General features: G+C 40.1%; 37 protein-coding genes, 1 other RNA gene and 1 pseudogene. 12 read left to right on the forward strand and 27 right to left on the reverse strand.

Features of this window, described 5'->3' with window-relative positions; all coding sequences use genetic code 11:
- Positions 1-268 (forward strand): annotated as a pseudogene (locus B0183_RS13155) (IS256 family transposase, variant Zn-binding type); the annotation flags it as partial.
- A gap of 393 nt (positions 269-661) precedes the next feature.
- Here B0183_RS13155 and leuB read toward each other — a convergent pair.
- On the reverse strand, positions 662-1,744 hold the full coding sequence (leuB, locus tag B0183_RS02475) for a 3-isopropylmalate dehydrogenase (RefSeq protein ID WP_005712681.1): 1,083 nt from the start codon (positions 1,742-1,744) through the stop codon (positions 662-664).
- Between the two features lie 231 nt (positions 1,745-1,975).
- On the opposite strand from leuB, the gene B0183_RS02480 reads away from it, so the two are divergent.
- Both B0183_RS02480 and ilvN read left to right on the forward strand, forming a co-directional pair.
- Positions 1,976-3,697, forward strand: coding sequence for an acetolactate synthase 3 large subunit (locus tag B0183_RS02480; RefSeq protein WP_021114603.1), 1,722 nt, complete (start codon positions 1,976-1,978; stop codon positions 3,695-3,697).
- Positions 3,690-4,190, forward strand: a complete 501-nt coding sequence (gene ilvN, locus B0183_RS02485) for an acetolactate synthase small subunit (RefSeq protein ID WP_078208280.1) — start codon at positions 3,690-3,692, stop codon at positions 4,188-4,190. Before B0183_RS02480 ends, ilvN begins: the two co-directional genes overlap by 8 nt.
- A 96-nt stretch (positions 4,191-4,286) precedes the next feature.
- Here ilvN and B0183_RS02490 read toward each other — a convergent pair whose 3' ends face one another.
- The 16 genes from B0183_RS02490 to B0183_RS02565 all read right to left on the reverse strand — a co-directional run bounded on the left by B0183_RS02490 (position 4,287) and on the right by B0183_RS02565 (position 19,060).
- Complete coding sequence (locus B0183_RS02490) at positions 4,287-5,108, reverse strand: PHP domain-containing protein (protein ID WP_005712684.1); 822 nt, start codon at positions 5,106-5,108, stop codon at positions 4,287-4,289.
- Between the two features lie 148 nt (positions 5,109-5,256).
- Positions 5,257-6,216: an SAM hydrolase/SAM-dependent halogenase family protein gene (locus tag B0183_RS02495; protein ID WP_078208281.1), complete on the reverse strand. Its 960-nt coding sequence runs from the start codon at positions 6,214-6,216 to the stop codon at positions 5,257-5,259.
- A gap of 82 nt (positions 6,217-6,298) precedes the next feature.
- Positions 6,299-7,849, reverse strand: coding sequence for an exodeoxyribonuclease I (gene sbcB, locus B0183_RS02500; RefSeq protein ID WP_021116606.1), 1,551 nt, complete (start codon positions 7,847-7,849; stop codon positions 6,299-6,301).
- A gap of 209 nt (positions 7,850-8,058) precedes the next feature.
- Positions 8,059-8,343 (reverse strand): type II toxin-antitoxin system RelE family toxin, encoded by a 285-nt coding sequence (locus B0183_RS02505; protein ID WP_010785923.1) that lies wholly within the window; start codon positions 8,341-8,343, stop codon positions 8,059-8,061.
- Entirely contained in the window at positions 8,340-8,594 is a 255-nt protein-coding gene (locus B0183_RS02510; RefSeq protein ID WP_021118772.1) for a type II toxin-antitoxin system Phd/YefM family antitoxin, read from the reverse strand. Before B0183_RS02510 ends, B0183_RS02505 begins: the two co-directional genes overlap by 4 nt.
- 116 nt (positions 8,595-8,710) lie before the next feature.
- Positions 8,711-9,466 carry an ABC transporter permease gene (locus tag B0183_RS02515; RefSeq protein WP_021112098.1) on the reverse strand — a complete coding sequence of 252 codons (756 nt, stop codon included), beginning with the start codon at positions 9,464-9,466 and terminating at the stop codon, positions 8,711-8,713.
- Between the two features lie 21 nt (positions 9,467-9,487).
- Positions 9,488-10,384, reverse strand: coding sequence for an ABC transporter ATP-binding protein (locus B0183_RS02520; protein ID WP_005712691.1), 897 nt, complete (start codon positions 10,382-10,384; stop codon positions 9,488-9,490).
- Between the two features lie 5 nt (positions 10,385-10,389).
- Positions 10,390-12,408, reverse strand: a complete 2,019-nt coding sequence (gene dnaX, locus B0183_RS02525) for a DNA polymerase III subunit gamma/tau (RefSeq protein WP_078208282.1) — start codon at positions 12,406-12,408, stop codon at positions 10,390-10,392.
- A 90-nt stretch (positions 12,409-12,498) separates the two neighbouring features.
- Entirely contained in the window at positions 12,499-13,041 is a 543-nt protein-coding gene (apt, locus tag B0183_RS02530) for an adenine phosphoribosyltransferase (RefSeq protein WP_010785927.1), read from the reverse strand.
- A gap of 193 nt (positions 13,042-13,234) precedes the next feature.
- Positions 13,235-15,670, reverse strand: coding sequence for a glycerol-3-phosphate 1-O-acyltransferase PlsB (gene plsB / locus B0183_RS02535; RefSeq protein WP_043896643.1), 2,436 nt, complete (start codon positions 15,668-15,670; stop codon positions 13,235-13,237).
- A 182-nt stretch (positions 15,671-15,852) separates the two neighbouring features.
- Positions 15,853-16,068: an anti-sigma factor family protein gene (locus tag B0183_RS02540; protein ID WP_005712699.1), complete on the reverse strand. Its 216-nt coding sequence runs from the start codon at positions 16,066-16,068 to the stop codon at positions 15,853-15,855.
- 1 nt (position 16,069) lies between these two features.
- Complete coding sequence (locus B0183_RS02545) at positions 16,070-16,645, reverse strand: sigma-70 family RNA polymerase sigma factor (protein ID WP_005712702.1); 576 nt, start codon at positions 16,643-16,645, stop codon at positions 16,070-16,072.
- A gap of 3 nt (positions 16,646-16,648) precedes the next feature.
- A complete protein-coding gene (locus B0183_RS02550) occupies positions 16,649-17,383 on the reverse strand; it encodes an HvfC family RiPP maturation protein (protein WP_078208283.1) in 735 nt (244 codons plus the stop codon).
- 8 nt (positions 17,384-17,391) lie between these two features.
- Complete coding sequence (locus B0183_RS02555; protein ID WP_174221461.1) at positions 17,392-18,288, reverse strand: HvfB family MNIO-type RiPP peptide maturase; 897 nt, start codon at positions 18,286-18,288, stop codon at positions 17,392-17,394.
- Between the two features lie 68 nt (positions 18,289-18,356).
- The gene (locus B0183_RS02560; protein WP_005712708.1) at positions 18,357-18,593 is read right to left on the reverse strand and encodes an HvfA family oxazolone/thioamide-modified RiPP metallophore; all 237 of its coding nucleotides are present in this window, start codon (positions 18,591-18,593) and stop codon (positions 18,357-18,359) included.
- 20 nt (positions 18,594-18,613) lie between these two features.
- The gene (locus B0183_RS02565; RefSeq protein ID WP_005712710.1) at positions 18,614-19,060 is read right to left on the reverse strand and encodes an HvfX family Cu-binding RiPP maturation protein; all 447 of its coding nucleotides are present in this window, start codon (positions 19,058-19,060) and stop codon (positions 18,614-18,616) included.
- 240 nt (positions 19,061-19,300) lie between these two features.
- On the opposite strand from B0183_RS02565, the gene lexA reads away from it, so the two are divergent.
- The 3 genes from lexA to recQ all read left to right on the forward strand — a co-directional run bounded on the left by lexA (position 19,301) and on the right by recQ (position 22,150).
- Positions 19,301-19,930, forward strand: a complete 630-nt coding sequence (gene lexA, locus B0183_RS02570) for a transcriptional repressor LexA (protein WP_005712712.1) — start codon at positions 19,301-19,303, stop codon at positions 19,928-19,930.
- 82 nt (positions 19,931-20,012) lie between these two features.
- Positions 20,013-20,321: an iron donor protein CyaY gene (gene cyaY, locus B0183_RS02575; protein ID WP_010785933.1), complete on the forward strand. Its 309-nt coding sequence runs from the start codon at positions 20,013-20,015 to the stop codon at positions 20,319-20,321.
- Positions 20,321-22,150, forward strand: a complete 1,830-nt coding sequence (recQ, locus tag B0183_RS02580; protein WP_078208284.1) for an ATP-dependent DNA helicase RecQ — start codon at positions 20,321-20,323, stop codon at positions 22,148-22,150. Before cyaY ends, recQ begins: the two co-directional genes overlap by 1 nt.
- Before the next feature lie 57 nt (positions 22,151-22,207).
- On the opposite strand, the gene ligA is transcribed toward recQ, so the two are convergent.
- A complete protein-coding gene (ligA, locus tag B0183_RS02585; protein WP_010785935.1) occupies positions 22,208-24,235 on the reverse strand; it encodes an NAD-dependent DNA ligase LigA in 2,028 nt (675 codons plus the stop codon).
- Between the two features lie 63 nt (positions 24,236-24,298).
- Positions 24,299-25,117, reverse strand: a complete 819-nt coding sequence (gene zipA / locus B0183_RS02590) for a cell division protein ZipA (RefSeq protein ID WP_016528235.1) — start codon at positions 25,115-25,117, stop codon at positions 24,299-24,301.
- Positions 25,118-25,226: 109 nt separating this feature from the next.
- On the opposite strand from zipA, the gene cysZ reads away from it, so the two are divergent.
- A complete protein-coding gene (gene cysZ, locus B0183_RS02595) occupies positions 25,227-25,982 on the forward strand; it encodes a sulfate transporter CysZ (protein WP_078208285.1) in 756 nt (251 codons plus the stop codon).
- Positions 25,983-26,066: 84 nt separating this feature from the next.
- Here the strand turns inward: cysZ and ffs are convergent.
- The 5 genes from ffs to frdA all read right to left on the reverse strand — a co-directional run bounded on the left by ffs (position 26,067) and on the right by frdA (position 29,628).
- Positions 26,067-26,165: signal recognition particle sRNA small type (ffs, locus tag B0183_RS02600), an RNA gene on the reverse strand.
- A gap of 135 nt (positions 26,166-26,300) precedes the next feature.
- Positions 26,301-26,645, reverse strand: coding sequence for a fumarate reductase subunit FrdD (frdD, locus tag B0183_RS02605; protein ID WP_021112084.1), 345 nt, complete (start codon positions 26,643-26,645; stop codon positions 26,301-26,303).
- 13 nt (positions 26,646-26,658) lie between these two features.
- Positions 26,659-27,054, reverse strand: a complete 396-nt coding sequence (gene frdC, locus B0183_RS02610; protein ID WP_016528237.1) for a fumarate reductase subunit FrdC — start codon at positions 27,052-27,054, stop codon at positions 26,659-26,661.
- A gap of 12 nt (positions 27,055-27,066) precedes the next feature.
- The gene (locus B0183_RS02615) at positions 27,067-27,837 is read right to left on the reverse strand and encodes a succinate dehydrogenase/fumarate reductase iron-sulfur subunit (RefSeq protein WP_021112083.1); all 771 of its coding nucleotides are present in this window, start codon (positions 27,835-27,837) and stop codon (positions 27,067-27,069) included.
- A gap of 6 nt (positions 27,838-27,843) precedes the next feature.
- Positions 27,844-29,628, reverse strand: a complete 1,785-nt coding sequence (frdA, locus tag B0183_RS02620; protein WP_005712726.1) for a fumarate reductase (quinol) flavoprotein subunit — start codon at positions 29,626-29,628, stop codon at positions 27,844-27,846.
- A gap of 815 nt (positions 29,629-30,443) precedes the next feature.
- Between frdA and B0183_RS12990 the strand changes: the two genes are divergently transcribed.
- Positions 30,444-34,847 carry an ESPR-type extended signal peptide-containing protein gene (locus B0183_RS12990; RefSeq protein WP_078208286.1) on the forward strand — a complete coding sequence of 1,468 codons (4,404 nt, stop codon included), beginning with the start codon at positions 30,444-30,446 and terminating at the stop codon, positions 34,845-34,847.
- Between the two features lie 404 nt (positions 34,848-35,251).
- Here B0183_RS12990 and gyrA read toward each other — a convergent pair whose 3' ends face one another.
- Entirely contained in the window at positions 35,252-37,918 is a 2,667-nt protein-coding gene (gene gyrA, locus B0183_RS02640; protein WP_005714123.1) for a DNA topoisomerase (ATP-hydrolyzing) subunit A, read from the reverse strand.
- Positions 37,919-38,231: 313 nt separating this feature from the next.
- Between gyrA and B0183_RS02645 the strand changes: the two genes are divergently transcribed.
- Positions 38,232-39,119 carry a tyrosine-type recombinase/integrase gene (locus tag B0183_RS02645; RefSeq protein WP_021112079.1) on the forward strand — a complete coding sequence of 296 codons (888 nt, stop codon included), beginning with the start codon at positions 38,232-38,234 and terminating at the stop codon, positions 39,117-39,119.
- Between the two features lie 92 nt (positions 39,120-39,211).
- Here the strand turns inward: B0183_RS02645 and gap are convergent, their stop codons facing one another.
- Positions 39,212-40,231 (reverse strand): type I glyceraldehyde-3-phosphate dehydrogenase, encoded by a 1,020-nt coding sequence (gene gap, locus B0183_RS02650; protein ID WP_078208287.1) that lies wholly within the window; start codon positions 40,229-40,231, stop codon positions 39,212-39,214.
- Between the two features lie 229 nt (positions 40,232-40,460).
- Between gap and msrB the strand changes: the two genes are divergently transcribed.
- Positions 40,461-40,856, forward strand: coding sequence for a peptide-methionine (R)-S-oxide reductase MsrB (msrB, locus tag B0183_RS02655; protein ID WP_005714128.1), 396 nt, complete (start codon positions 40,461-40,463; stop codon positions 40,854-40,856).
- Between the two features lie 81 nt (positions 40,857-40,937).
- Here msrB and ompA read toward each other — a convergent pair whose 3' ends face one another.
- Positions 40,938-42,035 (reverse strand): porin OmpA, encoded by a 1,098-nt coding sequence (gene ompA, locus B0183_RS02660; RefSeq protein ID WP_021114630.1) that lies wholly within the window; start codon positions 42,033-42,035, stop codon positions 40,938-40,940.
- A 403-nt stretch (positions 42,036-42,438) separates the two neighbouring features.
- Between ompA and ydiJ the strand changes: the two genes are divergently transcribed.
- Together ydiJ and B0183_RS02670 are read left to right on the forward strand one after the other, a co-directional pair.
- Positions 42,439-45,531: a D-2-hydroxyglutarate dehydrogenase YdiJ gene (ydiJ, locus tag B0183_RS02665; RefSeq protein ID WP_078208288.1), complete on the forward strand. Its 3,093-nt coding sequence runs from the start codon at positions 42,439-42,441 to the stop codon at positions 45,529-45,531.
- Positions 45,532-45,863: 332 nt separating this feature from the next.
- Positions 45,864-46,283, forward strand: coding sequence for a hotdog fold thioesterase (locus tag B0183_RS02670; protein ID WP_021119500.1), 420 nt, complete (start codon positions 45,864-45,866; stop codon positions 46,281-46,283).
- The last annotated feature ends 132 nt before the right edge of the window (positions 46,284-46,415 follow it).

Genomic DNA, 46,415 nt, shown 5'->3' on the forward strand with positions numbered 1-46,415 from the left:
AGATATTTACTACAAACTTGCCCTGAATAGGTTAAGGGAAAAAGGCTATATAATTCAATCGATTACCTGTGATGGTAGACGTGGTTTGATGAAAGATTTATTTAATACACCAGTACAAATGTGTCAATTTCATATGGTAGCGATTGTGATTCGAAAATTAAGAAAAAAGCACCAATCACAAGCGGGTAAAGAATTAAAAATAATTGCAAAAACACTCACAAGAAGCTCAAAAATGAATTTTATCGGCGATTACATTCTTGGTTTATAAAACATCAAGATTTTTTTAAAAGAAAGGAGTGATAAAGCGAATGAAAAAGACTATTTTCCTTATAAACATAGCAATGTAAGAAGTGCTTATGCCAGTTTAAAGCATTATATTTTTACCTATGAAAAACATTCTGAATTAAATATAGAAAAGACGACAAATCGTTTAGAGGGGTTATTTAGTGAACTTAAGCGAAAATTAAATAATCACAATGGATTAACTAAAAAACGTAAGATGTTGTTTATACAGGATTTTTTAAATAAAAAGAGTTGCTAATATTTCAAGAAAATAGATATTAGCAACTATTTTGTCTACTATGCCAATTTATCGTGACTTTGGATACTGTTTTTAGAAGAACTAATGTACCTTCTTAACCATAAATAAAATGGTATAACCTTAGCCAATATATTGTTCGATCAAATTTCCCATCTCCGAGGTAGTTACGGGCATCGTAGTATGATCAGCAAGATCTGCCGTGCGGTAACCCTCGGCTAATACTTTTTGAACCGCATTTTCAATCGCTTTCGCAGATTCTTCCAAACCAAAACTATGACGTAACATCATCGCTGCAGAAAGAATTTGTGCGATTGGGTTAGCAATATTTTTACCTGCAATATCTGGCGCTGAACCACCCGCTGGTTCGTATAAACCAAATCCTTTTTCATTTAAACTCGCAGAAGGTAGCATTCCCATAGAGCCAGTAATCATCGCACACTCGTCAGAAATAATATCGCCAAAGATATTAGAGCAAAGCAACACATCAAAGAAATCAGGTTGCTTGATTAACTGCATTGCTGCATTGTCAATATAGATATGATCCAGCTTCACTTCAGGATATTGTTTTGCTACTTCATTTACGGTTTCACGCCAAAGGATTGAACTCATTAACACATTGGCTTTATCGACGGAAGTAACATGTTTGGTGCGTTTCATTGCCGTTTCAAATGCCACTTTTGCAATGCGTTCAATTTCATAACGGTGATAAACTTCCGTATCAAAAGCTTTCTCATTTTCTCCCTCGCCTTCACGACCTTTAGGCTGCCCAAAATAGATACCACCCGTTAATTCACGGACTGTTACCATATCAAAGCCTTTTGCTGCAATGTCCGCACGCAATGGGCAAAATTGTTCTAAGCCTTTATAAAGTGTAGCAGGGCGAAGATTGCAGAATAATGCAAAGTGTTTACGAAGTGGTAACAAAGCACCACGCTCTGGTTGCTCATTTGGTGGAAGATGTTCCCATTTTGGACCGCCTACAGAGCCAAACAAAATAGCGTCGGCTTCTTCACACCCTTTTAATGTGCTTTCTGGTAATGCTTTTCCGTGATTATCAATGGCAACGCCGCCAATATCATAATAGTTATAACTTAATTTAAACCCGTACTTTTGTTGAACAGTATCAAGCACTTTAATCGCTTGAGCCATAATCTCAGGGCCAATCCCGTCACCACTTAACACGGCAATGTTGTAGTTTTGCATATAAATACCTCAATATTTGAAAATTTATAAAATATAAGTTATATTAATAAAAATAAATAAAAGAACAACATTTTTTTATAAAAAAATAAATTTTTATTATTTTTTAGAATTTAAATCTAAAAATTAAAGAAAACATTGTTTTTAATGCTAGACAAGCGGTCAGATTTTTTGCAAAATGCCCAACATTGTTTTTATGGTGTAAACCTTATGTTAATTTTGTTGGAGGATTCAATGAAAAAACTCTCAGGAGCGGAAATGATTGTGCAATCCTTGCGTGACGAAGGCGTGAAATACGTTTTTGGTTACCCAGGTGGCTCAGTCCTTGATATTTATGATGCAATTCACACCTTAGGGGGAATCAAACACGTTCTTGTCCGTCACGAACAAGCGGCTGTACATATGGCTGATGGCTATGCACGTTCTACAGGTAAAGTCGGTTGTGTATTAGTCACATCTGGCCCAGGGGCAACAAATGCGATCACAGGGATTGCAACCGCCTACACAGATTCCATTCCACTGGTCGTTTTTTCAGGACAAGTGCCTTCAAGCCTTATCGGAACCGATGCTTTCCAAGAATGTGATATGGTTGGTATTTCTCGCCCTGTGGTTAAACATAGTTTCCTCGTCACCAATCCAGAAGAAATTCCTGAGATCATAAAAAAAGCATTTTATATCGCTTCAACAGGTCGCCCTGGCCCTGTCGTTATTGATGTGCCAAAGGATATGGTAAATCCAGCAAATAAATTCAGTTACCACTACCCTGATTCTGTATCATTACGTTCTTACAACCCCACGGTACAAGGACACAAAGGGCAAATTAAGAAGGCATTAAAAGCGATCTTAGTGGCTAAAAAACCTGTACTTTTTGTGGGTGGTGGTGCAGTGATTTCGGAGTCAAATAAAGAGTTGATCGAATTTGCTCAGAAATTAAATCTACCTGTCACAAGTTCTCTAATGGGATTAGGAGCATATCCAAGTACAGATAAGCAATTCCTAGGTATGTTAGGTATGCACGGTACCTATGAAGCTAACAATGCAATGCACGAAAGTGATTTAATTTTGGGTATCGGTGTGCGTTTTGATGATCGTACTACCAATAATCTCGCAAAATACTGCCCAAATGCTAAAGTGATCCACATTGATATTGATCCTACCTCTATTTCTAAAACCGTCCCTGCATATATTCCCATTGTCGGCGATGCAAAATTTGTATTAGAAGAATTTTTAGCATTGTTAGGTGAAGAAAATCTGGCAAAAGGTCAATCAGATCTGACCGCTTGGTGGCAACAAATTAATGAGTGGAAAGCTCGTCAATGTTTACGTTTTGAGCAAAGTGATGTGATAAAACCTCAACAGGTTATTCAAACCATTTATAAATTAACAAATGGCGATGCCTATATTGCTTCTGACGTAGGACAACATCAAATGTTTGCTGCGTTACATTATCCTTTCGATAAACCGCGTCGTTGGATTAACTCTGGTGGTTTAGGCACAATGGGCTTTGGCTTACCTGCGGCTATGGGAGTGAAATTTGCACACCCTGAAGCAACGGTTGTTTGTGTCACAGGTGACGGCAGTATTCAAATGAATATTCAAGAACTTTCTACAGCAAAACAATATGATACCCCTGTGGTGATTGTGAGTTTAAACAACCGATTCTTAGGTATGGTGAAACAGTGGCAGGATATTATTTATGCAGGTCGCCATTCCCAATCTTATATGAACTCACTACCTGACTTTGTCAAACTGGCAGAGGCTTATGGACACGTCGGTATTCAAATTAACACCCCTGATGAATTAGAGGAAAAATTAGCACAAGCCTTTGCAATTAAAGATAAACTTGTTTTTGTTGATGTGTTAGTAGATGAAACAGAACACGTTTACCCAATGCAAATTCGTGGTGAATCAATGAAAGATATGATGTTAAGTAAAACGGAGAGAACAGATGCGTAGAATATTATCCGTCCTATTAGAAAATGAATCGGGAGCTTTATCCCGTGTCGTTGGGCTATTCTCTCAACGTGGTTTTAATATTGAAAGTCTTACGGTTGCCCCAACGGATGATCCGAGTTTATCTCGAATGACCATTGTGGCACAAGGTGATGAACAAGTCTTGGAGCAGATAGAAAAACAACTGCATAAGCTAATTGATATATTCAAAGTGACAAATCTTAGCCATTGCGAACATATTGAGCGAGAAGTACTTCTACTAAAAGTTCGAGCTGTAGGTAGTACACGAGATGAAATTAAGCGAATGGTTGACATTTTCCGTGGACAAATCGTGGACATTACGCCAAAACAATATACCATTCAGCTCTCTGGTGCTAGTGATAAACTCAATGCTTTTATTGAAACAGTGAAAGCAGAAACAACAATTATTGAAATCGTTCGTTCTGGGGTGATTAGTTTGGCTCGAGGGAAAAAAACAGTTTATAAAATTGATTAAATAAATAGCATAGTAGATACAACATCAATCAATGTGAGTACACACACTTTGAGTTAAAATCATTTCCTACTATGCACTTCACCTAATATAAATCAATTAACTAAACAATGCCCAAATCGGCTTACAGCTTGAAGGTAATATCAAATCCTTCCCTAACTCAACCCAGCCTGTCGGGTAGTGGAAATCTGAGCCGACAGAGGCATAGAGATCAAACTCTTTTGCCCAACGAGCAAGAAGCTGACGCTGGTCTGGCGTTTGGGCGGCTCCCGTTACCTCTATGCCATCTCCGCCAGCCTGTTTAAACTCTTCAATAAAACGGCGGATCCATTTCGCTGTTAATTTATAGCGTAATGGGTGTGCAAAACAGATAACGCCACCAGCTTGGTGTGTCGCTGCGATGGCTTCTTCGGTGCTGCACCATACGGGCTTTACATAAGCTGTTTTGCCGATCCCTAGATAGCGTTTGAAGGCGTGTTCATCATTGCGTGCATAGCCTTCTGCCACAAGAAAACGGGCGTAGTGAGCGCGAGTAACTTCACCGCTTGCAATGGCTTTTGCCCCTTGATATGCGTTAGGGATACCTGCTTTGGAGAGCTTTTCGCCAATCAATTCGGCACGTTCTTGGCGTAATTGTTTTTGGCTAGCAAGTAAATTGACGATAGCAGGGTGGGTTTCGTCAATATTTAAGGCAGTGAGGTGAAGGCTTTTCCCTTCCCATAACACAGAAATTTCTACACCACTGATAAAGGTAAGCGGTTGGTTTTGGGCAAACATTTTCGCTTCGGTGATACCTGCGACGGTATCGTGATCGGTTAAGGCTAGCATTGTTACATTTTGTTCTACCGCTCGTTTAACGAGTTCCGTGGGGGTAAGCACGCCGTCGGACGCAGTGCTATGGCTATGTAAATCATATTTCATTTAATTATCCTTAATCCTTCCAACCATAACAATATACCATTTTGTAGGGACACACTGCGTGTGTCCATTCGTTCCAACAAAAACCGCAATTCGTATCAACAGACATACGTTGACGGACACACGCAGTGTGTCCCTACGATTATTTTATTTATTGTTGTTTTTCACAAGATTTCACAGAAACAGACCATTCTGCCCCTGATTTAATTTTGTATTTTCCCGCAAAATTATCCATATTTAAGGCAAAAGAAACATTCAATAAACTATTGAGGTACATCAATGGTCTGCCTTCTTCGACATCACCGAAGCTACTCTTATATGGCATTGAGCCACTATAACGCACTTTGACCTCATCTGCCGTCGTTTCTTTGATTTCAACACAGACTTTGCCATCTTTTTGAATACCTGACTGTTCAAGTAATTCGTGGCTGATATTTGTCCAAACATTGCCATATTGAATATCTAGTACAGGAATGTTGCCCTTTAATGTACCTTCTTCAATAGCAGGTTTTTGGTAGCTAATTTCGATGACTTTGGCAGGTAACTCTGCACCGACTTCTTCAAAACTGATCTGCCCAGACGCTAATTTTGCTCCTGTATAAGCATAGACATCGCGTCCGTGGAAAGTATAAGATTTTTCAGAACCTTCCAAGCGGTGTTTTGTTTCATCAATTTCACGAATGCTCTCAATCCCTAAAAATTCAGCCACTAACGTTAATGTGCCATTATCAGGGGTTACAAAATAGTGTCCTGTTTTAGTTTTTAATACGACCGATTTACGATCTGTGCCAACGCCTGGATCGACAACGCTAACAAAAACGGTGCCAGCAGGCCAATAGGTTGCGGTTTGATATAAACGATAAGAGGCTTCCCAAATATTATATGCAGGAATTTCGTGAGTTAAATCAAACATTTTTAACTCACGATCAACCCCAAAAGCCACCCCTTGCATTGCAGATACTGCACCATCTTTTAAACCGAAGTCTGTTTGTAATACGAGGGCATTTGCAGCTTTTGTTTCCTCAGAAGCGACCGCTTGTTTTCCGTTTGTTGTTGCAAAAGAAGTTGCAGAAAAAGCCACAAGGGCAAGAGCAAGTAATGTTTTATTCATATCGTTTTCCTTATCGTCGTGTTTGTAAAAATTGGAGTGATAGTAATCGTTTGCCTAGCCATTGTCTATAGCGAGAACAAGTTTATTTTTTATTAAGCAAAGCCCCAATCGCTTTTAATTTATCCGCTTTACTCAGCCCTTGATCAGCAAGTTGATTTAATTCCGATACTAATAGCTCTGAAGCTGGTGAATTGACGGACTTGGTGGCTTTAGGCTGCATTAATTGTGCTGCGTAAGCGGTGAGATCTGTCAATAATTTTATCTTTTCAGGATTATCGTGATATTGAGCCGATAACAGATCAACCGCTTGTTCAAAGGCCTCTGCTTTTGTTTCAAGTTGTTGATAGCAATACTTTTGCCAGCGTACTTGTTCTGCGCGTGTTAAGGTTTCTGAGTAATGTCTTGCTCGATAATGGAAAAGTAGAGGTTCAATTCTTGGATCGCTAAATTTCAAGCCGTGATGTGCAAGCTCTTCAGGTTTTAGATTTCGCAAAATCGCCATATTGTTTTTATCTGCAGGTTCAAAAAAGCCATCGTATAACGTGGTTTCTATATTATTTGACGCTGGATAATTCCTTTCCTCAGAAAAAATATCAATAACCTTTTCTCGCACAAGGCTTTTTTGGGATTTTAGCAGTTTTAAATTTTCTAAACAGGATTGACGATCGATGCCTAAACGTGTTGCATTTTCAGACAGTAACGTTTTGGCTGGAGCTAAAATTGGGCATTTATTAATATGCACGAGTTTTAGTGGAACAGCATAAAGCCCTTGAGCTTCTAATTCTACTTTTTTGGTATAAAGACGTTCACGCAATATTTCGCTTGGCTCATTCAATAGGTCGTTTATATTCCCCGATAGATCACATACAATCACTGCGTTTCGATTAGTCGGATGCCAAGCCAATGGCACAACCCAAGCGGTGTTACCTCGATAGTTGCCTAACATTCCAGAAACGTGAACAAGCGGTGTCATTTCACCGACATCAATCATCTCTTCTAGGGCTTTTTTACCTCGATTTTGCAGGAAAAAGTCGAATAATTTAGGTTGTTTTTGTTTGATTAACTTTGCCATTGCAATAGTAGCATACACATCAGCCATTGCATCGTGAGCGTTGTCGTGAGCAATACCATTTGCTTTGGTCAAATTTTCTAATTTAAAGCTCGGCATACCTTCATCATCATACGCCCATTCTATCCCTTCTGGACGTAAAGCATAACAGGCACGCACAACATCAAGAAGATCCCAACGAGAATTGCCGTTTTTCCAGCTATATTCATAAGGATCGAAAAAATTGCGGAAAAAGGTATAACGGGTCATTTCATCATCATAGCGAATGTTGTTATATCCCATTACGCAGGTGTTAGGTTGGCTAAATTCGGCGTGAATACGAGCGGCAAATTCAGGTTCAGGTAGCCCTTGTTGATTACAAAGCTGTGGTGTAATCCCTGTTACCATCACAGCTTCTGGTGAAGGCAAATAATCTTCTGTTTGTTGGCAGTAGAACATTACGGGTTCACCGATAATGTTGAAATCGCTATCGGTGCGGATCCCTGCAAATTGTGCAGGACGATCTGTAGCAGGATCGACACCAAAACTTTCGTAATCGTAAATAAAAAAGGTGGTTTGAACCATTTATTCGCCTCGTTATCTCATTAATTTATTAAGTATTTCAATAAGATATAATTTTTTAAAATTTTTTAGAATTTTATTGAACTAAGTTTCATTGGGGTAGTCTTAGAATACGCATAATGTGCTAGTTTTATTTTTCATTTCCTTAGGTAAGACCTCCCCCGATACTGTTTTTTGGTATCGGTTTTTTTTTATGGTTTCAAATTATATTTTTATAAACGTAATTGTGCTTTTTGGTAAACGTCGTTGCGCTCCCTTTTTCCCAGTGCAACCACTTTGATTACAATACGTTCATCAATCACTTGATACACCAAACGATAGCCTGCATTACGCAATTTGATTTTATAACAATCTTTCATTCCACGAAGTTTAGCACTTTCTACACGCGGATTTTCAGCTCTTTCTTTAAGTTTTTCGATAAATTGTTTTCTTAAATCTAAGCTTAGTTTACGAAACTCTTTTTCTGCTGATGGGATAAATTCAATGGTATAGCTCATTTTAATAAATCCGCTAAATCCACTTTGTAGCTTTTTTCGTGTTGGCGTTCTTCCACTAATTTTGCTAATTCTGCATCATCAGCAAGCTCAATGAGATATTCATAAATATGCGGTGGTACACAATAAAAAGCGGGTTCATTTCGGTTTAAAATTGCAATTGCCTCACCGCCTGCCGCATTGAATGTCGCCATTGGATTTGTCTTTAGCTCTGTAATACTCGCAACAGTATTGGTTAAAATAATACTTGGCATAATAATCCTTCCTTTTTTGGTATCATTTATCGCTCTTTTTATAGGTCTTGTCAAGGCGGTTCATAAGTAGAGAACATAAACAACAGATTACTTTGAGTTTCTGTACTTGTTGGTTCTTAAGACCTCAACCCAACCCCTCTCTCAATTAAGCCATAAACCCAAGCGTAAAGTGCTAGGATAAATAAGATTAACACAGCAAAAGTATAGTAGATCGACACATCGCTAATACCTAAAAAGCCATAGCGAAAACCGCTGATCATATAAACAATCGGGTTAAATTGGGACACTTGTTGCCAAAATTCAGGCAATAAGCTAATGGAATAAAACACACCGCCAAGATAGGTTAAGGGTGTTAGTACAAAGGTAGGGATAATGCCAATGTCATCAAAGGTTTTCGCAAATACCGCATTAATCAATCCCCCTAGAGCAAAGGCAATAGTCGTCATCAACATCGTAAGGATAATGATGCCCCAAGAGTATATTTGATAAGAAACAAAGCACAATGTCACCGCTGTCACAAGGATACCGACCATTACGCCTCGCATTATACTGCCTGCCACATATCCCCAAATAATCGTATGGGTAGATAGCGGTGACACAAGCAACTCTTCAATGTTGCGAACAAATTTGCTTAGGAAAAATGATGAAGCTGTGTTGGTGTAAGAAGCGGTAATTGCTGACATCATTATTAACCCAGGAGCAATAAATTGCATATAGCTTACACCGCTCATCTCACCGATACGGTGTCCGATAAGTTTACCGAAGATTAAAAAATAGAGTGTCGTTGTAATAATTGGCGGTACTAATGTTTGTCGCCAAATGCGTAAGACACGTTTTGTTTCTTTTATTGCGAGTGTTGAAAATCCGATCATATATTTATCTAATTTTATTGGCTATTTTAATTGCATAAACAACTCTTCCAAGCGGTTGGACTTATTTCGCATACTTAACACTTCAATATGTTGTGAACTAAGCTGTTGGAATAAGTTGTTTAACCCTTGTTTTCGGTTTACTTCTACTTCGATAGTGGTTTCATCTACCCATTTAAACGGATAACCGTCAATAACAAGCGGTCGGTTTTCACTTAAATCTAGCAAAAAGATCTCCGTTTCGAGTTTTGCCAATAACGCTTTCATTGAGGTATTCTCGATGATTTGCCCTTGCTGAATAATTCCGATATTACGACACAGAGTTTCCGCTTCTTCTAAATAGTGCGTAGTCAGAATAATAGTTGTCCCTTGCTGATTAAGCTCTCGCAAAAAATCCCACAAACTACGGCGAAGTTCAATATCTACCCCTGCTGTTGGTTCATCTAAAATCAGCAGTTTAGGGTTATGCATTAATGCACGGGCAATCATCACTCGGCGTTTCATACCGCCTGATAATTCACGGGTAAAATGATCACGTTTTTCCCATAAGTCTAATTTTTTCAACCAAATTTCCGCTTGGATTAAGGCTTGACTACGCTTAATGCCATAAAATCCTGCTTGGTTAATTAAAACGTCGATCACTTTTTCAAACTGATTGAAATTAAACTCTTGGGGAACTAATCCAATCTGTTGTTTTAATTGAATTTTTTGTTTATCAAGATCGTAGCCAAACACTTTTATTGTCCCACTTGTTTTATTCACTAGTGAGCTAATAATTCCAATCGTCGTGGACTTGCCAGCACCATTATGCCCAAGCAATGCATAAAAGTCTCCCTGTTCAACACAGAGATCTATGCCTTTAAGGGCTTGAACACCTGTTGGATATTGTTTGATTAGGTTTTTTATTTCGAGTGCGTACATATTTTCTACTCCGCTACTGCCCGAATAGTTGCTTCGTCCATTTGAGCATCAAAGGCTTGTTGTAAAAGTTTTAACTTTTCGTCCGCTTGTAGTGCTTGTTTAGCCTCTTGCGTGAGCTGTTCAAAAATAACTCGACGAATTTCTAATGGGGTTTGGAACTCATCACTTTCGCCTATTCGCATTTCACTACTAAAGCCTTGTTGTGAGAGGGCATTGTATAAACTTTGGGTCGCTTCATTGCTGTTTAAATGTGCCATTGTGGGGTTTAAAACCAACAAAAGATGATTGTTGTTATGGCTTTCTAAATAGCTGTTTAAAGCGAGCTGACGAGAAACTCCGCCCAGTTTTAAACTGTTTACAATTCGGCTCCATTTATCTCGTTCACAACCAAGCTCAATCGTTTTTTTAACTAGCTTAGGTGTTCGCTCTTGCAAAATGGCTTGCTTAATTTCTGAAGGCTTCGGGGCTTCCTCTTGATTTTCTAACTCAGGATTAAGCCAAGTCCAACGGTAGTCTTCATCATTTTGTGAAGCGATAGTTTTTTGAGGTGTTTTTTCGACTTGTTGCCGTTGATCTTGAGCGGTCACTAGGTTCATTAAACCTTGTTGAACGCTCTTTTTATTCACCGTTTGGGGTGGTTGAATGGAGGTTAAATCAGACTTTTTTTTTTCGTCTTGTTGCTCTTGTTTCGCTTTTAATTGCTGACGAGCCTGCATTGCTTTTAAGGCTGGCGATATACTTTCTGCACTCACTTCAGTTGGGGTAGCGGGTTGTTGGGCGAGATTTTTTGCAAACTGTTGTTCAGTTTCGACCGCTTGTGTTGTCACTGTTTGAGCTGAATTTTGCTGTTGAGCTAAACGTTCTCTTAACTGGCTAATACTATTTGGCGATTGCATAGGTGCAACGGGCGTTGTTGGTGTAGGTGTAGCAACTGTTGTCGTGGTTGCCATATTTTTAGGGTGGAAAGCCAAGGCTCTTAAAATAGTCATTTCCACGCCTGAACGTTGCTCAGGGGCAAAAGGCAACTCTTTTTTGCCTGTAAGCATTACTTGATAGAAAAACTGCACATCTTCTGGAGAGATCTGTTTCGCTAAAAAATGCAGTGGGGTTTCTTCTTGATGAGGATGTTTCAACAACTGCAACATCGCAATTTGGTGCAAGGTTTCTGCCGTATCGCTTAACAGTTGTTGCCAATCGACACCTTTTTCCGCCACAGACTGAATTACTGCCATTGCTTTTTCGCCGTCCGCATTTGCAAGGGCTTGCACCAATTCTAACGGTTGATGATCGTCAATTAAGCGGAGCATTTGGCTTACAATCGGCAAGGTGATATTCACATTACTGACAGCAATTGCCTGATCGGTTAAGCTCAACGCATCACGAATACTGCCTTGTGCCGCTTTTGCTAGTTTAGCAAGTGCTGACAATTCATAGGGAATTTGCTCTTGGGTTAATATAAATTCAAGGTGTTGCTGAATTTGCGATTGTTCCAACGCACGCAAATGGAACTGCATACAACGAGAAAGAATGGTAATCGGCAGTTTTTGCGGATCCGTGGTCGCAAGTAAGAATTTGACATATTCAGGCGGTTCTTCAAGGGTTTTTAATAACGCATTGAAGCTGTGACGAGAGAGCATATGCACTTCGTCAATCAAATAGACCTTAAAACGTCCGACGGTTGGTTTGTATTGCACATTGTCGAGCAATTCACGGGTATCTTCGACTTTTGTGCGTGAAGCAGCGTCGATTTCGATCAGATCGATAAATCGCCCTTCTTCAATGGCTTTACAGTTCGCACATTGACCACAGGGATCAGCACTGATCCCCGTTTCACAGTTCAAGCCTTTCGCAAACAGGCGAGCAATTGACGTTTTCCCTACGCCACGCGTTCCTGAAAAAAGATAAGCGTGATGTAACCGCCCTTCTCGCAAACCATTTTCGAGAGCGGATAAAACGTGTTGTTGCCCGACCACTTCGCTAAACCGCTGTGGTCGCCATTTGCGTGCTAGAACTTGATAGGACATTTGACCTCTTTAGATGTTGCGTAGCTCTTGAAATCCCCCCCCTCCCCCCCCCTTTTACAAAGGGGGGATTGCAAAGGGAGAAATATAAGATTAGTGACCTTCAAAGCTCACTAAGGTATAAGAATTGACACCGATTTTCTCTAAGCGTTCTTTACCGTCAAGATCAGGCAACCAAATCACAAAGGCTGCATTCTCAACTGTACCACCTAAACGGCGAATAAGTTGTACTGTTGCTTCCACCGTACCGCCTGTTGCAAGTAAATCATCAATGACAAGCACATTATCCCCAGCTTGAACAGAGTCTGTATGGATCTCTAAGGTATCTTCGCCGTACTCAAGGGCATAAGATTGCGAAATTACCGAACGAGGTAATTTTTTCGGTTTGCGCACAAGTACAAAAGGCACACCTAAAGCTAATGCCACTGGCGCACCAAAGATAAATCCACGAGATTCGGTCCCCACAATTTTGGTGATCCCTTTATCTCTAAACTCAGCCACAATTGCACCAACAGAGGCTTGGAATGCGGCAGGCACTTCTAATAAAGAAGTAATATCACGGAAGATAATGCCTGCTTTTGGATAATCAGGAATAGATTTAATGGAAGATTTGATTAACTCAAGTTGTTGGTTCATTTTTTGACCTTTTAAACAAGAAAAACAACCTGTGGAATGTAGCAAAATTTGCAGGAATTACAAGGAAAAAATGATAGAAGCGGTCGGTTATTGCAAAAAATTTTATATTTTGTAGCTGTTCCACAAGAAAAGAAATGTAGGAACACAACTCACCAAGTATTCCTACAATATTTAATTAGAAAGCGCCCTATATTTATATATTATTTACCTCTTCCAACTTGACCATCGCTCCTTGAACAGTATGTTGAATTTCAACGGAGATCAATCCTCTGATCAACTCTTCAATAGATTGAACTTTTGATACAATCGTATTGCCTTCTTCATCAAAATACCCCTGCTCTTTCAATGTAGCGCTAAAAGTCGAGAACAATGCTTTATCAAAGAACTCTGGAGCATTAATACCGTGTAGCACAGACAGACGTTGTGCAATTGAACGGCTTTCTTGCTCAAGATGATTTCGACTAATTTCAGGTTGTTCAATCAAAATACTCAAGCTGATGTAATAACGTTGTAATAACTCTCGCACACCAGAAGAGTGTAACTGCAACGAACGGATACGCTGGCGGTTAATCACAAACATTTCACTTTCGTTCTTAATCAGATTTTGAGCAACAAATTCCGCTAAAATTGCCTCAACATGCCCACGAACTTCCTCTGTTTTAAAGTGCATAAAGAGTTCTGCTTGTAAGAACGGATAAATGCGATTAACACTCTGGATAATCAAATCTTTGGATACCGTCTCGTGATGTAACACAATACTTGCGACCAATGATGGAAAAACAAATAAATGCTGAATGTTATTGCGATAATAGGTCATTAATACTGCAGATTGACGATCTAAACGGATAATTTCACCAAAGTTGTCTTTTTCTGAGATAACACCTGAACGAGGTAAATTAATAACATGATCTAACATCGCTTCAGCTGTATCCGTTGGCAAAGTGACCTCCGCTGTATAAGGTACATTTTTGAACAGTTGCATATAGCTTTCAACCTGCTCAATAAGCTGTTCACGCGTTAAAGAACGTTGGCGTGAAGCAAGCAACACAGAGCCAATGAGATTTTTCGCATTGACTGCGACGACATTATTAATATGCACCATCACTTGTTTAGATACCGCTTCAACGGCACTATTTAACCATTTTGGACGACCGTTTTCATCTGTAAGCGGTTCTTTCCATTCAGGAAAATACTGATTGAGATAGTGATTAAGTGGAATAGGTTCGCCAAAATTCACATAGCCTTGCCCTAGTTTTTTCAGTTTCTTAATCACACGTAACACCAAGCCAGCATTCTCTTTCTCTTTCTCTGCACCTCGTAATTCTTTAGCGTAAGTATCTACTTCTAAAACGTGTTCATAACCAATATAAACAGGCACAATACTGATCGGGCGAGTTAAGCCACGTTGCAATGCTTGTAACGTCATCGACATCATTCCTGTTTTTGGATCAAGCAAACGCCCTGTGCGTGAGCGACCGCCCTCAATAAAGTATTCTACGGAATAACCACGGTAGAACAGCTCTGCAAGGTATTCACGGAAAATCGTAGAATACAGACGATTGCCCTTGAAAGTACGACGAATAAAGAATGCCCCCCAACTTCTAAAAATAGGACCTGCAGGCCAGAAGTTTAGGTTGATCCCAGCAGCAATATGTGGCGGCACTAAGCCTTGATGATACAGAATATAAGAGAGAAGCAGATAGTCCATATGGCTACGGTGGCACGGCACATATACTAACTCGTGTCCTTCTAATGCCAATTTACGCACACGCTCTGCATATTGCACGTTGATCCCTTGATAGAGTTTATTCCACAACCAACTTAACACACGATCTGCGCTTCTTAAGCTGTCGTGACGAACATTTGCAGCGATTTCATCCAGAATTTTCTCAGCTTCTTTGCGAGCTTTTTCAAGCGAACTTTTTGGTTTTTTCGCTTCATCTTCAATCGCAGCCAAAATTGCAGGGGATTGCAGTAATTTATTGAACATCGCTTGACGATCAGGCAGTTGAGGACCTGTTGCCGAATAACGCTGTTTAGCAAAATGCATTTTTGCCACACGGGCCAATTTTTGAGCCAGATTTTCATCGGTTCCGTGATTGGTAATCATATAGCGTAAAGAAACCGCTTGTGAAAAACGGATAAAATTATCACGTCCAAACCAAAGCATTGTCACTAAGCGTTGGAAAGTTCCCAGCAGACGTAATACTGGCAAACCTTTCTCTTTACCCGGTGCGCGTCCCCAAAGCACAGAGACAGGAACAACTTGAATGTCTAACTGCTCATCATTACGGTTTAAATCTAAATAACGATAGAAAACCAACTCTGTTTCACTTTTCGCCCCTTTGGATTTAAAGAAACGACGCCCTTCATCTAAAAAGACAAAACGAGACAAAGATACCCCTTGAATATCATTATTTACCAGCGGATCAGGCAAGTTCAGAGCTTGGCAGTTTTTTTGCAAAATTAACAGATCCGTTTGTGAGGTGTAGGGCAACACATACACAATAGGTTGATCTAACTTCAGCCCTAATTCATTCACAGGATCTGTAGGAATTGAACGTGTTTTCACTAACAGCGAAAGCGGTAGGTTCAACGCTTTACGATACAGGTTTAATAGCATAGACATTTTTATATCCTTTTATAGTTATGATCGGATTAAAACGATGCGCAGTTTAGCATAAATTTCTTAAGGAAATCTGAGTTTATTCATAAAAGTTGAGGAATAAAAAAACATCGTACTTCTTCAAATACGATGTTTTATAACATGAAATGACAAGGCCTCATTCCCATTTCTCTCATACTAACAGATTACTCTCTCGTTGATTTTTCTACTTTTAATCCATCACCTTCGTAACCTTGACAAAAGCCTTTTAAAAATAGGTTTAACTTATCCGTATTACGTTTAAAGGCTCGGCAATAAGGACAAAGCATCAAATGGATTTTTAGTTGAATATACTGGCTTTTACGAAGAGATTGCTCTTGTTGTAAAGAGATTAATTCACTAATTTGTTGACAATTAAGCATTTTATTCTCCAAACCATTTTTGTGATAAACAGACTTGTAGTTGTAGCCTAGCTCTATATAACAAGGTATGTAAATTGCTGGTAGAAATATCACACTCTTGGCAAATCATCTGGCTATCTAACTCTAAATGATGTCGCATCATAAATACACGAGCTTGTATCGCAGGCAACTGATTAATGCAATACTCAAAAATTATCCAAAACTCTTTGCGATAAAGACTTTGTTCTACTCCCTGCCATTCACTTGGTTGAAAGGCATTATCGTCCCATTTCCCTTGCTTAAAAATCTGCTCTGCAAGATGAATATTATCGTACTCTAAGTCGCTTTCAGTCACCCATTTCTGTCGCTGTCTTAGATTATCTATGATTTTGTTTTTCAAAATAGCAAAAATCCAAGTTTTGAGAGAGGCTTCTCCTAGAAATTTATCGGCATATTGGTAGGCACTGCTTAATGCCTCTTGAACCATGTCTTCAGCGAGAGATTGATCATTAAGTTGCAAGCGGGCAAATTGCAACATTTGCTTGCGAATTTTTCCTAGTTGCTCAGAGGGAATGCATGTTAAATAGTCAGTTTGCATTTTTTACTCGGCTTGTTGCTTAATTTGAGAAGGAAAAATCACCTGTGCGTTAATCCACTTTTGCCAAATATTCTGAATTAAAGGTATGGAGATTTGTTCTACGGATAACAATTGAGTTAGCTCTTCCATTAATTGATTTAAACTTAAGGGTTGCTCTTGTAAACAGGATAATAAATAAAAATCCAACTCACTTATTTCTTGGTAGTAAACATCAAATTTACGATTTCGCCAAATGATAAGATAACTTGGTTGGGAAATTATTTGCTCAAACTGATTTTTCAAAAAACTTACATCATAATGTTTGAGGTAAGTAACAGGTGAAAGTTGCATTAGTGTGTCGGCATCCCAAGAAAAATGTGTAGGGATCTCCGCAAACGCCACTTCGGCAAGTAGCTGAGAATATTCAAAATCCATTAATGCTAAAATATCAGCACTTACTCTCTGTTGTTGCTGACAAAAATGCAAAAATTCAAGTGCAATTTCTTGGAAATATGGTGAATGAGCTTGTCCCGTTTGGATAAAATCTTCTTGAAGCTGTTGCCATTGCTCAGGATCACAGTGCTTTGGTGTTTCAGTAAAACAACGCTGAATAAATCCTAAAGTACTGTTACGAACTAACTGCGCATAAATATGTAAACGATGAGGCTCTACACCCTGAAGCAAAGCGCAATCTTTTGTTCTTATTGCATTGGCAAAAGCTCGTTGTGTTTGTGCAAGAGCAGTCTGTTTATCGGCCATTTTTTCCTCTACTTAGCGTATTGTCGTTGTAACCGAGCGATATGTTCCACCTCAGCATAAAGTTCCATAAACGGTGGAAAATTAAAATCACGTTCTAATAATGTTGGCGGAATATGGGGTAAACGTTGATAAGTGTAAGCAAGCAAATCCCATACAGAACCTTTAACCTTCTCTCCGTGAGTGTCAATTAACAATTGCGGTAAATGACGAAATTCACCTTGAACTTTATTAAAGACTTCCTCACCTGTATTTACTTCGGGTAACACCTCTTGTTCTTCATTGTGTCCTGCAATATGGATATAACTTACCCTTTTATGATCCACTTGATCGATAAATTGATAAGGGTCTAACAAACCATGATTGACCCCATTTACATGAATATTGTTTACATCAAGATGAATGTCACAATCTGCTTCTTGAGCAATCGCATTTAGAAACTCGACTTCATTCATGGTGCTAGTGGGTGAATGTAAATAATATGAGGTATTTTCAAGTGCAATTTTTAAACCTAAATAATCTTGGACTTCACGAATACGTTGTGCCGTATGCAATACAGCTTCATCAGTAAAAGGCATAGGTAATAAATCATATAAATGCCCTTCACATTCGCAATAGCTCAAATGTTCTGAAAAAAATGTTGATCCATATTGCTTCATCAATATTTTAATTGACTTTAATAACTCCTTATCAAGAGGTGCTTGCCCCCCTAAAGAAAGAGATAAACCATGTACCGCAACAGGAAAACGTTCCGCAACCTGGTCAAATTGATAGCGAGCTGAACCACCCATCTTGACCCAATTTTCAGGAGCAATTTCAATGAATTGAACCGCACTTTGTGTAGGTAATTGTAAAAAACCATTGGCAAGATCACGGCGATAGCCCAAGCCTGAACCCACTAACATCATCATTCCTTATAATTCAATTTTATTCAAAAATAGTGAAATGGTAGGTTAACCCCACCATTATTTTCCCATCATTTACTTCCGCATTTACCTTCGCCACATTTGCCTTCTGCTGTTTTTGTAGCTGGCATTTTAGTCGCTTCAGCACCGCACTTACCTTCCCCACATTTCCCTTCAGTCGCTTTAGTTTTGACACACTTTTCACCTTGCATTTCCACACAAGTTTCTGCTGTCTTATCAGTTTGAGCTTGAGCTGAAACTGCCATTGATAATGCACCTGCAAGTGCCATTAATGTTGTTTTTTTCATTGAGATCACCTTTATAATGATTAACAAAATTTCAACCAAGTTAGTTTAGCTGAAAACCTTTTCTGTAGCCAAAAATCCACAGAAACCATACCTGCACCTTGAAACATCAAAGGCGCTAAAATTACTAGGTAAACCAGTGCCATCTTGTAACCATTTTGGCAGACGTTATACCCCATACCAGAATGTACTGCATACCAAGCTACGATAGTGAGTACAGATAAACCTAAAGCACTAAAGCGAGTAAATAGCCCTACTACTAATAACAGTGGGAATAACAATTCTGCTCCCATAGCAAATGCCCAGTTTATTTCAGAAGGTAGTAAATAAAATGGAAACGGAAACTGCTCTTGAATATCAGCAAACCAATTTTGCCCATACCATTTTTCTAACCCTGCTTCAAAAAATTCATAAGCAACAAATAAACGTAAGCCTAGTAAACCAAATCCTACCAATACATTTTTAATCATAATGTCCCTTTTGTTTTGTGGTTTTATTGATTAGACGAAGATAACAGAGATTTCTGACAAAATATTTTTAGATATTTAGGGAATATAGTCTTTATATGTGAAAAGTCAGTTTGGAGTATGGGTAAAACTTAGTTTACTGTGTTTGAATTTCTTACATAAATCTAAAATTATTTCGTTGCAAATGAAATTTTACTGTATATAATATCATAAATTTCTGTATATAAAGACAGTGAGGAACTTATGAAACGTCAGCACCTAACGGCTCGTCAGCAAGAAATCTTTGAATTTGTAAAAAATCATATTGAAAGTACGGGGATGCCGCCAACTCGTGTAGAAATTGCACGCGAAATAGGGTTTAAATCGCCAAATGCCGCAGAAGAACATCTTAAAGCTCTTGCTCGTAAAGGCTATATTGAAATGCTTTCAGGAACTTCGCGTGGGATCCGTATTTTAGTGGAAGATGAAGCCGCAAATGATGAAGAGGGTTTGCCTTTAATTGGTAAAGTTGCAGCAGGTACGCCGATTGAGGCGATTGAACATATTGAAAAACATTATCCTGTGAATGGAGCAATGTTTTCACCAGCCGCTGATTACCTTCTTAAGGTGAATGGGAACTCAATGGAGAAAATTGGCATCTTAGATGGTGATTTACTCGCAGTGCATAAAACCAAATCTGTTCGTAATGGGCAAGTGGTTGTCGCTCGTGTTGATGATGAAGTGACCGTCAAACGCTTAGAGAAAAAAGGTGACTTAATCTATTTACACCCAGAAAATGATGAATTAGAGCCGATTATCATCGATCCTCGTCAATCTTATATTGAAATCGAAGGCATTGCTGTCGGCGTTATTCGTAGCAACGCTTGGATGTAATCCTTCAGATTTCGATTGAAAAAATGTTCAGAAAAATCCAAAATAACGCCTTTCAAATTTTGGCTTTACGAAGAGATTATTTATGAATTTAGCAGAATTTCATCAAGCGATTGAACAAGTGTGGGAACATATTGAAGAACAACTTGAAGAACAAGGTTGCGATGTCGATTGTGAAACACAAGGGGCTGTTTTTACTATTACTTTTGATGATGATTCACAAATTGTCATTAACAAGCAAGAAGCTATGCTTGAACTTTGGCTGGCAAGTAAATTAGGAGGTTATCACTTTGCCTATCGTGATGGCGATTGGGTCAGTGCGGAAGGGCGTTCATTTTGGACACATTTAGAAGAGGCAGTCGCTCGTCACGGCGAAAAGATCTCTTTTAGCTAATGTCAGTTATACCGCTTGCCAAAGCTGAAACGGTTTTACATAACGTTTTCGGCTACCAATCTTTCCGACAAGGTCAATCAGAAGTGATTGAAGCGATCTTGTCGGGCAAAGATTGCTTGGTGATTATGACGACAGGGGGCGGAAAATCCCTTTGTTATCAAGTGCCAGCCCTCTGTTTTGAAGGCATAACTCTCGTGATCTCACCTTTAATTTCGCTAATGAAGGATCAGGTAGATCAACTGCTCACCAATGGTGTTGAAGCAGGCTATATCAATTCCACCCAAACCATTGAAGAGCAACAAGCGGTTGAACAAAAAGCGATTTCGGGACAACTCAAGCTACTTTACCTTTCACCCGAAAAGGTAATGACATCAAATTTTTTTCAATTTATCTCATTGTGCAAAATTAGTCTGATTGCAGTTGATGAAGCACATTGCGTATCTCAATGGGGACACGATTTTCGCCCTGAATACACTTTGTTAGGCGGTTTGCGAAAAACTTTCCCAAATATACCGTTTGTTGCACTGACTGCGACTGCCGATCCAACAACTCGCTTTGATATTATTCATCATCTTAAGTTAGAAGATCCCCATACTTATTTAGGAAGTTTTGATCGTCCTAACATTCGCTATACGGTGCAAGAAAAATTTAAACCCGTGGATCAATTAATCAAATTTATCAGCAGTCAGCAAGGGAAAAGTGGGATTGTTTATTGCAATAGCCGTAAGAAAGTTGAAGAACTCACGGAAAAACTTTCCGCTCGTCGTTTTTCTGTAATGGGCTATCACGCAGGAATGACGGTGCAACAACGGGAAACCGTTCAAAATGCGTTTCAACGAGATAATATTCAAATTGTCGTTGCTACTGTTGCCTTTGGAATGGGGATCAACAAATCCAATGTGCGTTTTGTTGTGCATTTTGATCTGCCAAGAAGCATTGAAGCCTATTATCAAGAAACAGGACGAGCAGGGAGAGATGATCTTCCTGCGGAAGCGGTGTTATTTTACGATCCTTCGGATTATGGTTGGCTACACAAGGTATTACTAGAAAAACCAGAAAGTGAACAACGTCAAATTGAGCAACATAAATTGCAAGCCATTGGGGCTTTTGCCGAATCACAAACTTGCCGTCGCCTTGTGTTACTCAACTATTTTGGTGAAACACGCCAAGTTGCTTGTCAAAATTGTGACATTTGCCTTGATCCACCGAAAAAGTATGATGGCTTAGTTGATGCCCAAAAAGTGATGTCCGTTATTTACCGCACAGGACAACGCTTCGGCTTACATCATATTATTGCAGTTCTTCGGGGCTTAAATCAGCAAAAAATCCGTGAATATCAACACGACACTCTATCTGTCTATGGGATTGGCAAGGATAAATCGCAAGAATATTGGATTAGCGTAACTCGCCAGCTCATTCATCTTGGCTTTATTCGCCAAAACATTGTTAATCATTCTGCCCTACAACTCACAGAACAAGCTCGCCCCATTTTACGCGGTGAAACAGCCTTGGCACTGGCTTCCCCACGTTTAAGTTTTTCGGCGACAACTTATGTGCAGAAACAGCAAGCTAGCAAGCGGTATGATAAAGATCTTTTTGCCCGTTTACGCTTTTTACGCAAACAGATTGCCGATAAGGAAAATATCCCTCCTTATGTGGTTTTCAATGACGCTACCCTACAAGAAATGGCAGAATTTATGCCAACGACGGCAGATGAAATGCTTTCCATTAATGGGGTAGGTGAGAGAAAACTGGAGAGGTTTGGAGAGGCGTTTTTAGGGCTTATTAGAGAGCATTTATATCATATAGAAAGTATTGCTTGTGATTAACTTTAGGGGCTGTATTAGATTAGCCCTAAAGTTAAAATCAAACTCTTGCTTCACATATTACGATACTATAGTCGTAAAATATCCAATTAACTCGTCCTCACTCAAAATTTTCACTCCCAATTCCTGTGCTTTTGCCAATTTTGAACCAGCCTTTTCCCCTGCAATCAAATAATCCGTTTTACTTGATACACTGCCAGATACTTTACAACCCAATTGCTGTAATAAGGCTTTTGCTTGATCACGGGTGAGCTGTGTTAATGTCCCTGTTAGTACCACTGTTTTATCTTTTAATGGATTGTCTGCAATCTCTTGTGGCACCACATCTTGCCACTTCACCCCTTGAGCAATCAGATCTTCCACGACTTCAATATTATGTGGTTCTTGCCAGAATTGGAATAGACGGTTTGCCACAACTTCCCCTACATCTTGTACCTGTTTTAGCGTGTCTAAATCCGCTTGGCGAATCGCATCAAGCGTACCAAAGTGATTTGCGAGATTTTGTGCGGTAGATTCGCCGACATCTCGAATACCCAAAGCAAATAAGAAGCGGGCAAGGGTGGTATTTTTTGCCTTTTCGATACTTTGTAGTGCGTTATTGGCAGATTTCTCCCCCATTCGCTCTAAACGCATCAAGGTGGTGTGATCGAGTTTAAATAGATCTGCTGGGGTACGGATCAGCTCACGTTCCATCAGTTGTTCAATCAGTTTTTCACCCACGCCATCAATATCCATTGCTTTGCGTGAAACGAAATGCTTTAACGCCTCTTTACGTTGGGCTCCGCAGAATAATCCCCCAGTACAACGAGCAACCGCTTCGCCCTCGACACGCACCACAGCTGAGTTACACACAGGACAAGCGGTCGGAAAAGCAATTTTTTTTGCATTGTCAAGACGACGTTCAGCCACAACGCCCACAATTTGCGGAATAACATCACCTGCTCGGCGAATAATCACGGTATCACCAATTGCGATCCCTAAACGCTCAATCTCATCACCGTTATGTAAGGTGGCATTGCTCACCGTTACCCCAGCCACAAAGACAGGTTCTAATTTTGCCACTGGAGTAATTGCCCCTGTTCTTCCGACCTGAAATTCAACATCGTTCAGAATCGTCATCTCTTCTTGTGCAGGGAATTTGTAAGCAATTGCCCAACGAGGTGCTTTTGAGATAAAGCCAAGCTGTTCTTGCAGCACAATCTTATTGACTTTCAACACCGTGCCATCAATGTCGTAACCCAGCGAACTACGTTTGGCTTGGATTTTTTGATAAAACGCAGTCAAGGCTTGAGAACCTGTTGCTAAGGTAATTTCAGCATTGACAGGAATCCCCAGGGTTTTTAACCACTGCAAGCGGTCAAAATGTGTCGTAGGGAGTTCATCATCACTTTCATAAACCCCAATGTTATAGGCATTCAACATTAACGGACGTTGTCTAGTGATTTTCGGATCGAGCTGACGAAGTGAACCTGCCGCTGCATTACGCGGGTTAGCAAAGGTCTTCTCACCTTTTGCCAGTGCTTTTTCATTTAATTGTTCAAAGCCCTGCTGTGGCATAAAAACTTCACCACGCACTTCTAAACGATGTGGCGGATTACTACTTTTTAGTTTTAACGGAATATTACGGATCGTGCGGATATTGGCGGTAATATCTTCCCCTGTTGTTCCGTCGCCACGAGTTGCCGCTTGGGTTAGCACTCCGTCAACATACAGAATACTCACCGCTAAGCCATCAAGTTTCGGCTCACAACAAAATTCAATTTGATTACTGTTGATTGCAATACGATCTTCAATACGACGCAAAAAGCCTGTGAGGTCATCATCTGAAAAGGCGTTATCCAGAGAAAGCATTGGGGTTTCGTGGGTAATTTGAGCAAATCCATCTAACGGCTTAGCACCGACTCGTTGCGTCGGTGAATCGGACGTAATCAATTCGGGGTGTTGCCATTCCAGATTTTTTAACTCGTTCATCAAGCGATCATATTCTGCATCGGGCACAAGCGGATTATCTAAAACGTGGTAGTGGTATTCATATTCACGCAATTTTTCACGCAAATGTTCAAGTTGGGTTTCAATAGAGTGTGGCATCTGTAAATTTCTCGATAAAAAAGACCGCTTACAAGCGGTCATATTTAAACAATGTACTGCAAATTAATTGGCTACTCGTAGTAGATAATTTTGGCGAGATTCCTCGTTAAAAATTTGATGTTGTTCATCTAAGACAAAACCGCCAACAGATTGAGCAAAGCTCTCTACGGTACGAATCATTAATTTTAAATTAGCTAGATCATTACCTACTGAAGGTAAGTGCATAAAGAATACTAATCCCACTGTAGAAAACTGTTCCATTCTTGCTAAATCAAAGACTCCTGGTTGCATCATATTCGCCACGCTGAACAATACAGGACTTGCAGGATTATCTAAATGGCGGTGGAAGATCTGGTATTCACCAAAATGAAAACCTAACATTTCTAAATTTTGTACAATGGCATTACCTTGAAATTGAACGCCTTCTGGTGCAACAACATACAAAGTGATTATATTATGCTCCGTAGTTTGTTCTATTGTTTCAACTTGCTCTACTTGGACAGTCTGTTCTTGTATCTGATTTTGTTGATATGCTTCAGATTGAGATTCTGGCATAGACTCTTGATATAAAGGTTGAGATATTTCTTGAGTTTGTAAACTAATACGAATATTTTTGACACTATTCTCAACTTCTTGCTGAGATTGAATAAAATCAGCAGGTGTTTCAGTATTGAATGGTTGCTGAGCTACGACACCTTGAGGATTTAGCGTTGTTGGAATATCTGCTGTAATTTCATTGTTAATTGGAGATGAAGGCGGACGAGTGGAAAAGGTATTTGAAAAAATACGAGATTTTTCTCTGCGTGCAGACCAAATACTGTATCCAATTAAAACAGCGATTAATAATCCTGCTAAAATAAAGAAAAGAATATGAGTTTCCATTTTGTCCTCTTTAGCTCATAAAATCATCAAAATTGAAATTTAACACTTTGTGAAAATGTATGCATAGCTTACCATATTTCTTTTAAAAATTTGAATAGAAAGGTTAATTATGTCTTCGCTATTTTCTACCCCAGAAACACAAATTGGTGCTGGTTTTCACTATTTCATCTATGGTTGGCGATTAATGTTACAGCGTCAGTTAATGCCATTTATTATTTTTCCTGTAATTATCAATGCAGTGTTGATGATTAGCCTAATTTGGCTCTTTTTTGCCAATGTAGGGGGAATGTTAGATTCGCTCTTGCCTTCATGGTTAGAATGGTTGAGTTTTATCCTTATTCCATTAGCTTTTTTAATGGTTTTAGTCGCTTTCTACTTTGCTTTCACCACTTTAGCGAATTTTATTGCTGCCCCATTTAATGCGTTACTCGCAGAAAAAGTTGAGCAACAACTCACTGGTGAAAATCTCACGGAAATGAGTTTTAACGAAATGCTAAAAGATGTACCTCGTATGCTCAAACGTGAGTGGCAAAAGATGTGGTATAGCATTCCACGTTTGGTTGCCTTATTTTTATTAGGTTTTATACCTGTTTTAGGGCAGACTATTATCCCTATTTTGACATTTATTTTCGGGGCTTGGTTAATTGCAATTCAATATTGTGACTACCCTTTTGATAATCATAAAATTCAATTTCAACGTATGCGAAATGCATTAGCACAATATCGTACAATGAATTTTACTTTTGGGGCTTTGGTGAGTATTTTTACGATGTTGCCATTTATTAACTTAGTGGTAATGCCTGTCGCCGTGTGTGGTGCTACAGCAATGTGGGTTAATGAGTACAAAAGAGCTCTGCATGATTAACGGAAAGCCGACATTAACAGAGGAACTAATCTTATAAAGCAGTGCGTATGTTTTCTTCTCCCAAAAGACTAGTTAAGGGAGAGGAAACTTTAAGCATAGACTCGGCACTTAGCTATTCTAATTCTGGCTGCTTTCTTCCGAACCTGACCAAGTAAATTAAAGACTACTGCGAGAAGCCCAAAGTTTCCTCATAGAAAGACATCTACATTTATACTGTAGATGTCCTAATTATATGAGCTTATCTCAAAGAAGACAAGAAAAATGTCTACTATAAATAGCTATTTCTTACAGGGAATAGCTGCTCAACAAGACTTTAACTTATAAATTAATCACCGCAAAAATCACTAATACACTATAAAGTGCAGATAAACCATAGAAAATCCAACCGCCTGCAGGAACGTGAATTTTAAAGTCGTGTAAACCTAAGTGAACACGGTGCATACCACACCACATTGGGAAAATCAGTAATGCAAGAATTGCTAATTTACCGATCCAAGTGTGTGCAAATGCAATAATATTATCTGGTGTAATCAGTCCGAATGGCAGTAAGAAACCTAAGATTAATACAAGTACAGGGAAGAAGATTGCACTAATAGCACCGCCAGCACCGAAAAGTAGCCATACTGCAGGTTCATTTGAACGTGGAGGATTAAGTTTATCCATTTTTATGCTCTCCCTATACCAAGATTAAAGCTAAAAGGCTTACGAAAGCAGTAATACCCCAAAATACGCGAGAAACGAGTTTAACGTCAATACGTTCATTTTTCACGATAACGTTCATCATTTGAGGTGCCATACCAAAGAAGGTAAAGCTATTTAATAATACTGCACCAAGGGTAATAATATTTAAAACTACCACTAATGGATTTTGTAAGAATGGAATGAAATTCTCTACAAATCCGTTCTCTTTTCCTAAGCATGCTAAGCCGTAGAAAAGCACTAAACAGAACCAAATGGTAGGAACAGAGGTACTTTCACGCAAAACGTAGAATTTGTAAAAATCTAACGCTTTCCACCAAGTTGGTTTCACTTCACGCACATATTTTTTGCGTTTACTTGCTGTTGTTGTCATTTTACTCTCTCCTTACTTTTGCGGTTTTAACATTGCAAAGACATAATCTTTAGCACTTTCGATCTTACCTTGGTTTACCGCAGAGGCTGGACCAACATGCTTCGGACAAACTTCAGAGCAGTAGCCGACGAATGTACAGCTCCATACACCGTTTTTGCCGTTGATAATTTTCATACGTTCCGCTTTACCATTATCACGGTTATCTAGGTTGTAACGGTGAGCTAAGGTTAATGCTGCTGGACCAACAAATTCAGGGTTTAAGCCAAATTGTGGGCAAGCGGCATAGCATAAACCGCAGTTAATACACATTGAGAAGGTACGGTATTTCTCAAGTTGTGCTGGGGTTTGTTTGGTACGGCTTTTCGCAAGCTCTGCTGATGGGTGTGGTTTGCCATCAAGTTCAGGCGCTTTGTTGTCAATAATGTATGGCTTGATGCTTTCTAAACTTTCGATGAAGTGGCTTAAATCAACAACTAAGTCACGTTCAATCGGGAAGTTTGCAAGCGGTTCAATTCGCATATAACCCCTGTAATCGCGTAAGAATGTTTTACATGCAAGCTTTGGTTTGCCGTTTACCATCATACCGCAAGAGCCACAGATCGCCATACGGCAAGACCAACGGTATGAAAGCTCTGGCTCTAATTCATCTTTGATGTAGCCAAGTGCATCAAGTAACGAAGTTTGGCTATCGTAAGGTACTTCATATTTTGATAAGTACGGTTCGTTATCTTGTTCAGGGTTATAACGAAGTACTTCTACCGTCATTTTACTTTGGTTAGTCATCTTCTGTTACTCCTTTTTCGCTGCTTTTTCTTGAGCTTCTGCTTCTGCACCATAAACACGTTTAGCCGGTTGTGATGTGGTAATTTTCACGTCGCTGTATTTGATTGTTGGTGCGCCGTCTGCATTGTAGAATGCAAGGGTGTGTTTTAAGTAGTTCACATCATCACGTTCAACGTAGTCTAAACGTTGGTGTGCACCACGAGACTCTTTACGTTCTACCGCAGAAGATGAGATAGATTGTGCTACGTCAAGGATATAACCAAGTTCAATTTTGTAGAGCAAGTCTGTATTAAATACACTTGAGCTGTCTTTCACTTTGATACGTTTGTAACGCTCTTTTAACTCTGCAATTTTCGCTACGGTTTTTTCCATACTTTCTTGAGTACGGTAGATACCACAGCCTTCTTCCATTGAGTCGCCCATTTCGTTACGGATTTGTGACCAAGACTCTTCACCCTCTTGACGGGCTAAGGCATAAACACGTTCTAAGACATCTTTTGCTTGAGCGTCAATTACGGCTTGATTACGAGCGGTCGCTTCAACAGCACGTTTTGCAGCCATTTCACCTGCAACTTTACCGAATACCACAAGTTCTGCTAATGAGTTAGAACCTAAGCGGTTTGCACCGTGTAAACCAGAAGATGCACATTCGCCCACTGCAAATAAGCCTTTGATACAGGTTTCTGCGTGCTGATCAACTTCAATACCACCCATTGTATAGTGAACAACTGGACGAACTGGAATTGGTGCTTTCGCTGGATCTACGCCTTCGTAGGCTTGTGCTAATTCACAGATAAATGGCAGACGTTCGTGTAAATATTTTTCACCTAAGTGACGTAGGTCAAGGTGAACCACATCAACACCTTTGGCAGTTTTTAAGGTGTTACCTTTACGCCACTCTTGCCAGAATGCTTGGGAAACTTTATCACGAGGGCCTAATTCCATATATTTATTTTCTGGTTTGCCAACTGGAGTTTCTGGGCCTAGACCATAATCTTGTAAGTAACGGTAGCCATCTTTATTGACTAAGATACCGCCTTCACCACGACAACCTTCGGTCATTAAGATACCTGTGTTTGGTAAGCCTGTTGGGTGATATTGTACAAATTCCATATCACGAAGTGGCACGCCGTGGCGATACGCCATTGATAAACCGTCACCCGTTACGATACCGCCGTTGGTGTTGAAACGATAAGCACGGCAACCACCACCTGTTGCGATAACTACCGCATTTGCATTGATCTGAACGAAAGTTCCTTCCATCATATTCATTGCAACACAGCCACGCACTTGACCATCATCAACGAGAATATCCACGACAAAATGCTCATCAAAACGGATAATTTGCGGATATTTGATTGAGGTTTGGAATAGGGTATGCAATAAGTGGAAACCTGTTTTATCGGCTGCGAACCAAGTACGTTCAATTTTCATACCACCGAAACGACGAACGTTCACATCACCATCAGCTTTACGGCTCCACGGACAGCCCCAACGCTCTAATTGCGTCATTTCAACTGGCGAGTGTTCTACGAAATATTCAACAACATCTTGTTCACAAAGCCAGTCGCCACCTGCCACAGTATCGTGGAAGTGTTTATCGTAAGAGTCTTCCTCTTTAGCGACTGCCGCCGCCCCACCTTCTGCAGCAACCGTATGGCTACGCATAGGATAAACTTTTGAAATTAATGCAATTTTCAAATTCGGGTTAGCTTCTGCTGCTGCGATTGCGGCTCTTAAACCACCGCCACCTGCACCCACAATTGCAACATCTACATTGACAGTTTGCACGATTTCCTCCTTGGGAAAGTAAAGTATATAAACCTAATATGGAAGCATTTTGCCATTAATTTGGATATTTTATAATGAATTTTTACAATTTTGTAACACAAAAAAAATAGTTTTGTGATCTATCTCAAAAAATAATTTTCAGAATGCTATGTAGTGATAATTAATCTCATTAAGTAGGTGATTTTTAAGGATATTTGAGCATTTAATACGGAAATATCTTTCACTTTATTCTCAGATTTTCGTTTGATTTTTAGCATTTCATCTACATAATGATGTTGTATAATTGATAGCGTTCTAAAATGGAAGAGGATATACCAATGCAATATAAGTAGACAAAAGAGTTGGTTTTAATTATTTTTCCTAATTATTACCAACTCTTTTTATTTAAAAAATCCTTTATAAACATAATCTTATGCTTTTTCGTTAATCCATTATGAACCGATAATTTCTGCTTCAGTTCTTTAAATAACCCTTCCAACCGATTTGTTGTTTTTTCTATATTTAAATAAGTATATTCTTCAAAAGTGAGCTTAACGCCTTGTACTATAAGGCTTTAGCCCACTTTTTACCAACACTTTTGTCTACTATGCCAACTAGCGACAATAAGCAACCAAGTTTCCAAAAGATTTCCGCCTATTATTTCTAACTTTTTGGACAATTGACAATAAAAGTTGAAAAATTCTTGTTATTTTATCTTTAGTTTTGTGTCAATCATTGTTTTTTTTTACAATAGCGTGCGGGGACATTTGTGCACCCTGAAAATGTAAATAAAGGTTTACGATGTTTTATTAGGAAAAGCGGTAGAGAAGATTATTATGAATAAAATATTTAGAGTTATTTGGAGTCATGCTCAACAGGCTTGGGTGGTTGTGTCTGAGTTAGTAAAGTCTCATACCAAAACATCCGCTTACACGGATAAAAGAGCTCAAGTATGCACCTCACATTATTTTTTAGATAAACAGCAAGATAAATTTAAATTAAGTCTTTTAAGTCTAGTATTAATTGCCATCGGGAGTAGTTCAGAAGCGGAAGGGAGAACTGTTGTCTCAGGCGAAGGCGCCAATGCGACAGGTGAACAAGCAATTGCAATAGGTAACCTTGCTATTGCAAGTGGGGGACAATCTATTGCTATCGGGGCAGATACCAAAGCGACGGGGTATGGCTCCATATCAATCGGTGGAGATGATTTAAATACAACGAAATATCAAAATAGTAACTATTCCAGAACAACAACTGCGAGTGGTAAAGCCTCTATTACTATTGGGGGTATGTCTGTGGCTGTGGGCGAAGGATCTATTGTTGTAGGTCCTATAGCATATGCAAGTAATGTTGAAGGCATTGCTATCGGTGCGAGTAGTAAGTCTACCGCTGATTACGGTATTGCGGTTGGTGGTAATGCAAATGCTGGAAGCTACGCCGTTGCTTTTGGTAAAAGTGCTACTGCAAGTCAAGTAGGAGCTTCCGCATTCGGTGAAAACGCAAAAGCAACCGCAGAGCGTGCAACAGCATTGGGGAATAATGCGATAGCAGATACGAAATATGGCGTTGCTCTAGGTTATCAATCCAAGGCTAGTCGTGATTCAGAGCAAGCAGGTTGGACACCAGATAGTACAAATTATTCTATTAACGGAAGTACATTATCTGCTACGTATGCAGCGGTAGCAGTAGGTGATGGCACCACCGTCACTCGTCAAATTACCAGTGTTGCTGCAGGTAAAGAAGATACTGACGCAGCAAACGTGGCGCAATTAAAAGCACTGACTTTAAAGATCAGTGGCGATAAAAATACGCAGGGTCACACAACATTTTATAACGAAACGCTCTCAATTGTAGGGGCTGATGGTATTAGTACGGCAGTTGAGCAGGGAAATGGCAATACAAGAATTACCGTTACTGGCTCAAAAACGTATTTTCATACTAACTATGACGATCAGTCTCAAGGTCAGGGAGATCCTACGACTAATTTCGGCACAATTACTGACAAAGCTGGAGCTACAGGAACCTATGCAATAACAGCGGGGGTAAATGCCTCTGCGACTGGAAATTATGGTATTGCGATGGGTTATAAAGCCTCTGCCGGTGGTAGGAGCTCTGTTGCTGTGGGTGAAGAGGCAAAGACAACACCAGACAGATCAACCGCACTTGGTAATAATACCGTTGTCACCGTGGGCGGCGGTGTGGCATTAGGTTATGGATCTAATGCAAATATAGCTGGCGGTGTAGTGGGGTTAAAACAAGCTCATTCTGTCACAACGGGAGCAAGCACTGACGCTAACGGCTTTAAATCCACACAAAAGGTTGATGGTAATAATATTGGTGCGGTTTCTGTCGGTTTAGCAGGTAATAAACTCATCAAACGTCAAATCGTCAATGTGGCCGCAGGTACACAATTAACTGATGCAGTAAACGTGGCACAACTTAAATCTTTGACGATGAAAATTGCAGGCGATACAGGCAATTCTAATAATGAGACAGTGGGTATTTGGGATGGTACGCTTAAAGTGCTAGGCACAAATGGCGAAATCAAGACCAAAGCGTCTGGCTCAACCATTACAGTATCCCTAGATGATGCAATCAAAACTCAACTCCATAATGCTCGAGCAGGAAGTTTGATATTCAAAGGCGAAAAAACAGGTACAGGTACAGGTACAACAAATGATACTTCGGGTCAAAAATGGAAGGCTAACGAAGATAAGACCGTTACCATTACAAGTAACGCAACATACCAAAACGGTGGTGGTGTTCGATACAAAGGCGATAACATTGAAATTTATCGTAAAAATCTAGAATTCCATGTGTTGATGAAAGATGCACCAACATTCAGCAGCGTTCAATATGGCGATAATGGACCTAAGATTACCAGCACTGGCGGTAATCTAAAAGTAACAGGTGCAGACAGCACTTCCCCAGTTAAGATCACCAATTTACAAGCAGGTACACAAAATAACGATGCGGTGAACTACATGCAATTTTCAAATGCTGGTTGGAAACTTGCAATTGCTCCAGGAACGGGGGGTCAAGCAACTCCACCTGGGGCACATCTTATCAGAATGAACGATACCGTAACCTTTACCGCTGGAAATAATATTAAATTAGAACAAAATAACGGAAATATTACGATTTCTACGATTGGTAAGTTAATTAAAGAGACTAAAACCTTAGATAATGGCGATCTAAAAATTACCTATACAGATAATACGGATAGCATCATCAAAAAAGGTGAAAAAGGAGATACAGGTCCTAGAGGTGAAACAGGCCCTGCGGGTCCAGTGGGTCCAGCAGGTGCTCAAGGTCCAGCAGGACCACAAGGACCGCAGGGAACAGCGGGTGCTAGGGGACCTAAGGGTGACCGAGGAGAAACAGGCCCAGCGGGTCCAGCAGGGGCTAGGGGTGAGCGAGGCGAACCAGGACAAACGGGTCCAGCAGGACCACGAGGCCCTGTGGGTCCAATGGGGCCTGCTGGTCCAAAAGGAAATGATGGAGCTCCAGGTGCTAGGGGAGAGAAAGGTGAAACTGGCCCAGCGGGTCCAGCAGGTCCTGCGGGTCCAGTAGGTCCTAGAGGCGAAACAGGTCCTAGGGGTGAGAAAGGTGATACGGGTCAAACGGGGCCAGCAGGGGCTAAGGGTGACCGAGGAGAAACAGGCCCAGCGGGTCCAGCAGGACCACGAGGACCGCAGGGTGACCGAGGAGAAACTGGCCCTGAGGGTCCTAAAGGAGATGCAGGTCCTAGAGGTGAAACAGGCCCTGCGGGTCCAGTGGGTCCAGCAGGTGCTCAAGGTCCAGCAGGTCCAGCAGGTGCAACTGGCCCTGCAGGTCCAGCAGGGCCTAGAGGCGAACAAGGGCTTCCAGGGGTAGCAGGTCCTAGGGGTGAGCGAGGCGAAGCTGGTCCTGCTGGTCCAGCAGGACCACGAGGACCGCAGGGTGAGCGAGGAGAAACTGGCTCTGCAGGTGCAACTGGACCTACGGGTCCAATGGGACCACGAGGACCGCAAGGAATACCGGGTACTCCGGGACAGAAGGGGGATAAAGGCGAACCAGGACAAGCGGGTCCAGCAGGACCACGAGGCCCTGTGGGTCCTAAAGGTGATGCAGGTCCTAGAGGCGAAGCTGGTCCAGTGGGTCCAGTAGGACCACAAGGTGCAATAGGCCCTGCGGGTCCAGCAGGGGCTAAGGGTGACAAAGGTGATACGGGTCCTGCGGGTCCAACGGGATCACAAGGCCCTGCGGGTCCAGTGGGGCCTAGGGGTGAACCGGGTCCTGAAGGTAAGCAAGGTATTCAAGGACCTGCGGGTCCAACGGGACCACAAGGATCGCAAGGAATAGCGGGTACTCAGGGACCTAAGGGGGATAAAGGCGATCCAGGACAAGCGGGGCCAGTGGGTCCAGCGGGACCACGAGGCCCTGCGGGTCCAGCAGGGGCTAAGGGTGAGCAAGGAGAAACTGGTCCTGCGGGTCCTAGGGGTGAACAGGGTCCTGAAGGCAAGCAAGGTATTCAAGGACCTGCGGGTCCAACGGGACCACAAGGATCGCAAGGAATAGCAGGTACTCAGGGACCTAAGGGGGATAAAGGCGATCCAGGACAAGCGGGTCCTAAAGGAGAAAAAGGAGATACAGGTCCTAGAGGCGAACAAGGGCTTCCAGGGGTAGCAGGTCCTAAGGGCGATAGAGGCGAAGCTGGTCCAGTGGGTCCAGCAGGACCACAAGGACCGCAGGGAACAGCGGGTGCAAATGGTCAGAATATTTACAATATGAGCGTGTCTGGAGATTTAAGCGACATTACTTCAATTAGTAATGGCGATACTAAGGTATCTTTAGGTAAAGATGAGAAAGGAAATCCAGTTGTAAATATGAATGGATCAAGAATTACCAATATAAGCGATGGTAGAGAAGAGGGAGATGCAGTGAATGTGCGTCAACTAAACAAAGTGGTTTCTTCTGTGAATACAGGATTTAATCAATTATCAAGAGATATTGGTCGTGTTGATGTTAATGCAAGAGCGGGGATTGCTTCTGCTGGGGCGATGGCTAATTTGCCACAAATTTATTTACCAGGTAAAAGTGCTATTTCTGTTTCTAGTGCACAATATCGCGGGCAATCTGCCTATGCTATAGGTTATTCCAGAACTTCTGATAATGGCAAATGGCTTATTCGAGCGTCTGTTAGCAGTAATACTCAGCGGGATACTATGATTGGAGGAGGGGCAAGTTTTGTGTGGTAATCTAGCACCTATAAATTAGAATTTCATGCTCAATGCCATTGTTATTTTAACAATGGCATTGTTTGGCGTAGTAGACAAAAGTGTTGGTTTTAATTATTTTCCCTAATTATTACCAACTCTTTTTATTTAAAAAATCCTTTATAAACATAATCTTATGCTTTTTCGTTAATCCATTATGAACCGATAATTTCTGTTTCAGTTCTTTAAATAACCCTTCCAACCTATTTGTTGTTTTTTCTATATTTAAGTGAGCATATTCTTCAAAAGTGAGCTTAAAGCCTTGTACTATAAGGCTTTAGCCCACTTTTTACCAACACTTTTGTCTACTATGCCTAGGACAATCCCAATAAAAATAAGGCATTATCTTACAAAATATTAAGGCTGTGAATCACAGCCTTAATAAATTATGCTTCTTCAACAGATAAATTTTCTATACCGTCGTCTTCAATTTCACAGATTCGTTCAAGGCTGACAACATGTTCGTCTTCTGCGGTACGAATAATACGAACACCTTGGGTATTACGTCCTACAAGGCTGACTTCGTTTACACGAGTACGTACTAATGTACCGGCATCGGTAATCAACATAATTTGGTCATTTTCTTCAACCTGAACTGCTGCAACCACTTTACCGTTACGTTCATTCACTTTAATTGAAACCACCCCTTTTGTTGCACGAGATTTGACCGGATACTCACCTAAGGCAGTACGTTTACCATAACCGTTTTGGGTAACGGTTAAGATTTCACCTTGAGTATGTGGAATTACAAGGGAAACCACTTTATCGGTGGTTAAGTTAACACTTGAGGCTTCTTCAGCTTCTTCGTTTTCAACAGTTTCAATATCGACTTCTTCAGCATCATCGACTGAAATTTCGGTTGTTGCTAATTTAATACCTCGAACCCCTGTTGCAACACGCCCCATTCCCCGCACTGCAGTTTCTGCAAAGCGTACCACTCGACCTTGTGCCGAGAACAACATGATTTCACTCTCGCCATTGGTAATATCTACCCCGATTAATTCATCACCCTCGCGAAGTTTTAATGCAATTAGACCGCTTGATCTAACATTACTAAATGCATCGAGCGAAACTTTTTTCACCGTACCACTCGCCGTTGCCATAAAAATAAATTTATCAGCGCTAAATTCACCATTTGGAACGGGAAGAATTGCAGTGATACGCTCATTCTCCCCTTTTACAAGTGGAAGAATATTTACGATTGGCGTACCTCTTGCACCACGGCTTGCCTGTGGTAATTGATAGACTTTTAATTGATATAAACGACCACAGCTTGAGAAGCAAAGAATGGTATCATGAGTATTAGCTACCAATAATTTCTCAATGAAATCATCCTCTTTCATTTTCGTTGCTGATTTACCTTTACCACCACGACGTTGCGCTTCGTAATCCGATAACGGCTGATATTTCACATAACCAGCGTGCGATAAGGTCACAACTACATCTTCTTGAGCAATTAAATCTTCTAAATTAATATCGCCTGAAGCCGCAGTAATTTCAGTGCGACGCTCATCGCCAAATTCGGCTTTGATTTTTTCAAGCTCTTCACGGATGACTTCCATTAAACGCTCTGAGCTATTTAAAATGTGTAATAACTCGCTGATTTCTACCAATAATTCTTTGTATTCGTCTACGATTTTTTCATGTTCTAAGCCTGTTAAGCGGTGCAAGCGAAGCTCTAGAATTGCACGAGCTTGGTCTTCCGATAAATAATATTGCCCGTCACGTACGCCGAATTCAGAGGCTAAATCTTCTGGACGAGAAGCATCTACACCCGCTGCTTCAAGCATTGGTGCAACATTACCTAACGACCACGGACGATCCAATAAACCTTCACGTGCTTCATCGGCAGTTTTGGAATTTCGAATCAGCTCAATCACAGGATCTATATTAGCTAATGCAATCGCTAGACCTTCTAAAATATGTGCACGTTCACGTGCTTTACGCAATTCAAAGACCGTACGGCGTGTTACAACTTCACGACGGTGCATCACGAAAGCTTCAATAATCTGTTTGAGATTGAAAATTTTTGGCTGACCATGATCGAGTGCCACCATATTGATACCGAAAGTCACTTGCATTTGTGTGAGAGCGTACAAATTATTGAGTACCACTTCACCAACAGCATTATTTTTGATTTCAATAACAATCGAAATCCCTTTTTTATCAGAATAGTCTTCAATACTTGAAATACCTTCAATACGCTTATCACGCACCAATTCGGCAATTTTTTCGATTAAATTCTTTTTATTAACTTGATACGGCAATTCCGTGACGACAATCTGCTCACGGCCTTTTGAAGTTGTTTCAACACTGGCTTTGGCTCGTACATACACTTTGCCACGACCTGTACGATAAGCATCTTCAATCCCTTTACGACCATTAATAATCGCCGCCGTTGGGAAATCAGGACCGGGAATATGTTGCATCAACTCTTCAATCGTAATTTGTTCGTTTTCAATATAAGCTAAGCAACCGTTTAACACTTCATTTAGGTTATGAGGAGGAATATTGGTTGCCATACCCACGGCGATTCCCGAAGAACCATTAACAAGCAATGCCGGAATTTTAGTCGGTAATACATCAGGGATCATCTCTTTACCATCATAGTTTGGAGAGAAATCCACTGTTTCTTTATCCAAATCCGTTAACAATTCTTGCGTAATCTTCTGCATACGCACTTCGGTATAACGCATTGCCGCAGGCGCATCCCCGTCAATCGAACCAAAGTTCCCTTGACCATCTACCAACATATAACGAAGAGAGAACGGCTGAGCCATACGCACAATCGTATCATACACCGCAGAATCACCGTGAGGGTGATATTTACCGATCACATCACCGACTACACGTGCCGATTTCACATAAGGTTTAGATGATACGTTACCGCTTTGATCCATAGAAAAAAGTACGCGTCGATGAACGGGCTTCAAACCATCTCGCACATCTGGTAACGCTCGCCCAACAATCACAGACATTGCATAATCAAGATAGGAATTTTTTAGTTCCTCTTCAATACTGATAGGAATAATATCTTTAGCCAATTCACTCATTAAAATTTCCTAATTGCGTTGTAAACATACCTAATTATTTCTATAAGCTATTCAATTATTAAGTGAAAACCTTCTATAGAAAGAAGGTTAATTATAACATTTTAAATAATCAACTTCAATATAAAAGTTGATTATTTTTAAGATAAAAAACATATAAAATATATTACGAACTTACTTTTAACAGTGATAAATTTAGAATTATTTTTAATAGGAGGATCAATAAATATAAGATATAATATTTAATATCAATTTTTTATCAAAAAATTTTCAATCATAAGAATATAAAACCATTTAAATTAATAATGAGGTAAAAATGTCAACTAATATTAAATATAATGTTATTTCTAAGTACAATCATGAAAATAATATAGAGAAAAACATATTTAAATTATTAACTAGAAAACAAAGAAAAGAAATTAGAATCTTTGAATCTTATTTATTTGAACAAGAGAGAGCCCAAAACACTATCCGTTCATATATTGCTGGAGTTACTAAGTTTTTTATAGGCTATAAAGAAATAAATAAAACAAATCTTATTTTATATAAAAAATATCTCATTGAAAATTATTCACCACAAACAGTAAATATAAGAATATCAGCAATAAATTATTACTTATCATTAAAACAAATGGATCATTATAAATTAAAGCATATTCCATTACCTAAGTATCATTTTACAGAAGGAATCATGTCATTTCCAGAATACAAAACTCTATGCGATTATTTAAAGGAACATAATTTACGTTATTACTTTATTGTAAGGTTCTTAGGAAGCACTGGAGCTAGAATAAGTGAACTAGTAAAATTCACAATACAAGATTTAGAAAAAGGATATGCTGAATGCCATTCTAAAGGAAAATTTAGAAGAATTAATATTCCTCAAAGCCTGATTAATGAATCTCGTGAATTTTTTCAAAATCATAAAAAAGAATTATTCCTGAATAGATATGGAGCACCTATTTCAGCTAGAGGTATTGCTCATAATTTGAAAATATACGCAGAAAAGTGTGGTATCAGAAAAGATGTTGTCCACCCTCATAATTTTAGGCATTTCTTTGCTATACAATTTTTAAAGAAAAATAATAATATTGCTTTATTAGCCGATCTGTTAGGGCATTCAAATGTAAATATGACTGCTTTATATCTAAGACTATCTCATTCAGAACAACGTGAGGCTATAAATAATGCAGTGAATTGGTAATTTATTATATACTACTTCATATAGGCTTATTTCTATATAAAAAAATGGCAATATAGATTTATATATTGCCATTTCCAATATTACTATTTTAATTAGCCTTTGTAGTTGTAAACGTGAGCAACTAAGTCTAATACTTTGTTTGAGTAACCAGTTTCGTTGTCATACCAAGAAACAAGTTTCACGAATGTATCTGTTAATGCGATACCTGCATCTGCATCAAATACAGAAGTTTCAACTGCACCGTTGAAGTCTGTTGATACTACTGCATCTTCAGTATAACCTAAAACGCCTTTTAATTCGCCGTTGAATGTTTTACCTTCTGCTGCATCTTTGATCGCTTTTTTGATCTCTTCGTAGCTTGCTGGTTTTTCTAAGTTTACAGTTAAATCAACAGCAGATACGTTTGCTGTTGGAACACGGAACGCCATACCTGTTAATTTACCGTTTAATGCTGGTAATACTTTACCTACTGCTTTCGCTGCACCTGTTGAAGATGGAATGATGTTTTGTGCCGCACCACGACCACCGCGCCAGTCTTTTGCTGATGGACCATCAACAGTTTTTTGTGTTGCTGTTGTTGCGTGAACAGTTGTCATTAAACCTTCTTTGATACCAAATGTTTCGTGGATAACACGAGCAAGTGGTGCTAAGCAGTTTGTTGTACAAGAAGCGTTAGAAACGATGTCTTGACCAGCATAAGCGTTGAAGTTTACACCGTTTACGAACATAGGTGTGCTATCTTTAGATGGACCAGTTAAAACGACTTTTTTCGCACCAGCTTCGATGTGTTTACGAGCAGTTGTATCGTCTAAGAATAAACCTGTTGCTTCAACTGCGATATCCACACCAATCTCATTCCATTTTAAGTTAGCTGGGTCACGCTCAGAAGTAACACGGATTTCTTTACCGTTTACAACTAATTTGCCGTCTTTTACTTCGACAGTGCCATCGAAACGACCGTGAGTTGAATCGTATTTGAGCATATATGCCATATACTCAACATCAATTAAGTCGTTGATACCAACTACTTCGATGTCATCACGTTTTTGTGCTGCACGGAATACGATACGACCGATACGGCCAAAGCCGTTAATACCAATTTTAATTGCCATAGATTTTCTACCTATATTAAAGTTAAACAAAATTTGTTCTTTCCTAGAAATAGGAAAAGCAGGAGGATTATAACACAATCTTTCCCTTTTCTGACAACTAAAGAACAGAGCAAAATATAGCAGATAAATTTTATGTGATCTATGTCAAATTTTTTAAAACCCTCTCTTGCTTTTAACTAAAAAAAGTTAGAATAATTGGTAACAAACCAATAAGAGAAAAGGATTTAAAATGATTAAAGATATTAGTGAATTAACCGAAGAACAGATTGAAATTTGTTTAAATGCAGGTACAGAAAAACCTTTCAGTGGTAAGTTCCTAAAAGAAAATAGGGTGGGGACATATCGCTGTGTTCGTTGCCATAATGCGTTATTTCGTTCTGATGCCAAATTTGATGCTGGTTGTGGCTGGCCAAGTTTTTATGAAACAATCTCGGAGTCTTCATTACGTTATGTAGATGATTATAGTTTAGGCAGACATCGTGTTGAGATTCGCTGTGGCAATTGTGATGCCCATATGGGACACGTTTTTAAAGATGGGCCTCAACCTACAGGATTACGCTTCTGCTTAAATTCTATTGCATTAAACTTTAAGTGGGATCAAACTGGTGAAGAAATAGATGGGTAAAATAAAGTATAAAAGTTTCTCGGCATAATAAAAATGCCCGCTTTTGCGGGCATTTTTTAAGTTTCTTGGATTCAAAAGTGATTACATAGAAACTTCTTTTGAACCTTGAACTTGGATTTCAACACGGCGATCTGGTGCTAAGCAAACGATTAATGCTTTACGACCTTTAACTGCGTCACATGTGTTACCAGTTACTGGGTTAGCTTCACCGTAACCTACCGCTGTTACGTTAGCTGGGTTAACACCTTTAGAAACGATGTAGTTTGCTACTGTTTCTGCACGTTTTTGTGAAAGAGTTAAGTTGGCAGCATCTTTACCAATACGGTCTGTGTAACCGTTTACTTGTACAGCAGGGTTTGCTAAACCTAAATTTACGATCTCAGTGTGTGCTGCGTCTAATGTTTGTGCTGCAGCTGGTTTTAAGTTCGCTTTACCGAAGTCAAATAATACATCTGAGCTGAACGCGAAGTTTTTAGTTACAACTTCTGGTGCTGCTGCAACTGGTGCTGCACCTTGACCAAAGCGATATGAAATGCCTGCGGTCACAGAATGAGAATCTGGGCTATAGTTGTAAGTTGCTCTACGATTCTCTTTCATTTCAGCTTTAGTGAAGTTACCTACATTGCTCAACCATTGATATTCAACACGGAAAGCTAATTCAGGAAGAATCGCATACTCAACACCTGCACCAACGATTAATGAAGTTTTTAAGTTATGCGATTTAACTGGTTCTCTTGTTTGGAAGTAACGTTTGTAATCATTACGAACTAATGCAGCACCAACTTTACCGTAAACATCTAAACCGCTTAATACTTCATAGCTTGGTTTTAAGCTTAAGTGTGTACCGTGTGCAGAGTGTTTGAATTCACGGAATTCTTGTTTGTTACCACGAACACGACCGAAATAATCGTAACCTAATTCAACTGCTAAGTTGTCGATGATTTGGTAACCGCCAAACACACCGTAAGTTACAGAGTTACGGTTAATACCGTATCCATTAGCGCTAGTTGCATAACGAGCATCGTTCTTATATTTAGAGTTTAATTGGTTAATATCATTGTGGAATGTTGCCCAACCTGCTTTAGCACCAACATAGAAAGAGTCAGCTTGTGGAGCTGCGTTTGCTACTGATGCAACTGCTAAACCTGATACTGCTAATGCAATTAAAGATTTTTTCATTTTGATGATCCTCTATTATCGTCATCTAATTAAACAAAATTCTTAGCGTAATCATTACGCTAAGGCTTTAATTACGCTTTCTATCCTTCAATACGAAAAGAAAGTCGGAATTTAGATTATATTTTACTAAAAAAAATCCGAAATTCAAGCGAACTTTTTCAAAGAAACTGTTTCAAGGCTGAAATTTCTTACATTCCTGTCTTTTCTTTCTTAAAGATCGAGGCAAGAATATGCTTATTATCCCATTAACGTAAAAGAAATCAATTTATAAGCATTCAAGGATATGTAAGTAAATGTAATAAATTGCAACTTTTTAAATGCTTTGCTAATTTTTTTGTAGTAATTTTCATTAAATGAAAATCTTGCTAATATCTCGTTAAAATTTTAACAGATTAAAAAAACTATGATCCCACGCCTTGCAAACATCCCCCAACTGAATCCACTTGTTCAGCAATATTTAGCTGAACTCAAACAGCAACATTTCAGCGGTGATATTGCGTCAAACTATGCTGATCGCCTTTCTCTTACCACCGACAACAGCGTCTATCAGCAACTGCCCCAAGCGATTTTGTTTCCGAAATCCGTTGCTGATGTGGTGATTTTAACCAAACTGGCACAAAAAACCGCATTCCAAGCCTTAACCTTTACCCCGCGTGGTGGCGGTACTGGCACGAACGGGCAATCGCTGAACAATAATATCATTGTCGATCTCTCTCGCCATTTAACGCAAATTTTGGAACTGAATGTACAAGAGCGTTGGGTGCGAGTGCAAGCTGGCGTGGTGAAAGATCAGCTTAATCAATTTCTCAAACCGCACGGGCTATTCTTTTCCCCTGAGCTTTCAACCAGCAACCGAGCAACCTTAGGCGGAATGATCAACACAGACGCTTCGGGGCAAGGTTCGTTGCAATACGGCAAGACTTCCGATCATATTTTGGCGATTAAAGCGGTGTTGATGAACGGCGATATTTTGGAAACACAAGCGGTCAAAACCGATGATTTTTTTGCAAATGTCGATCAACTTAATCTCACGGCAAATGGTAAAAAATTACATAGCGAGATCTTCCAACGTTGCCAAGCGTTACGCCCGACCGTGCTGAAAGAACTACCGCAACTGAACCGCTTTTTGACGGGTTATGATCTGAAAAATGTGTTTAACGACGATCTCTCCGAATTTAATTTAACCCGTATTCTCACTGGCTCCGAAGGTTCTCTTGCCTTTATTTGCGAAGCTAAGCTCAATCTTCTTCCACTTCCTGAATACCGCACGCTGATTAACATTAAATATAATTCCTTTGATGCGGCGTTACGTTCCGCCCCTTTTATGTTGCAAGCGCAAGCCCTATCGGTTGAAACGGTGGACTCCAAAGTGCTGAACCTTGCCAAACAAGATATTGTGTGGCATTCGGTATCGGATTTACTCAGTGAAGATGAACACAATCCGATTTTGGGGATTAACATTGTTGAATATGCTTCAAATGATAAGGCTCAGAATGAAGCGCGGATTGCCAAGCTGTGCCAAGCTCTAGATGAGAAAATCCAAAACGGCACAAGCGGTATCATCGGCTACCAACTTTGCAACGATTTGGCTTCGATTGAAAAAATTTATGCAATGCGGAAAAAAGCGGTGGGTCTGCTGGGCAATACAAAAGGTTGGGCAAAACCGATCGCTTTTGTGGAAGATACCTGCGTACCGCCTGAACATCTGGCAGATTATATTGTGGAATGTCGCCAACTGCTCGACGATCACGGCTTAGATTACGGTATGTTCGGACACGTCGATGCAGGGGTATTGCACGTTCGTCCTGCCCTTGATTTATGCGACAAAGCACAGGTTGCCAAATTCAAGGCAATCTCCGACCAAGTGGTTGAATTGACTGCAAAATACGGCGGTTTGATTTGGGGTGAACACGGCAAAGGTATGCGTTCTGCCTATGGCGAGCGGTTCTTCGGCGAAACCTTATGGAAAGAGTTGCGTTATATCAAACAGCTTTTCGATCCGCAAAACCGCTTGAACCCGGGTAAAATCTGTACGCCGTTAGATAGCCAAGCCAGCCTTTATCCGATTGACTCGCAAATGCGTGCCGATCTAGACAGACAAATTCCTATTCAAGTGCGAGAAGCCTTTAAAGGGGCAATGAATTGCAACGGCAACGGTTTGTGCTTCAATTTTGATGTACACAGTACAATGTGTCCGTCAATGAAAGTGTCGGGCAACCGCCTATTTTCACCGAAAGGAAGAGCAACGTTAGTGCGTGAATGGCTACGTTTACTGGCGGAACAAAATGTTTCCCCTGATGAGTTGATCTTTGAAAAACAGCAAACATCGGCGAAATTAGTCGATTTTGCGAAGAAAATCCGCAATCAGTGGCGAAAATCACAAGAGTATGATTTCTCCCACGAAGTGAAATCGGCAATGGATACTTGCCTTGCTTGTAAAGCCTGTGCCAGCCAATGTCCGATAAAAATTGATGTACCAACGTTCCGTTCACAATTTAACGAACTTTATCACCGCCGTTACCTGCGTCCGCTGAAAGATTATGTGGTGGCAAACCTCGAATTTGTTGCACCGATAATGGCAAAACAGCCGAAGTTGTTTAACTTTTTCAGTGCCAACAAACTGGCTGAAACCGTTGTAAGTAAAACCATCGGAATGGTCGATCTACCAGCCTTATCCGTGCCGACATTACAGCAACAGTTAGTTGAAATCGGCTATCAAGGCAAAACCTTGGAAGAACTAGAACAGCTTGCGACAAGCGGTCAGTTAGACACAGAAATTTGCAAATATGTCCTTGTGGTACAAGATCCCTTCACCTCTTATTATGATGCCAAAGTGGTGGCGGACTTTGTTCAGCTCGCCCAAAAACTCGGCTTCAAAGCGATTGTGTTGCCGTTCAACCCAACGGGTAAAGCTCAACATATCAAAGGCTTTTTGCACAAGTTTGCCAACACCGCTCGTACACAAGCCGAATTGTTAAACCGTGTTGCCAAATTAGGCATTGCAATGGTTGGCGTTGATCCTGCCTTAACCTTGATTTACCGTGAAGAATATCGCCAAATTTTAAAAGACGACTGTGGAGAATTTAAGGTGTTACTGGCTCACGAATGGCTGTTGGCTCAACTGAAAAACGGCTCTCTAGACCATTGCAAAAAATCAGCCGAAACCGATCGCTTACCGTGGCACTTATTTGCACACTGTACCGAAAGCACCTCGCTTCCAAACAGCTTGAAAGAGTGGCAACAGATTTTCGCCCATTTCGGCGAAACCTTAACGGCGGAAAATATCGGCTGTTGCGGAATGGCAGGCACATTCGGACACGAAACCAAGCACCTTGCAATGTCAAAAGGCATTTACGCACAATCGTGGCAAGTTAAGTTGCAAGGCAAAACCTTATCCCGTTGCCTTGCCACTGGCTACTCTTGCCGTAGCCAAGTGAAACGAATGGAACATCAGCTACTCAAACACCCTGTGCAAGCATTGTTGGAAGTGATTTGACCTAGATAAAAAATAGGCATAAAATAAAAACAGGAACGGCGGTCACCATTCCTGCTCGGTTTCACTGCTTAGCCAGCGCTACCCTTAAGTAACAGGCATAGCAGAATAACAATTAACCACAAAAGAGTGCGTTTCATTGTTTTTATCTCCACGGATAACATTAAACGTAAAGATCTACTAAAACAGCTCGCTAGGTGCTTACTGGCGGACTGATTTTTCGCAGATCCGCCTCTGTTTTATTATGTTTAAACAATAAAACATTGGGAAAAATTATACACAAAGCCTGTTTATTTGAACAGGCTTTTGTTTTATCTATATACGGAAAACACAAAATGATTTGGAAAAAAAACACAACAATTGAGCAACTTAATCAACTCTGCCAACACTCTGCTATTTCGCATTTAGGCATTGAATTTACCGCTCAGCAAAACGATAGTCTAGAAGCGACCGTGCCTGTCGATCACCGCACAACACAGCCATTCGGCTTATTACATGGCGGTATTTCTGCGACTTTAGCGGAAACCTTAGGCTCTGCAGCTGCATTACTTTGCTGTGAAGAAAACCAAATCCCTGTCGGTACAGAATTGAATATCAGCCATTTAAAAGCGATAAAAAGCGGAAAAGCCACGGGCAGAGCAACACCGTTACATTTAGGCAAAGAGAGCCAAGTGTGGCAGGTGGAAATTCGAGATGATGCACAACAGTTATCTGCCGTGGCAAGATTAAGTATTAAGCTACTCTCCCAAAGATAAAAACAAAGCCCCAAACGACCCTATCCCAAATTCTGTGCAAACACCCATTTCAACTTAACGGTGATCGTCTAGGCGATCACCAAAATCAATCATAAATCGATTCATCGCCAGTTTCCAGTTCTGAATCGGCAT

Origin of the sequence: Glaesserella parasuis (genome assembly GCF_002015085.1) — a bacterium.
Taxonomy (GTDB): domain Bacteria; phylum Pseudomonadota; class Gammaproteobacteria; order Enterobacterales; family Pasteurellaceae; genus Glaesserella; species Glaesserella parasuis.

Coding starts and splice junctions, on each gene's coding strand:
- leuB (WP_005712681.1), bottom strand. CDS start 1,744: ATGCAAAACTACAACATTGCCGTGTTAAGTGGTGACGGGATTGGCCCT.
- B0183_RS02480 (WP_021114603.1), top strand. CDS start 1,976: ATGAAAAAACTCTCAGGAGCGGAAATGATTGTGCAATCCTTGCGTGAC.
- ilvN (WP_078208280.1), top strand. CDS start 3,690: ATGCGTAGAATATTATCCGTCCTATTAGAAAATGAATCGGGAGCTTTA.
- B0183_RS02490 (WP_005712684.1), bottom strand. CDS start 5,108: ATGAAATATGATTTACATAGCCATAGCACTGCGTCCGACGGCGTGCTT.
- B0183_RS02495 (WP_078208281.1), bottom strand. CDS start 6,216: ATGAATAAAACATTACTTGCTCTTGCCCTTGTGGCTTTTTCTGCAACT.
- sbcB (WP_021116606.1), bottom strand. CDS start 7,849: ATGGTTCAAACCACCTTTTTTATTTACGATTACGAAAGTTTTGGTGTC.
- B0183_RS02505 (WP_010785923.1), bottom strand. CDS start 8,343: ATGAGCTATACCATTGAATTTATCCCATCAGCAGAAAAAGAGTTTCGT.
- B0183_RS02510 (WP_021118772.1), bottom strand. CDS start 8,594: ATGCCAAGTATTATTTTAACCAATACTGTTGCGAGTATTACAGAGCTA.
- B0183_RS02515 (WP_021112098.1), bottom strand. CDS start 9,466: ATGATCGGATTTTCAACACTCGCAATAAAAGAAACAAAACGTGTCTTA.
- B0183_RS02520 (WP_005712691.1), bottom strand. CDS start 10,384: ATGTACGCACTCGAAATAAAAAACCTAATCAAACAATATCCAACAGGT.
- dnaX (WP_078208282.1), bottom strand. CDS start 12,408: ATGTCCTATCAAGTTCTAGCACGCAAATGGCGACCACAGCGGTTTAGC.
- apt (WP_010785927.1), bottom strand. CDS start 13,041: ATGAACCAACAACTTGAGTTAATCAAATCTTCCATTAAATCTATTCCT.
- plsB (WP_043896643.1), bottom strand. CDS start 15,670: ATGTCTATGCTATTAAACCTGTATCGTAAAGCGTTGAACCTACCGCTT.
- B0183_RS02540 (WP_005712699.1), bottom strand. CDS start 16,068: ATGCTTAATTGTCAACAAATTAGTGAATTAATCTCTTTACAACAAGAG.
- B0183_RS02545 (WP_005712702.1), bottom strand. CDS start 16,645: ATGCAAACTGACTATTTAACATGCATTCCCTCTGAGCAACTAGGAAAA.
- B0183_RS02550 (WP_078208283.1), bottom strand. CDS start 17,383: ATGGCCGATAAACAGACTGCTCTTGCACAAACACAACGAGCTTTTGCC.
- B0183_RS02555 (WP_174221461.1), bottom strand. CDS start 18,288: ATGATGTTAGTGGGTTCAGGCTTGGGCTATCGCCGTGATCTTGCCAAT.
- B0183_RS02560 (WP_005712708.1), bottom strand. CDS start 18,593: ATGAAAAAAACAACATTAATGGCACTTGCAGGTGCATTATCAATGGCA.
- B0183_RS02565 (WP_005712710.1), bottom strand. CDS start 19,060: ATGATTAAAAATGTATTGGTAGGATTTGGTTTACTAGGCTTACGTTTA.
- lexA (WP_005712712.1), top strand. CDS start 19,301: ATGAAACGTCAGCACCTAACGGCTCGTCAGCAAGAAATCTTTGAATTT.
- cyaY (WP_010785933.1), top strand. CDS start 20,013: ATGAATTTAGCAGAATTTCATCAAGCGATTGAACAAGTGTGGGAACAT.
- recQ (WP_078208284.1), top strand. CDS start 20,321: ATGTCAGTTATACCGCTTGCCAAAGCTGAAACGGTTTTACATAACGTT.
- ligA (WP_010785935.1), bottom strand. CDS start 24,235: ATGCCACACTCTATTGAAACCCAACTTGAACATTTGCGTGAAAAATTG.
- zipA (WP_016528235.1), bottom strand. CDS start 25,117: ATGGAAACTCATATTCTTTTCTTTATTTTAGCAGGATTATTAATCGCT.
- cysZ (WP_078208285.1), top strand. CDS start 25,227: ATGTCTTCGCTATTTTCTACCCCAGAAACACAAATTGGTGCTGGTTTT.
- frdD (WP_021112084.1), bottom strand. CDS start 26,645: ATGGATAAACTTAATCCTCCACGTTCAAATGAACCTGCAGTATGGCTA.
- frdC (WP_016528237.1), bottom strand. CDS start 27,054: ATGACAACAACAGCAAGTAAACGCAAAAAATATGTGCGTGAAGTGAAA.
- B0183_RS02615 (WP_021112083.1), bottom strand. CDS start 27,837: ATGACTAACCAAAGTAAAATGACGGTAGAAGTACTTCGTTATAACCCT.
- B0183_RS12990 (WP_078208286.1), top strand. CDS start 30,444: ATGAATAAAATATTTAGAGTTATTTGGAGTCATGCTCAACAGGCTTGG.
- gyrA (WP_005714123.1), bottom strand. CDS start 37,918: ATGAGTGAATTGGCTAAAGATATTATTCCTATCAGTATTGAAGAGGAA.
- B0183_RS02645 (WP_021112079.1), top strand. CDS start 38,232: ATGTCAACTAATATTAAATATAATGTTATTTCTAAGTACAATCATGAA.
- gap (WP_078208287.1), bottom strand. CDS start 40,231: ATGGCAATTAAAATTGGTATTAACGGCTTTGGCCGTATCGGTCGTATC.
- msrB (WP_005714128.1), top strand. CDS start 40,461: ATGATTAAAGATATTAGTGAATTAACCGAAGAACAGATTGAAATTTGT.
- ompA (WP_021114630.1), bottom strand. CDS start 42,035: ATGAAAAAATCTTTAATTGCATTAGCAGTATCAGGTTTAGCAGTTGCA.
- ydiJ (WP_078208288.1), top strand. CDS start 42,439: ATGATCCCACGCCTTGCAAACATCCCCCAACTGAATCCACTTGTTCAG.
- B0183_RS02670 (WP_021119500.1), top strand. CDS start 45,864: ATGATTTGGAAAAAAAACACAACAATTGAGCAACTTAATCAACTCTGC.